Below are 57671 nucleotides of genomic sequence, written 5' to 3' on the forward strand. Positions count from 1 at the left end.
GAACCCCCTCGCGCACAATGCGCAAAACTGTTCGCGATGTCCTCGCACACCTGTTCGCGATGTCTCCGGTCCAAACAGGCCTTGTGGGAGAAGGAAGAAGCAGCCAATCAATTCCAGTTACCCTGTGGCTCAGGATTTTTCGCTTGATCGCCTACTGACATTTCGTCCATCTAGCGCCGGCGGTCGTCCGACCACCTACAGCGCCGCGCGTCCTTTCGGACGCGCAAAGGACGCTGTAGCACTTGATTGGGCACATGATCCTTTCCGAAAATCGAAGCCGATTTTCGGGGTCATGTGCTAGAGGACCTGTAATGGCGCGCGACACAACCGATTTCCGGCCGATCGAAGGCGTCGACGAGCTTGTCGAGCACCTGGCTGAAGGCAACAAGCCGCGCGACAAATGGCGCATCGGCACCGAACACGAGAAATTCCCGTTCTATGTCGACGGCAATGCGCCGGTGCCCTATGGCGGCGAGCACGGCATCCGCGCCATTCTCGAAGGCATGCAGGAAAAACTCGGCTGGGATCCGATCATGGATGCCGGGCGTATCATCGGCCTGGTCGAGCCGACCGGCCGGGGCGCGATCTCGCTGGAACCCGGCGGCCAGTTCGAACTGTCCGGCGCGCCGCTGGAGACGATCCACCAGACCTGCCGCGAGGGCAATGCGCATCTGGCGCAGGTGCGCGAGATCGCCGAGCCGATGGGCATCCGCTTCCTCGGCCTCGGCGGCAGCCCGAAATGGTCGCTGGCCGAGACGCCAAAAATGCCAAAGTCGCGCTATGAGATCATGACGCGCTACATGCCCAAGGTCGGCAGCAAGGGCCTCGACATGATGTACCGCACCTGCACCATCCAGGTGAATCTCGACTTCGAGAGCGAGTCCGACATGCGCCGCAAGATGCAGGTGTCGCTGAAGCTGCAGCCGCTGTCGACGGCGCTGTTCGCCAACTCGCCGTTCACTGAGGGCCGGCCCAACGGATTTCAGAGCTGGCGCGGCGACATCTGGCGCGACACCGACAACCAGCGCTCGGGGCTGCTCGACTTCTGCTTCTCGCCCGATTTCGGCTTCGCCGACTATGTCGAATGGGCGCTCGACGTGCCGATGTACTTCGTCATCCGCGACGGCCACTACCACGACATGACGCACGTCACCTTCCGCCAGTTCATGGCAGGTGCGGCCCGCAACGAGATTTCTGACGGACTGCCGACGATGGGCGATTGGGCGAACCATTTGTCGACGCTGTTTCCCGACGTGCGATTGAAGCGTTTCCTTGAAATGCGCGGCGCCGATGGCGGACCGTGGCGGCGCATCTGCGCGCTGCCGGCTTTTTGGGTCGGGCTGCTCTACGACGCGGCGGCGCTCGACGCGGCCGAGGCGCTGACCTCGAGCTGGAGCTATGAAGAGGTGCTGGCGATGCGCAACGCCGTGCCGGAACAGGGCATTTCGGCGCCGTTCCGCAACACGACACTGCGCGAGATCGCCCGCGACGTGCTCGTCATCTCGCGCATGGGGCTGAAGAACCGCGGCCGCAAGAACCGCGACGGCTATGACGAAACGTCCTTCCTCAGCACGCTGGACGAAGTCGTCGCGCGCGGCACCACCAGCGCCGAGGAACTGCTTTCCGCCTATCATACGCGCTGGGGCGGCTCGATCGAGCCGGTGTTCATGGAGTATGCGTATTAGCCGTTTGCTATCGGCTTGGCCGACGGCTCGGGAAACGCGCTTTCCGAAATCGATTCCGATTTTCGGGCCGATGCGGTAGGCTCTCCTACGAGGATTTTCCCGAGGAGAAAACCAATGGCTTCCTTGTTCGACATTCTGGCGCAGGCGCAGAACGGTAACGGCATGCAGGCCCTGGCCCAACAGTTCGGCCTTTCGCAGCAGCAAGCGCAATCGGCGGTCGAGGCGCTGCTGCCGGCCTTTTCACAGGGGCTGAAGCGCAGCACCTCCGACCCCTACGGGCTCGGCGCGTTCATGACGGCAATGGCCAGCGGCCAGCATGCCAAATATTTCGAGGACGCAGGCCGTGCCTTCTCGCCGCAGGGCGTCGATGAAGGCAACGGCATTCTTGGCCATCTGTTCGGCTCAAAAGACCTGTCCCGCGCCGTTGCCAGCCAGGCAGCGCAGGCGAGCGGCGTCAGCCAGCAGATCTTGCAGCAGATGTTGCCGGTCGTGGCTTCGATGATGATGGGCGGCCTGTTCAAGCAGACCACAAATCAGATGCAGGCGGCAGGCGGATTCGGCGGCGGCAGCAATCCGCTCGGCGAGATTATCGAGCAGATGATGCGGCAGGCCGGCGGCGGCGCGCAGGCGCCGCAACAGCGCCAGGCACCGCAGCCCGGCCCGATGGACAATCCGTTCGGCAAGGTGCTGCAGGACATGTTCGGCGGCGCGCAGCAGCCGCAGGGTCAGCCGCAGCAGGCGCCCAATCCCTACGGCGACAATCCGCTCGGCAAGGTGCTGCAGGACATGTTCGGCGGCGGCGCGCAACAGCCGCAGCGCGAAGCGCCGCAGCAACGCGAAGCGCCGCAGCCGCAGACCAACCCGAGCGGCAGGCCACGCAATCCGTTCGACGATTTGTTCGGCAAGATGTTCGAAGCGGGCGCGCAGCAGCGTGACGATTACCAGAAGGGCATGGAGTCGATCTTCGAACAATTCAAGCGAGGTATGGACCGGCGCTAAACCGACCAGGCGGCCGCAACTTGATCTTTGAGCGAAAAAATGCCCGATCCTTGGGAGGACCGGGCAGTGCGCAGGCGGGCCGGCGGGGAAACCGGCAGGGAGTGGGGGCCTGCGAAGCCCTTTAGCGCCGTGCCCCAAAGGGCACGCAGCCAGCGCGATCAGGTCACCTGCGGGCAAGATCCTCGATCGTTTCCGTGCGATCGGCCGCGATGGCGCGAAGCCTCTCGGTTGGATCGCGGCCGAACGGCACGTCGATGGCGACGTGGAGATCGCCGCGCGTCAAGCCGATGTCGGCAAGTTCGGCGTCCGACATCTCGCCAAGGCGATAGAAGGCGCGGCGGTTTTTCCAAGCGCGATAGACATTGGAGATGGTGTTGACCACGCGCGTCGCAATAGCCGGACGCGACGTGATGCGCGAAGTCTCGGTGGCGAAATCAAACGTAGCCATGTCAGTCTCCTTCATATTCGAACGGACGAAGACGGGCGATCGGCGCTGGAAACAGCCGCCGTTCCGGTCCCGATTCACATAGAAAATGCAGGTCGTTGTCCTAAAACCGGTGACCACTTTTAGGCGACCTGCATTGCCGTCATGTGGACAGTCGTAAATTTGCCATCGTTCGATTGATTAATCCAACGAATGTTTCTAATCTTTAGCATCAACTCTGGTGATGGATTAGACCGATGAAAGCGCCACTCGATCTCGATCAGTTGCAGACCTTCGTCTCAATCGTCGACACCGGCAGCTTCACCCGCGCGGCGGAAGCGGTGCATCGGACCCAGTCGGCGGTATCCATGCAGATGCGCCGGCTGGAGGAACGGATCGGCAAGCCGCTGTTCGAAAAGGACGGCCGCACCAACAGGCTGACCGAGGAGGGCGACAGGCTGCTCTCCTACGCAAGACGGTTGCTGTTCCTCAATCGGGAAACGCTGGCCGCCTTCGACGACCGGCGGCTCGAAGGCACGATCCGCATCGGCACGCCGGACGACTATGCCGATCGCTTCCTGCCCGAGATCATGGCCCGCTTCGCCCGTTCCAACCCACGTGTCGAACTGACCGTGATCTGCGAGCCGACGCCGGGGCTGGTCGAGCATATCAAGCGCGGCAATCTCGATCTGGCACTGGTGACGCATAGTGACGCGCACGGCCAGTCGGAAGTGGTGCGGCGCGAACCGCTGCTGTGGGTGACTTCGGCCAACCATGCGACGCATGAACAGGACGTTCTGCCGATGGCCTTCGGCCGGCCGAACTGCATCTGGCGGCGGGCCGCGGTCGACGTGCTCGACCGGCAGAACCGCGACTACCGCATCCTGTTCACCAGCTTCTCGGCGACAGTCATCACCGCCGCGGTGCTTTCCGGCCTGGCGATCTCGGTGCTGCCGGAATGCGCGCTGCGCCCCGGCATGCGGGTGCTGGGCGACGCCGACGGGTTCGGCGTCCTGCCCGATTGCCGCATCGGCATCATGCGCGGCCAGACGTCGCGGCCGGAGATCGTCGACGCGCTGGCCCGTCACATTTCGGAAAGCCTCGACAATATTTCCGTGCCGCTCGGCGAAGAGACGGGAAACTTCGACTTCGCAGCCTTTTCGAAGATGAAGCGGGGCAAGCCGAACCAGATCGTGCCGGGCTGGTAAGGATCAGGCGGAAACTGCTGCCGGCGTGCTGTCCTTGCCAGGCAAAAGGCCGGCCAGCCGCAGCAATTGCGCCGGTTCCAGCGGCAGCGACAGCAGGTGGCCCTGAAACTCTCGGCAGCCCATGGCGACGAGCAGCGCCTTTTGCTCCTCGGTCTCCACGCCTTCCGCGGTGACGCCGACGTCAAGAGCGTCGGCAAGATCGACCAGCGCCCTGACGATCGCCGCCGAACTCTCGTCGCGGCCGAGGAGGTTCACGAAGGAGCGGTCGATCTTGAGCTTGTCGATGGCGTGGCGGCGCAGATAGTTCAGCGACGAATAGCCGGTGCCGAAATCGTCGAGCACTATGGCGATCCCCGACCGGCGCAAGGCAGCCAGAGCCGCCCTGGTCGTATCGTTGTTGTCCAACAGCACGCTCTCGGTGATCTCGAGCTGCAGGCGCCCTGGCGCCAATCCGGTCTCGGCGAGAACCGCCGCAAGCTGCTCGGTGAAACCGGCGTCGCGCAGTTGCAGCGGTGACACGTTGACGGCCACCCAAGGCAATTCGGTGCCGACAGCGAAGCGGCAAGCCTCTTGCAGCGCCCATTTGCCAAGCTGGCCGATCATGCCACGTTCTTCGGCGATGGCGATGAATTGTGCCGGCGGCAAGCCACCGTGGACCTCATGTCCCCAGCGGATCAGCGCCTCGGCACCGAGGATCGTGCTGCCGTCCGCCGCAAAGATCGGCTGATACGCCAGCTTGATCCCGGTTCCGCCATTCAGGGCATGGCGAAGCTCGCTCTCAACCTGGCGCTTGCGCAACAGCAGGTCGTCCATGTCGCCGGCAAAGACCTGGTAGCGGCCGCGGCCGTTCTTCTTGGCTTCGTAAAGCGCGATATCGGCCTTGCGCAGCAAGTCGTCCGCATCGGCATCCGGACCGGTCGACAATGCTATGCCGATGCTGGCGCTGACAAAAACCTGGTCGTCGGCCAGCTTGAACGGCTCCTGCAGCTTTTGAAGCAGACCCTCCGAAACATCTTCGGCGCCTCGGATGTCGTTAACATCAATCAGGATCATGGCGAACTCATCGCCGCCGAGCCGTGCCACGGTGTCGACCTCCCGGATTGCCTGCTGGAGCCTCGCGGCGGTCTGGCGGACAAGCTCGTCGCCGGCAGGATGGCCAAGCGTGTCGTTGACGTGCTTGAAACGGTCGAGGTCGAGATAAAGCAGTGCCACTTTGGCTGTTTCGTGACTGGCCGTGAGCAAAGCGCGCCGGAGCCGGTCCTCGAACAGCGCCCGGTTGGGAAGGCCGGTGAGCGTGTCGTGGAAGGCGAGATACTGCGCCTCGGCCTGACTGGTCTGCAGCGCCGACGATGCACGGCGGAGGCGGCGCAGCAGGAATGCCAGGACACCTGCCGCGAGCAGCGCGCCACCGATCAGGGCCGGCCCTGCCTCGCGCACAAGCGCGCTGCCGGGCCGCTCCTGATCCCAGCCGGCATAGGCCAGGATGACGCCGCGTGAGTCGACCAGCGGAATGGCAGCCCCGCCGACCGGCTGCGACAACGGCAGCAGGCGGGCGCCCGCCAACAGATATTGCCCGGCGATCTTGGCCAGCAATGCGTCGGTGATGAAGTCCACCGAGATATGCAGGTATTCGCTGCCAGGCGCCTGGATTACGCGGTCGGAACTCGGCACCAGCGGCATGATGCTGAGGATGGCAGGTTTTCCGTCAAGCTCGACCAGATCCCCTGCGGCCAATTTGACCGGACCGCCGGCCAGGTCTTCTTTCGCCGGCTCGCGGATCAACCGGCGCACCCTTTCGACCGTGGGCAACAGAACCGGTTCATCCTCGCTGTAACGCGCCGGCGCCAGCACGTTTCCTTCACGCATCGCGTGGACCGGACGATCGGCGGCATCCAGTACATAGACCCGATCATGCCCATAGTAGGAATACATCCAGACGCTGATGTTATCGATCATCCAGTCCACGTTGCCGGCCTTGGCATTGATGACGGAATCGTCCCAGACTGCGATGCTTTCCTGCTCGCGATCCACCGCCGCGATCCGGTCCCGCATGCCGTTGGCGAAAAGGATTTTCTGCCGCTCGAGGGAGACGCTATCCGCCTGCACAGTGGCGTAAAAGCCAAAGCCGACGACCATGGCAAGCGCGAAAATGGCAAGCGCCATCACCGTCAACGTGACCTGGAACGTTAATGGGCTGCGTTGAAGACGACGGCTCATGCGTCCTGGCCACTCTCTTTTCCGCACAGTCATCAGATCGGGTTAAGATCGAGTTATGACGTCGGCTACGAGCGACGGCCTTGACGCCGGCCAACAACCGCCCCCCAATCGGCCAATGAGCGACGCAGCATCCGAATCACGTACCAACGCCACCGAATACACAGTCAGCGAGATTTCCGGCGCGCTGAAGCGCACGGTCGAGGACGTCTTCGGCAATGTGAGGGTGCGCGGCGAAATATCAGGCTATCGCGGACCGCATTCCTCCGGCCATGCCTATTTCTGCCTCAAGGACGACCGCGCACGGCTCGACGCCGTGGTCTGGAAGACCACGATGGGCCGGCTGAAGTTCCGCCCGGAAGAAGGCATGGAGGTGATCGCCACCGGCCGGCTCACCACCTATCCCGGAAAATCCACCTACCAGATCGTCATCGACAATCTGGAGCCCGCCGGCGCCGGGGCGCTGATGGCACTGCTGGAAGAGCGCAAGCGCCGGCTGCAGGCCGAAGGCCTGTTCGATGCCGGCCGCAAGCGCTTGCTGCCGTTCATGCCGCGCGTCATCGGCGTCGTCACCTCGCCGACAGGCTCTGTCATCCGCGACATCATCCACCGGATCAAGGACCGGTTTCCGCTGCATGTGCTGGTCTGGCCGGTGCGAGTGCAGGGCGAAACGGCCGGCGCGGAAGTGACCGCCGCCGTCAACGGCTTCAACGGACTGGCGCAGGATGGCGTCATCCCGCAGCCCGACCTGCTGATCGTGGCGCGCGGCGGCGGCAGCCTCGAGGATCTTTGGGGGTTCAATGACGAGGCGCTGGCCCGCGCCGTCGCCGCCTCGCGCATTCCGGTGATTTCCGCCGTCGGCCATGAAACGGACTGGACGCTGATCGATCTGGCGGCGGATGTGCGGGCGCCGACACCGACGGGTGCCGCCGAAATCGCCGTGCCCGTGCGCGCCGACCTCGAAGTGACGCTTGCCGGCCTTGGTGCGCGGCTCAAGGCCGCGGTATCGCGCAATTTCGAGCGCAAGCGCCAGGCGGCGCGTGCCGCCGCCCGGGCGCTGCCCTCGCCCGACCAGTTGCTGGCATTGCCGCGCCGGCGTTTCGACGAGGCGACGAGCCGGCTTGGCCGAGCGCTGTCCGTCAGCGTCCAGCGCAAGCGAGCTAGGCTCCAGGCGCAGCGGCTGACGCCGGCCACCCTGTCGCGACGCATGAACGAGGCCCGCACACTGGCCGGCCGCGACATTGGCCGCGCGCAAGCGGCGTTCTTCGCCATCGTGCGCGAGCGGCGAACGCGGTTTTCGCGCACCGCGGCGCGGCTGTCGCCGGCGCCGCTCGCAAGGCGGCAGAAATTGCAGGCAGATGCCCTGGTGGCGCTGTCGCGACGACAGGATCGGGTGATTTCGGTGCGGCTCGAGCGGTTGCGTGGGAAACTGACCCAGGCCGACCGGCTGCTGGCGACGCTGTCGCACAAGGCGGTGCTGGCGCGCGGCTTCGCCCTGGTGAAAGACGCCGACGGGGCGGTGATCAAGCAAGCGGCGGAAGTGACGCCGGGGCTGGCACTTTCGCTGGAGTTCGCCGACGGGACCGCCGATGCGATTGCGACCGGCGGCACGGCACGGCCGAAAACTGTTGCAAAGCCGGCCGCCAAAGCCAAGGAGCCTGGCAGCCAAGGCTCGCTGTTTTGAGTGCCGATGATTTCCGGCAATCCACATCACCAGACGACGCCTTCCGGCAAGCAGCGCGCGCGAGCCTTCGGCATTCGTTTTGACGGCACGCCCGGACCGTTCAACGCCATCACCGATGTGGCTGGCGTTGCGGTCGGTTATTCGACGCTGATTTCAGGCGAAGGTGCGCTGGTGGTCGGCGAGGGGCCGGTGCGCACCGGCGTGACCGCCATCCTGCCCAGACCGCGCGCCGAACTGGCCACGCCGGTGTTTGCCGGCATTTTCGGCCAGAGCGGCAATGGCGAATTGACCGGCTCGCACATCATCGAGGAAACCGGTGCCTTCAATTTTCCGATCACCGTCACCAACACGCATTCCTGCGGCGTTTCACGCGACGCAACGCTGCGCTGGATGCAGCGCGTGCTGCCGGCCGCGCTCGACAGCGGCTGGGGCCTGCCGGTGGCGGCGGAGACCTATGACGGCTTCCTGAACGACATCAATGGCCACCATCTCGGGTTTGAGCATGTCGCCGCGGCCCTCGATGGCGCGACCTGCGGATCGATCGAGGAAGGCAGCGTCGGCGGCGGCACCGGCATGATCGCCTTCGGTTTCAAGGCAGGCTCCGGCACGGCATCGCGCCTCGTCGAATGGCACGGCCGGCGCTACACGGTCGGCGCCTTCGTGCAGGCGAATTTCGGCAGGCGGAGCAATTTTACCATTCGCGGCCTGCGCGCCGGGCCCGATCTCATCGAACCGGCGATCCGCGAAAGCACGCCGCGCGCGGAAAAGGGTTCAATCATCGGGATCGTCGCCACCGATGCGCCGTTGCTGCCGCATCAGATGAAGCGCTTGGCACGCCGGGTGCCGCTCGGCGTCGCCATGACCGGCGGCTTCGGCTATCACAGCTCGGGCGATATTTTCCTGGCCTTTTCGACCGCCAACCGCGAGGGGCGCTGGCGCCGCCAGGCCGCATCGCCAGCGCCGACTTTATCCCGGATACCGACATCGACCCGTTCTTCGATGATCGGGAGTGTGGAGGAAGCGATCCTCAATGCGCTGGTCGCCAATGACGACATGACCGGGCGCGACGGCAATTTCGTGCCGGCGCTGCCAAAGGCATGGCTCAAGAGCAAATTCGGGGCTAGGCAGGGAAAGTAGAACTGGGTGGCGTGTCACGCGTCGCACAGGTGAATAGACGCCTTTCGCCGGGTCGGCATGTCACTCGCTAAAGCGCGTCGCGTTTGAAGGGATTCATGCGATGCCCTTTAGTTCTTTGTTTTATGCATGTCGTTATCCCAAAACCGCTGCGCACTTTTGGGCGACATGCATTAGTCCGAATTCTTTTCGTCCTGATCGGCCTCAGCCGCCTCTTCCAGCCTCGACGCGATAAGTTCCTGAATGTCGCCGACCTCTTCCTGGATATCCTCCAGCGGTATGCCGGCCTCAGCCGCCTTCGCCGCGCATTCCTTGGCGAGGGTCTCGGCCTGCTCCTCGATCCTATCCAGCGAGGACTGGCAGTGGACCTTTTCGCCGATCCACTCCTGCAAGAACTCGATCGCGTGTTCGCTCATGCTGCTGTTCCCTGGCGGCTGCGCCGGTTGGTAATCATAAACGCCGGCATCCCCGAAAAGATGCACGCTCCTATTCCAACCGAGTCGCCGTCACCCGGCAAGCCGATCTTGCCCAAGCTCCACAGGGCTGACGGAAATCGAAGGTTCAAGGAGCACATTCTAATTCTGAAGGAGATTCTATTTTCCTGAGCAGACTGGCACCGTTGACTGGGATCAGGTCCCGGATCGCGCCATTGTTTCTACTTGTTATTTTCCGGCAATCCAGTCAATTTGTATGACAATAGGTATCACATTACGCGGCACGTTTGCGGCGCCATTCGCTGCGCAACCCTAGGGTACGCGGCCAAAGCCGCCGCTATATAGTGACATCCTCAGGCAATGTCGACTCCGCTCGCCGTCCTGCTTCTTTCCGTCGCGCCGAGCGTATCTGGATGGCATTTTGTCATCGTCGGGGGTGGGCAATTTTCGCCGGGGCCGCGAGCGTGAGCGAGACGGTTCTCGACCTCGCTTTTCCGCGGCAAAGATCCCAGTCACCGGCGGAGTGCCCGGTTCCGGCAACGGCTCGGGAAAGAACCAGGGGGATCACCCCCCCTGCTTTCATCGTCATCAACTCGAGCTCGGTTTCGATCGCGATCAAACCGCGGAAAGAAAGCCCGCTTCCGTCGTTGCGTTCGATTCGGATATGAATTTCAGATCGCGGACGCGCAGCGGTCGCGTCGATGAAAATCCGATTGCCGAGCTCGTAGGTAAATCGCCCTGCTGTCGCTTCCTTCGGCAGAATAATGGGCAGGATGCCCATGCCGACGAGATTCGTTCTGTGAATGCGCTCAAAGCTTAGCGCAAGGACAGCGCGAACGCCCATCAGCGCGACACCTTTAGCAGCCCAATCGCGCGATGACCCGGTCCCGTAGCGTTCCCCAGCGATGATTATGGTGCTCGCCTGTGCGTCCCGATAACGGCACGCGACGTCCCAAAGTGGCGCCATCTCTCCACTCGGGATGTGGATTGTATAGCCCGGAGGCGCCTGCGGCGCGAGATAATTGAGCGCGTCACGGTTGTCGAACAGGCCGCGCACCATCACTTCCCAATTCCCCCGCCTCGCGGCGAGCACATTAAGATCGTCTGCAGAAACGCTCCGCGCGGTCAGATGTTTACCTGCGATGCTGTCTTGCGCGATTTGTCCAGCCGGCGATATGTGGTCCGTGGTCATGTCGTCGCCCAGAACCAGGAGCGGGTAAGCCTTATACGCTCCCAGGCGATTCGGTTGATTAACCGATGCAAAAGGCGGTCGGCGGATGTAGGTCGACGAGACGTCCCAAGGGAATTGCGGCGCGTCAGGAGCGACGAGGTTTGCCCACGCGGCGTTACGCCTGGCATCGCGAAACGCACTCGCATAATCGGTGCTGTCCGAGTGCGCGGCGAGGACAGCATCGACCTCAGAACGATCCGGCCATAAGTCGCTCAAATAGATTTGACGGCCGTCACTGCTCTGGCCCAAAGAGTCGCACGTAATATCGCGCATCACGTCGCCTGCGAGCGCATAGGCAACGACCATCGGCGGAGAGGCAAGAAATCCATTCTGCAGGTGTGGGTGAATGCGGCCTGGAAAGTTGCGGTTGCCCGAGAGCACGGCGACGGCGTTAAGGCCGCTCGTTATTGCTGCCTCCATCTCGGGAGGAAGAGGGCCGGAATTGCCAATGCAAGTCGTGCATCCAAAGCCGACGATGCCGAAGCCGACAGCCTCGAAATCCTCAAGTAGTCCGGATCGGGCAAGGTAGCGTTGGGCGGCCGGCGAACCTGGCGCAAGAGATGTTTTCACCCAACACGGTGGCTTCATCCCGAGCTTGCGCGCCTTACGAGCAACCAGTCCAGCGGCGACTAAGAGCGATGGATCGGAGGTATTGGTGCAACTGGTAACGGCGGCGATGGCCACCGCACCCTCGGGAATGCCGGACGCTGCCAAATAGGGCGGCGCCTTCCCGGCCAACTGCTTGAGGACACGCGGGACATCGCCCGGCCGAACGAGATCTTGCGGCCGGCGCGGCCCAGCGAGAGTGGTACGTATTTGCGATAATTCCAATTGGAGGATGTCGGTGTAGCGAGGGCGAGCCGCGGGGTCGAACCAAAGCATCATCGCCTTGGCAATCGCTTCGACGCGATCGGTCAACTCCTTAGGGCGGCCGGTCGCCGCAAGGTAGCGAACCGTGTTTTCGTCAATGGGGAAATACCCCGTAGAGGCGCCATACTCCGGAGCCATGTTTGCGACAACGGCGCGATCCCCTGCGGTGAGCGTGGAAACGCCCGGGCCGAAAAACTCAACGAACTGCCCAGACACGCCGTAACTGCGAAGCCTGCTTGTGACCGCGAGCGCAAGATCGGTTGAGAAAGTGCCGGCCGGTAACCGTCCGCTGAGATATACGCCCAAAACGTCGGGGAGCCTCAAAGTAACCGGCATGCCAAAAATCGCGCTCTCGGCTTCCAGTCCACCTACGCCCCAGGCGAGCACGCCGATGCCGTTTATCATAGGAGTGTGACTGTCGGTGCCCAGCAGAGTGTCAGGCACTGCCCAGTCTTCGCCATCGCGCCTCACGACAGCGATGACGCTGGCAAGCTGCTCCAGATTGATCGTGTGCATAATGCCGGTTCCCGGCGGATGAACGCGAAATCCCGGTAACGCCTTTGTCGCCCATTTCATCAGCCGGTAGCGTTCTGCGTTTCGCTGGACCTCTTTGGCCATGTTGAAGGGGAACGCATCGGCCGCCGCAAATCGGTCAACGGCTATGCTGTGGTCGACCGAGACATCAACCGGGATGACAGGTGAGAGGGAGGTGGGATCGCCGCCAGACTCCGCAATGGCATCACGCATTGCGGCGATGTCCACCAAAGCGGGCACGCAGGTGGTGTCATGCATGAGCACACGGCTTGGTGCGAAGCGTACTTCAGCCTCGCTGCGGCCGGTGCGGAGCCAATCGCGAAAGAGGCCGGCCATTGCGTCCCCTTCCCCAGCATTTCGGAGATTGTTCTCCAAGAGGATCCGTAGAACATAGGGAAGCCTTTCCAGGTCGGGACCAAAAGCCTTGCCGAGATCGAGGATTCTGAATTTGCGCCCCGCAGCCCGAACGATTTGGGTATGCATCTATGCTCCTTGTCATTTTGGCTTTATCATCCTAGAAAGCCAATCCTAATGAAATGTCAAGGACAGGGCAATGTCATCATCATGGTCGCCTGCGCACTACCTCACATTCGCCGATCACCGCACGAGGCCCGCGATCGCCGATCCGGCCATGGTCCGCAACCAGGATCCGGCACAAGTCACTGACCTCGGCTGCGGCCGGGCAACTCAACGGAACTTCTTGTCGCCCGTTTCCCGGCCGCCACTGTCAGCGGGATGGACTCATCACCCCAGATGATCGAAAGCAGCGCGGAAGCGACCCGCTCGATTGATTTTCAGCGTTTCTCGAATTGAGCGTTGGGTGCCTGCTAAGAGACAGGACGTCATCTTCGCCAATGCCGTTCTGCAGTGGCTCCCGGTCCATGACAGCTTGCTACCCGTCTCCTCAACGCATTGGAAATGAAAGGAACGCTGGCGATACATATGCCGGACAATTTGAATGAGCCGACCCATGTGTGCATGCGAGAGGTGGCGCGGGACGCCAGATGGTCTCAGCGTCTCGCGAGCGCTGACTGGGAGCGTGCCTCGATTGAGATGGCCCCCGCTTACTTTAGGATGTTGAAAGCGCATTACCGCCAAGTCGAGGTGTGGCGCACGACCTACCACCATCCTCTTAGAGGCGTGGATGGAATCATCGAGTGGTTTAGTAGCACGGGACTCCTGCCCTATCTCTTGCGGCTGGAGCGTGATCAGAAAGAACAGTATCTCGACGCCTACCGAACCTTGCTGGCGAAGCACTATTCGGCCTTTGAAGACGGGACGGTGCTGTTGCCATTCCCGCGCGTCTTCATGATAGCGACGCGATAAGGATTGGCTTTTTTAGAAAGTGTCGTGCAAACTTCTCCGCGAAGCAGCGGGAATCATCTTGGCCGCTGAGCGGATTTCAACGCCGACCTCCACGGCCAACAGCAGTTCGGAGCCCCTTATGCCAGCAAGCGCCTTGGCACGAAACATCGCCGGTCAGATAACGCTGCTCGTCACCACGGGCGAACTCGTCGCCGGCGATCATGTGCGAACCCAGCATTTGGCCGACAGGTTCGGCGTATCACGCTCACCGGTGCGCGAAGCCATGCAAGTTCTCTCGGAGCAAGGATTACTGGAACAAAAGGAAAATCGGGGCTTCTTTGTGAAGGAGCTTCCCGAGTCGCAAATTGTCGAGCCTATCAGCGACGAGGCGAAGCCGTTCGAGGTCGAGAACGATTATCAACGCCTGGCCGAAGACTGGTTGATGGATCGCATACCGGCCGAAATGACCGAGGGCGCGCTCCGCGATCGCTACCAGGTCACCAAGGCGCAGTTGAGCGACATGCTAATGCGCGCTTTGCGTGAGGGCTGGGCGGAGCGCAAGCAGGGCTATGGCTGGCGGTTTTTGCCGGTGGCGAAGACACCGGAGGCATTCGAACAGATATATCGCTTTCGAATGCTCATCGAGCCGGCGGCGATGCTGGAACCAGGATTCATGCTTGATCGCCGCATCATCCACGAGCAACGCCGGATACAAACAAGGATGCTGGAGACCGATATTGCGCGTCTTCCCGCTGAACGGCTCCTGCATAACGGCTCGTTGTTCCACGAGGAACTGATCAAGATGTCGAACAACCCGTTCTTTCATCTCTCTCTCGTTCGCGTCAACCAGATGCGACGTCTCCTGGAATATCGTTCTCGCGTCGACCGTGATCGTCTCGTGGTTCAATGCCAGGATCATCTTGCAATTCTTGATCTTTTGGAGCGCGGCGAAGTCGCTGAGGCCTCCTACGCGATGCGAAGGCATTTGGGTGGCGCGATGTCGCGCAAGTCGCCGATTGCTTGGTCTTGGTCCCATCAGGCACAAGAAAAAGCGTAGCGCCTGCATTTTCTTTATTGCATTTTCCTTCGTAAAAAGCCAATACGTTTCCAGAGAGACATTTGGCGGGACCGTCCCGTCGCGCCTAGGGAGACGTTGGATGAGAATTATGGTTACGCCATGCGACGGCATCGGCCCGGAGATCACCGCTGCGACGATGGAGGTTATGGAGACCGTCAACCAGGCTTTTGGTCTCGGGCTGGAATACGACTATGAGGACACCGGCTTCACGAGTTTGGAGAAGTACGGGACAACCCTTCGCGATGAGACGCTGGAACGGGCTCGCGGATACGACGGCATCATCCTGGGCACGCAATCGCACATGGACTATCCTCCCCGCGAAAAGGGCGGTGTTAACGTCTCGGCCGGCTTCCGTGTCAAGCTAGACCTCTATGCCAATATTCGTCCTGCCCGCGTGCGTCCATTCTTGAACAGCGCCGCGAAGCAAATGGACCTCGTCATCATGCGCGAGGCGACGGAAGGGTTTTATTCAGACCGCAACATGTTCGCTGGGACAGGCGAGTTCATGCCAACACCCGATGTGGCCCTGTCCGTCCGAAAGATCACAGCACATGCCTGCGAACGTATCGCCCGGGCTGGTTTCGAACTCGCAATGAAGCGGAACAAGCACGTAACAGCAGTACATAAGGCCAATTGTTTCCATCTTACCGATGGCCTGTTCATGACGCAGGTGCGCAAGGTCGCGGCCGAGTTTCCAGAGGTGCGCCTCGATGATCTCATCATCGACGCCATGACAGCGCATCTGGTGCGCAATCCCTCTCGTTTCGATGTCATCGTTACGACCAACTTCTACGCCGACATTCTTTCCGACCTTGCCAGCGAGCTATCTGGAAGTCTCGGGTTGGCTGGTTCGATCAACGCAAATGCTGAACTCGGTCTTGTGTGCGCCCAGGCGCAGCACGGGTCGGCACCCGACATCCAGAACCAGAACATCGCCAATCCGACGTCGCTCATTCTCTCGGCCGCGATGATGCTCTCCTGGATTGGCGAGAAGCGCGGTCTCACGAATTTCGAAGCAGCCGGGGCGGAGATAGACCGGGCCGTAGACGAGGTTCTCGCCAATCCGCAAACGCGCACCCGAGATCTCGGCGGCACCACCAATACCGATGCGTTCGGATCAGCTGTTGCAAAAGCGATCAGAGCGACGACAGCGCGCGAAGCGGCGCGCCTGAAAATGCGCCACGTGCATTTCTAAAACTAAAAAACCAATCGCAGTTGTCTGAGGCGCACGAGCGGCTCGGACCAGCGCCCGGAGGAGCATCGTGCACGGGCGAAATCTAGGGAGAAGCAAAATGATGAGCTCTAATATCCGATATACGCGGCAGCTTGCAAGTTTCACCGCTCTTGTCGCAGTGACGCTGTCGCTGTCACCGGTGCTGGCCCAAGACGCGGCTTTGATCGACGCTGCAAAGAAAGAAGGTACAGTGTCGGTGTACACCTCCACCGATGCTGAGCAGTCGCAGAAGCTCCAGGACGCATTTACAAAGAAGTATGGCATTGCGATTGCCTACAATGATGTGGGCACCAATGGCGCCTACAACCAAGTGATCTCGGAAGCCGCGGCTGGCCAGGTAACGGCGGATGTTGTCTGGAGCTCAGCGATGGACTTGCAGATGACGCTGGTTAAGGATGGCTATGCTCAGGAATACGCATCCCCCGAGGCTGCAAACATCCCGGCATGGGCAAACTACAAGAACATTCTCTTTGGCACCACCGTCGAACCAATCGGCGTAATCTACAATACCAAGGCACTGACTGAAGATCGCCTTCCCAAGACCTATGCCGACATGATCACCTTTTTGAAAAACAATAAGACCGAGCTGCAGGGCAAGGTCGCGACCTTTGATCCAGAGAAGAGCGGATCGGGATTTTTGCATCATTCAAACGACGCCCGCCAGCGCAAGGATTTCTGGGATTTGGCGAAGGCCATGGGCGATGACGGTGCCAAAATCTACTCGAGCTCCGGCGGTATGAAGGAAACGGTGGTGTCCGGCGAGAACGTGATCGCCATCAATATCATCGGCTCTTATGCCCTTGATTGGGTGAAGGAGAGCCCGAACCTGGGCGTCCATTTCGCAAGCGACTACACGCCAGCATTTTCGCGCTTGGCGCTGGTCGCTAACAATGCGCCTCATCCGAATGCGGCGAAGCTATTTGTCGATTTTCTGCTCTCGCAGGAAGGTCAATCGGCGTTGGCGCAAGGCGGTTTGCCGGCGGTGCGCAAGGAGGCTACTGGCGGCCTGAACATTGATACACTCAATGAGCGCGTCGGTGGGGGACTCAAGCCTATCGTCGTCGACGAAGGTCTGCTCGAATACATGGAGCCGGCGAAGCGCGTCCAATTCCTGAACGACTGGAAGGCGGCGCTCGGACGATAATGGGACTTCGCTTTGCGGCGCGACAAAGCGCGCCGCAATGCTCCCTCGCCCTTCAGCCGATAAGCGAAAGCTAGTGATATGAACGTTCAGACTCAAAATCCCGCCCTCAGCGCGGGCGGGGTGGCGCATGCGCACCACTACCCTGCGAAGATGCCGATCGTGGGTAACGCACACGTTTATCGTGTTGTTGTCATCGGTCTGCTGGCCTTGGCGGTGCTCACCCCTGTCGTATTGATCATCTATCAGAGCTTTCTCAGCGGCCCGTTTTTCAGCCCGCGGGCCGCGTTCGGGTTTGATGCTTTCAGCTACGTTTTCACGGACCGGAACTTCTACAAGGCCCTGGCCACGACGACCACATTCGCGTTTGGTATGGTTGCAATCGCTGTTCCGCTAGGCGGTTTGCTGGCGTTCCTGATCACACGGACGGACATTCGATATAAGCGGCTGCTTGAGATCCTCGTCCTGGTGCCGATGTTCATCTCTTCGATCGTGCTGGCCTTTGGCTATACTGTTTCGGTCGGGCCAACCGGCTTCCTATCGCTTGCAATGCGCGACCTCATCGGGATCGTTCCGTGGAATATCTACAGCCTTACCGGCATGATCGTGATCGCTGGGCTGAGCCATGTCCCACACGTCTATCTGTATGTGTCTTCAGCGATGAGAAGTCTCCCCTCAGACTTGGAGGAGGCAGCTCGCACCAGCGGAGCAAACATTTGGCAAGTGTCACGTGACGTCACGCTTCCGATGGTTCTGCCATCGATCGTGTTTGCAGCGTCGCTGAATGTTCTGCTCGGCTTTGAAACCTTTGGTATCCCGCTCGTGCTCGGCGATCCAAACGGTATCATGGTACTCACGACCTATATCTATAAACTCACCACGCTGTTTGGGACACCTACCTATCAATTGATGGCTGTCGTGGCCGTAGTGCTCCTGCTGATCACCCTGCCGCTTGTGTGGATGCAGCGCCGTCTGCTTCGTAATGCCAGGCGTTATGCAGCACTCGGGGGCAAGGGCGCCCGCGTTGCCACGCTAAAATTGGGTCGCAATGGCCAAGGGGTCGCGCTGTGCATCATCGGCCTGTGGCTTTTCGTTTCTGTAGTGTTGCCGATTGGAGGAATAACAGTCCGAGCATTCGTCAATGCGTGGGGAGAAGGCGTCAACCTGCTGGATCAGCTCACTTTGGCAAACTTCGCCCATTTGACCGAAGTGCCCAGCCTTGTCCGCGGCATGATCAACACGGTTATCTTGTCAGTCGGCGGCGGCGCGGTAGCGGTCGGTATTTATCTCCTTGTCGGTCTGGCCGGCCACCGTAATCACGGCTTGTCTAACATGGTTCTGGACTACGTCGTGTTGTTGCCGCGCGCCTTGCCCGGCCTGGTGATCGGCCTCGCGTTCTTCTGGGTCTTTCTGTTCGTGCCGTTCCTGACGCCGTTGCGTCCGACGTTGTTCAGCTTGTTCATCGCTTACGTGGTGGTCGGTCTGTCCTATGGACTGCGCTTGCTGCAGGGCACGCTGATCCAGGTCGCGCCGGAGCTGGAGGAGTCGGCGCGCACGACCGGTGCAACGATTGGGCGCACCTGGCGCGACATCGTCATTCCGATCGTCCGACCCGGTCTCGCAGGCGCCTGGGCCTTGATCATGATCATCTTTCTTCGCGAATATGCCACCGGTGTGTATCTGATGGGCGCCGGCACCGAAGTGATCGGCTCGCTGATGGTTTCGCTGCTGACCACCGGCGCGATGAACACCATTGCGGCACTCGCCCTCATCAGCATCGTCTTGACCGGCGCCGGCCTTGCGCTTGCGCTTCGACTGGGAGCACGCATCCATGACTGAACTTGTCGTCAACAACGTCCAAAAATGGCTGGGCGGGCTACAAATCTTGAAGGGCGCTTCCTTCACCGCCGAGCGCGGCTCGATCGTTGCACTGCTGGGCGCGTCCGGCAGCGGCAAGACCACGCTGTTGCGTTGCGTTGCCGGGCTGGAGCAGCCCGAAATCGGGCGCATCGTCATTGGTGACAGGACTGTACTCGACGGCGAACGCAATATTGCGCTGCCACCGGAGCAGCGCAATATTGGTCTGGTTTTCCAATCCTACGCCCTGTGGCCGCACCGGACCGTGCGAGAAAATGTGGGCTACGGTCTGAAACTGCGTGGCGTCGCCTCGGCCGAGATCGGCAGGCGCGTGCAGGCGATACTCGAGCGGCTCGGCCTCGGTCACCTCGCCGACCGATACCCATCGCAATTGTCGGGAGGTCAGCAGCAGCGCGTCGCCATCTGCCGGGCCCTGGTCTATGAGCCTCGCGTGCTGCTTCTCGACGAGCCGCTTTCGAATCTCGACGCGAAACTGCGCGAAGAGGCACGCTACTGGATCCGGAAGCTCATTCTCGACCTCGAGATTTGTGCGATCCTGGTCACCCACGATCAAAGCGAGGCACTTGCCGCGGCCGACAACATCCTGCTGCTGCAGGATGGGCGTATTGTGCAGCAGGGGACGCCCCAAGAGATCTATTCAAATCCCAACAGCTTCTATTCCGCGGACTTCCTGGGTGCCAACAACATCATCAAGGGCCGCGTGCAGACGCTCGATGGCGCCAAAGCGACGATCGGGGGCGAAGGTTGGTCACTGCCAGGCGTCGTCCGTGAGGCGGCAGGCATCAGCGGAAATAGTGATGCGACGGCCGTCATCAGGGTCGAGCAGATTTCAGTCTCGGACAAGGCCATGGACGGGGGCATTGAGATGGACCTCGATGATTCGATTTATCTCGGCGATCGTTGGGAATACAGGCTGCACCGCGGCGGGTTGATTGCCAAGGCAAATGGCGCGATGCAGATCGCCCCGGGCAAGGTTTGGGCTCGGATTCCTTCCGACGCTGTTTGGGTGTTTCCGGCGCAGAAGTAAGCGCCGTCCGGCGGCTGCCCTCCTCCTGGCGGCCGCCGGTCCCCCCGACATCCTGGAGTTACGCAGTGACCGCACGCCCCCGCATCACCCTCGTTCATGCTACGCCGATCGCGATGGACCCAATTCGCGACGCCATGGCGGCGAATTGGCCTGAAGCCGAGCCGGTCAACATTCTCGAGGACAGTTTGTCACCCGACCGGGCGAAGGTCGACAGCATCAATAACGCACTGACAGATCGGATCGTTTCGCTTACCCGTTATGCGGAATCGATTGGCAGCGCGGCGGTGCTGTTTACCTGTTCGGCGTTCTCTTCGGCGATCGAACTGGCCGCTTCGCTTGCTTCCGTTCCGGTGCTCAAGCCGAACGAAGCCATGTTCGAGGCCGCGATCCGGCAAGGTGGCAGAACCGCGATGCTATACACCTTTCCGCCGGCGCGCGCGGGGATGGAACAGGAGTTTCGCGAGGAGGCGGATCGTATCAATCCATCGGCAACATTGACCAGTTTCCTGGTCGAAGGTGCGATCGATGCTGTAAGAGCCGGTGACGTCGCCACTCACAATCGTCTTGTCGCAGAGGCCGCCACAAGGATCGAGGGCTTCGATGCTATCACGCTCGCGCATTTCTCGACAGCGCGCGCAAGATCTGCGGTTGAGGCCAAGACAACAACACCGGTTTTGACGAGTCCTGATGCGGCCGTTGCCAAACTGCGCTTCCTGCTTGGTGCCGGGGCCACCACTTCCCACCACGCAAGGAGGTAGTTCCGATGCTGCTTGGTGTCATTGCCGACGACTTCACTGGTGCAAGCGATATCGCCAACACGATCGCTAAAGGCCTACCTGGGCAAGGTGGTTTGCGGACCGCGCAATTTCTGGGCGTCCCGCGCAGTGATACAATAAGTGACATGGAAGCCGGCGTGATCGCGCTCAAGAGCCGCTCGATCACGGCAGCGGATGCCGTCGCTCAGTCTCTTGAGGCGCTGCATTGGTTGCTCGGTCAAGGATGTACTCAGATTGTCTTCAAATACTGCTCGACCTTTGATTCGACCCCGACTGGCAATATCGGGCCAGTGGCCGAGGCATTGGCTGAGGCGCTCGATGCCCATGGCGTCATCGCTTGCCCGGCTTTTCCTGCTGCTGGTCGCACCGTCTACCAGGGCCATCTCTTCGTTCACGACCGGCTCCTCAACGAGTCCGGCTTGCAAAACCATCCCCTCAACCCGATGACCGACCCCGACATTCGGCGCTGGCTGACACGTCAGTCGCGCTATCCCGTCGGATTGGTGACTTGGTCGTCTGTCCGGGCTGGTCCGGCTGAGATTACTGCAAAACTTCGAAAAGCCCATGGGTCTGGCCAGCGCCTGGTGATCGTAGATGCTCTTGGCGATGACGACCTTGTCGCGATCGGAACTGCCGCGGCGAGCGCGAAACTTATTACGGGGGGCTCCGGCGTGGCGATGGGTCTCCCGGCCAACTTCATCGCCGCCGGATTGGCTCGCGGCTCAACTTCGCTCGGCATCGGCGTCGACGGTCCTGAAGCGATCCTGGCTGGCAGTTGCTCAGGCGCGACGCGTGGTCAGGTAGAACGGCACCAGCAAAAGCACCCCACCCTCGCGATCGATGTGGATTCCGTGATGCGGGGGAACACGACCGCCTCCGATCTCGTCAGTTTCGTTCTCGGCAACCACGGCAAGGCGCCACTGGTCTTTTCGTCAGGCACACCCGATGAGGTGAGCCGACTGCAAGGCCGGTATGGACGCGACGCGATTGCAGAAACGCTTGATGCGCTTTTCGCCGATACGGCGCGGAAGCTTGTGTCCGCTGGCGTCCGGAGGCTCGTGGTGGCGGGCGGCGAGACCTCCGGGGCCGTCGTTACCGCGCTCGACCTCGGTGCGCTGACCATCGGTCCTGAAATTGATCCGGGCGTGCCCGTTGTCATCTCAACCGGCCAGGCACCGGTTGCGATGGCGCTCAAGTCAGGCAATTTTGGTGCGCCCGACTTCTTCGTAAAAGCTTTGGATAGGATGCCGGGTAGATGACCACTGAAGCGAACACTCGCGAGATCATTGCTCGCCTTTCAAAATCCCTGTTCGACCGAGGCTTCTCGGTGGGTTCGGCCGGGAACATCAGCGCCGTCGTTGAAGATGGATTGCTGATAACACCGACAAATTCGTGCCTGGGTTTTCTGGACCCTGCCCGTATCTCCAAGCTGGACAACGACGGCCGCCACATCGCCGGTGACAAGCCATCCAAGGAAGTGTTTTTGCATCGCGCCTTTTACGAAACGCGGCCTGGCACGGGCGCAGTCGTACACCTGCACTCCACATTCGCCACTGCCCTTTCCTGTCTGAGCGACCTTGATCCAAACGACTGTGTGCCGCCGCTGACGCCTTACGTTGTCATGCGCGTCGGCAAGGTCGGCCTCATTCGATACCGGCGCCCTGGCGACGAAGGCCTCGGGCAATTGATCCGAGACTTGGGTGGTGCGTATTCGGCTGTTCTGCTCGCCAACCATGGCCCGGTCGTCGCAGGAAAGGATCTCACGTCTGCCGTTTACGCGGCGGAGGAACTTGAAGAGACAGCCAAGTTGCTCGTCCTGACACGCGGCCTGCCGACGACTTTGCTCACGCCCGATCAAGTCACCGAACTCCTCACTGTTTTTGCAAATTATTGAGTTGGACATGAAAACCGCCGATCTCGTCGACGCCCACGGAGAAGCCGTCAAATTTTGCAATCTGCCATTCATCAAGCTACGCCGGCGCAAGGCGTTCTTCGGGCCAGTCGCTACCGTGAAATGCTTCGAAGACAATGCGTTGCTGAAGGCTGAGCTGGAAAGGCCGGGAGATGGCCGCGTAATGGTGGTGGATGGCGGCGGCTCGACTCGCGTCGCTCTGCTCGGCGACCAGATTGGATTGCTTCTGGAAAAGAACAACTGGGCCGGCATCGTGATCAACGGTGCGGTGCGCGACAGCGCTGAGCTCGATGACATGGATGTCGCCGTTTTTTGCCTCGCAGTCACGCCGAAGAAATCCTCCAAGGATGCCGCCGGCAAGACAGGTGTGACGATCCATTTCGGCGGCATCGAATTCAAACCGAACATGTTTGCCTATGCTGATCGCGATGGGCTTCTCGTGTCGGAGACGAGCTTTGCTTGAAGGCGCATACGAAGTGTCTGGCAAGCGACGCGACCATATGTCCGCGGAGCAACGCAAATGATTACCTCTATCAATCCGGCCACAGGCGCCGAGGTTGTGCACTTTGAGCCTCACAACGACGCTGTGATCGAATCCGCTCTTCAAGCTGCGGCTGCGGCGCAAAGATCATGGCGGCAGGAATCCGTTTCAGAACGCGTGAAACTGCTCACCGCTATGGCGAGAGTGCTGCGGTCCGGCAAGGCCCGCTACGCTGCCTTGGTCACCGAAGAAATGGGCAAGCCGATCGTTGAATCTGAAGGTGAGATCGAAAAATGTGCATGGAATTGCGATTTCTATGCCGACCACGCATCGAATTACCTTGCCGATGAACCGGTCGCCTCGAATGCAAGTGAGAGTTCAGTCGTCTTCGATCCCCTGGGCGTCGTGCTCGCCATCATGCCCTGGAACTATCCATTTTGGCAGTTCTTTCGGTTCGCCGCGCCTGCGTTTGCGGCCGGCAACGGGGCAATCCTGAAGCACGCCAACAACGTGCCCCGATGCGCCATGGCCATTGCCGAGATCATGGAACAGGCCGGTTGCCCACGCGGCCTGTTCGCCACTCTCCTCATCGAACCTTCCAAGGTCGCTTCGATCATCGCAGACGAAAGGATTGCCGCTGTCACGCTGACCGGCTCGACAGAGGTCGGAGCCATCGTTGCCGCGCAAGCCGGCAAGGCTCTGAAAAAACAGGTCCTTGAACTTGGGGGATCCGATCCCTTTATCGTCCTTGCGGAGGCTGATCTGAACGAGGCCGCGGCAATCGCTGTCAAGGCGCGGTACATCAATGTCGGACAGTCATGCGTCAACGCCAAACGTTTCATAATCGAGGAAAGCATCGCGGACGAGTTCGTCGGTCTCTTCTGCGCCGAGGTCGCCAACTTAAAGATTGGCGATCCGAACAATCGCGACACAAATATCGGCCCAATGGCGCGCGCGAACTTGCGCGACGGGCTTCATCGACAGGTTGAAATGACCGTTGCTGCGGGAGCAACGCTGAGGCTCGGGGGCAAGCCACTCGACGGCCAAGGATATTACTATCCGCCAACAGTTCTCGACCATGTCACACGGTCGATGACGGCATTTCGCGAAGAGACATTCGGGCCTGTAGCAGCGATAATACGTGCGAAAGACGCGGACGAAGCCATCGAGCTTGCCAATGACACTGAATTCGGACTCGGCGCCGCGCTTTGGACGCGGGACCTTGAATCAGCGCGAAAACTGGCGCGCCGCATCGATGCCGGTGCAGTTTTCATCAATGGCATGGTCGCGTCAGACCCGCGATATCCATTCGGAGGCATCAAACGTTCGGGCTATGGTCGCGAACTTGGGGTCTACGGAATACGTGAGTTCGTCAACATCAAGACGGTCTGGGTCGGTCCAGCAATAGTTCCGCCGACCACGTCGCCTCGGAAATAGGGAATGCCTTTATGGTTGGTGCAACCGCCAGAATACTGCGCCCGAAAGAGATAAAGGCCAACGAGCGAGGAGGTGGCGCTCGGACGACCCCTTTAGTAAGCCGCAAGATTGGCTCGACGAGCATGATCAATGGCATCACCGCCTTCGATCCTGGCGCGGCGATCGGACTGCATAAGCACAATTGCGAGGAAACAGTGATGGTCCTCGACGGCAATGCCATCGCCGAGATCGACGGGGTGCGCCACCATCTAGGGCCAAACGACACCACTTGGATTCCCGCCGATATTCCGCATCGCTTCATCAACGCGTCCGATACCGAGCCGATGCGGATTTTTTGGATTTATGCCTCGATCGAAGCAACGCGAACAATGGTTGCTACGGGCGACACCCGAACGATCGATGCCGAGCACGTGCAATCTTGAAGTAGGGCTGACAGGAAATGGCTTCGCCGGTTCGCCGGTCCATCTACGGGCAAGGACTTCAGCCACCCGCGCCACGTTTGTTGCGGCCCTTACCCTTTATGGCCGGAGATAGCTCGTCTTCACATTTGTGAAGAACTCCCGCGCATAGGAGCCCTGTTCGCGCTCCCCGAGGCTCGACCCCTTCGTGCCTCCGAAAGGAACGTAGTGGTAATCGACACCGGCGGTGGGCGTATTGACCATGACCATCCCGGCCTGCGCGTGACGCCTGAAATGGCTGGCATGCTTCAAGCTGGTGGTGCAAATGCCCGACGCAAGGCCAAACGGCGTGTCGTTGCGACGTGAAGTGCTTCCTCATAGTCGCGCACGCGGATGACAAATACGACCGGGCCGAACACCTCCTCCCGGTTGGCGGGCGCTATATTTGTAGTTCGCCGGGAATCCGGCGGGCGCATTGAGATGCTGAGCGGCTAATGCATCAGCCGCCAACCATCAGTTTGACGACTTCGTCATGGTTGGTCTCCGAGATCTTGCGCTCGCCGGCCTGGATGCCGCGGCGCAGCACGACGATGCGGTCGGAAACGGCGAAAATATCCTGCAGATTGTGCGAGATGAAGATCACCCCCCGGCCTTGCGCCTTGAGCTGGTGGATGAGCGAAATGACCTTGCGCTGCTCCGGCACCCCGAGGGCCGCGGTCGGTTCGTCCATGATCAGGATCTGCGCATCCCAATAGACGGCCCGGCCGATGGCAACGGCCTGCCGTTGACCGCCGGAGAAATTGCTGACCGGGGCGTCGAGCCGGCTGACATGGAAGTCCAGCCGCCCCATCGTCTGCTTGGCGGCGACGGCCATCGCCTTGCGGTCGAGCACCGGCAAGAAACCGAAAGCCTTGCGCATGGGTTCACGGCCGAGGAAGATGTTGGCGCCGATGGACAGATTGTCGGCGAGAGCGAGATCCTGGTAAATGGTCTCGATGCCTTTTTCGCGCGCCTCCTGCGGCGTCGCGAAGGTGACCGGCTGCCCCCTCAGCAGAATTTCACCGCCGGTCGGCTGAAAGACGCCCGATATCGCCTTGATCAGCGTCGTCTTGCCGGCGCCGTTGTCGCCGGCCAGCGCCACCACTTCGCCCGGCCGCACGGCCATGGAGAAATCGTTCAGCGCCTGTACCGCGCCGAAATGCTTGGAAAGGTGCCGGACTTCGAGGAGGGGGGTGGTTGGTTCTGAACTATTCATCCTGGCGAGCTCCACTGAACCGGCGCTGCGCCTGGTCGATAAGGACGGAGATAATGATGACGAGGCCGACGGCGATGAACTGCCAGAACGGCTCGACATTGACGAAAACCAGCCCGTATTGAATGACCGCGATGACCAAGGCGCCGGCGACCGTCCCGAAGATGGTGCCTGAGCCACCGAACAGGCTGGCGCCGCCGATTACCACGGCTGCCACGCTGTCGAGCAGCAAGGGTTCGCCGGCCTGGGCGGCGCCCGCGGTGAAGCGCGCTGCATAGAGCGCGCCCCCGAGGCCGGCGCACATCGCCGATAGCACGTAGAGCCGCAGGATGTGGCCCCTGATGTCGATGCCTGCGCGGCGCGCCGCCTGCACATTGGCGCCGATGGCGTAGTTATGCTGGCCGAACCGGGTCTGGCTCAGGATGTAGTGCATCACCACGACAAAGACGGCGGCAATGATGACGAGATAAGGCACCCCGTAGAACCTGCCGTTGCCAAGCAGCGCGAACCAGGAATTCTGGACCGGCACCGTCGTGCCGCCGGCCAGCAGGAACGCAGCGCCGCGCGCCACGCCAAACATGCCAAGCGTGCCGATGAAAGGGGGAATTCTGAGGCGCGAGATCAGCAAGCCATTGATGACGCCAGGCACGCCGGCGACGATCACGGCCGCCAGAATGCCCAGCATCATGGCCAGAGGCACCGGCATGGCTACGCCAGCCATATTCGTGGCGTGGGCGGCGACGACGGCCGCGAGACCCATGATGAAGCCCAGCGAGAGGTCGATGCCTCCCGAAATGATGACGAAGGTCTGCCCGGTCGCCAGCAGCAACGGCGCCACGGCGAATATCGCAATGGACTGCACGTTGAACGGGTTGAGCACGAAGGTCGCGCCGAAGGAGAGCCTCGACCAGACCTCGAAACAGATGATCAGGCCCGCAAGGAACAGCCAGGCGCGCCCTTCGGCGATGCGTGCGAGCCAACTCCTGGCCGGATCACCGTGATCCGCCTGAGGAGCGACATGTGTTTCGGTTGGTGATGTTGAAGTCATGGATGGTTCCGATCCGCAGAGCGGCCTCCGACAAACAGGGTCAAAGCGACCCGGCGCAGGTCTCCTTCCGGCAAGCCGGAAGGAGACTGGCTGGACTTATTCGGAATAGAGGTATTTCGAGATGTTCGGGTCGGCGATGTTGGCCTTGTCCATGATCGTGAAGCCGGTGCCGATCGCAACCGGGATCGACTGGCCGGTCAGATGGGCATAGGCCGACACGACGCCGAAATAGCCGATTTCCGCGGGATGCTGGGCAATCGCGACGTCGACAAGGCCAGAGTTGATGTTGTCGGCAATGCTGGTCGGCGCGTCGAACGCCACGACCTTGACGGTGCCGGTCTGCCCGGCCTGCTGGACGCCATTCGCCGCGCCAAGCGCCGAGAACAGGTTTGCGCCGAACACCCCGACGAGATCGGGATTGCGCGCGAACACAGCCTGCAGCTGCGAGGCGGCCTTGTTGGCGTCATTGTCGTTGAACTGGGTTTCGAGAACGGTGATGCCGGGATGGTTGGCCGCCATCTCCTTCTTGAAGCCCTCTTCACGCTGGTCGGTGGTCGAAATGCCGGGCTTGACGTTCGAAACGTAGACCTTGCCCTTGTCGCCTATGGCCTTGGCCAATGCCCGCGCGGCGATCTCGCCGCCCAGAATGTTGTCGGAGGCAATATAGGACAGTGGGAAATCCGCCTCGCCGGCGCCGGTCTGGTAGACGCCGCTGCCGATGAAGGTGTCGACGGTGATCACCGGAATGCCGGCGTCATGGGCCTTGCGGAGGGGTTCGACCAATTGAACCTTGTCGGTCGGCGCGATCAGGATGGCATCCGGCTTCTTGGCGATGACCGCGTCAAGCACGGGGACTTGCGTTACCGGATTGAAATCCGGGGCGCCCTGGAAAACCAGGGTCACACCAAGGGCATCGGCTGCCGCCTGGGCTCCCTTGCGCATGGTGATGTAAAAGCCGTCGGTGGTAAGACCCGGAATGAGCGCAATGGTGTATTTTTTGTCCTGCGCCAATGCGGGCGTGACCAGCGCCGCTGCGCAGATGGCGAGAGCCGCCAGAGCGGCAACAATCTTCTTCATAACATCCTCCTCCTAATGTTGGCAGATTTTGCCGTTGCGAGTCGTCCCGGCTCTGTGAAGTGCTGGCGGCGAGAAGCGGGTTTCGCCTGCTTGCTGTTATGGGGCAGCCTCCTCCCAAGCGCCCCAGTCAATAAATCGAGCCTGATGCGCAGTCCCGTTACGAGCCTCCGCAAGGTGCAGGAAACTGCGCCGTTCGGCGCGCACGCTTGCCTAGCCGCAATATTGTAACACTTTGCTGAAAGAAATTGCAACATTTCCGGGATCGAAATGCATTCAAACCGGACACCAACTGTCTGCTCCGCAGAGCCCCTCCACGCAGACTATTGCCCCAACGCCTTGACGACACAACTGATGATTTCGCGGCTGCGGGTTTGGTGTCGATCGGTCTGGAATCGATCAGCTGTGCCGATGTCACGTATCGGCGTGCCCAGCATTATCGGGGCAAGAGAGCCTCGAGAATGGCCTGGGCCGTCTTCGTGTCCGTCACCAGAGCATTGATAAGCCTGGCGCGGACGGCACCTATGATCGCCTTCGCCTTCTCCGGCGAGGCGGCAACGCCGATCACCAGCGGGACGGCTCGAAGCTGGGCCGGCGACATTGCGATCATCCGGCCCTCCCCCTCCCACGGGATGAGCGTGCCTTCGGCGTCGAAGTAGTGGCGGATGACGTCTCCCGCCGCATGAAACAGGACCTGTTCGCTCAGCGTGGCCGCGCTCGCTTCGGGCGGATTGATGGCATGGGGCAGGCCGATGCCGACGATCGCAACGTCGGTCCGGTCCCAAAGCGCGACGCTGTCGCGGATGGCCGCATCGCCGAGGAAGACCTCACGCAATTCGGACGACGGCAGATAGGGCGCATGGATGAAATGCGGCGTCCCGCCCAGCTCTTCTGCGGCCAGCCGCACAAACTCGTTGATCTGAAAATGCGCCGCCTGCTGCTGCATGCCGCCGGTGGCAGCGACGGTAAGAACGCCGGGAATGCGCGGCAGGCCTGCCTGGATCACCTCGCGAATGGCTCGCCCCCAGCCGATGGCGACGACCGAGCCGGCCGTCAGTCCCGCTTGCTTGAGCAAGGCGCCGAGCGGCGCAGCGAGCGCAGCGAGCGCCGCCAGCGCACCGGCTGACGGCGTTTCGATGACCGCCGCGTCACGCAGCCCGAGTGCCTCGACCAGTTGCGTGGTGATGCCTTCGGGGGTTGCAAGATCGAGAACCTCGATCCGCACGATGCCCTCCGCTCTCGCCCGCTGCAGGAGGCGCGATATGGTCGCGGTGGAGACGCCAAGCCGCCGCGCGATATCGACCTGCGACATGTCCGCCTCATAGTGCAGTTTGGCGACCGTATGCAGCATCGTCCGCGATGCGGCTGCATCTTGTGCGGGAGGTGCAGACAGCTTGCAATTCCTTTCAGCAATGTGTTACAGACCCATCGACCGATGGGAGTTATCGCGCAAATCCGGCTGACTCGCAACGTGGGCTGGTTTCCACGGCAGATTGCGGGCCAAGGCCGAATTTCTCGGTCCGATAGCGCAGCAAAGCGGCAAAACCTCCTGTCGGGAGGCAGGTAAAACTGAACCTTTCTTGTTTCCACTGATCTGCGCCCCGGTGAATGGGCGCCAACATCGGACAGAAGACCCATGACAAAGATGACGACCGCAGAGTTGCGCGGCTACCAGCAGATATGCGGCAAGGACGGGGCGATGATGGCCATCGCCTGTGACCAGCGCGGCGGCATGCGAAGCTTGCTTGCGTCGGACCCTGAAGAACAGGCCAAGATCACCAACGACATGCTGGGCGACACCAAGTCGGACATCACGCGATACCTCGCCAGCCAGGCATCCTGCGTGCTGCTCGACCCGCTCTGCGCGGTGCCGCGGGTTGTCGATGACGGGGTGCTGAGCCGCGATACGGCTCTGCTCATCGGCCTCGACGCTTCGGGCTTCGACGTCTCGCCTGCCGGCTACCGCCTGTCGCGTCTCGTTCCCGGCATCGGCGCGCGCCGCGTGCGCGAGCTCGGCGGCACCGGCGGCAAGATCATGGTCTATCTCAGGCCCGACAGGCCTGAGGCGAACGAGCATAATGTCGCCATTCTGCGCCAATGCATCGCCGATTTCGCGCAAGAGGACCTCCTGCTCGTCGTCGAGTTCCTGACCTATCAGCTCGAAGCGGAAAGCCTTGAAGAGTATACGGCCAAGATCCCCTGGCTCGTCGAAGAGGGCACCCGTATTTCGCTGGAATGCGGGGCAAAGGTGCTCAAGCTTCCTTATCCCGGAACGCCGGAAGCCTGCGCCAGGATCAGCAGCATGGCTGGCGAGGTGCCCTGGGCGGTCCTCTCCGCCGGCGTCAACCACGCAACCTTCCTCGGCCAGGTCGAGATCGCGATGCGGAACGGCGCGTCGGGCGTCATCGCCGGCCGGTCGCTGTGGAAGGACTGCATCTCGCTCGACCGTGACATTCAGCGGGAAAGGCTCAGGACTATTGCGGTGTCGAGATTGCGCGAGCTTCAGGCGGTGATCGGAAATTACCGGCAGAAAGCCGCTTAGCACGATGACCCCGAACCGAAGGTCCGCGATGCAAAATCGTAGTCGATCTTCGAAAAGGATCATGCGCAAATCAAAGTACTATAGCGTCCTGTGCGCACCAGGATGCGCGGCGCTGTAGTTATCCGACGTTCACACCAGGCACGCACGGGACGTCATGCCTCTGACCATGACCCCGAACAGTGGGGACCGGTTTTCGGAGAAGATCATGGTCAAACAAAGAGATAGAGCCCCATTTCGATTTAGTCGAAATGGAACAGGCTCTGGTTCGATGGCCATAGGAATCGATATCGGCGGCACCAATCTGCGCGCTGCCCGTGTTTCCGGCACGGGCGAAATCCTCGAGCGCATTTCCGAGAAAAGCGCGCCGGACCCCGAGCTCGTGCTCTCCCGGATCGCCGAAATGGTACGCCGGCTCGATTGTCCCGAAGTTGCGGCCATCGGCATCGGCGTCCCCGGCCGCGTCGATGCGCGGCTTGGCGCGGTCTTGTCAGGGGGTTATGTCAACCTCGCCTCGGTCTCCCCTGCGCAACGACTGGAAAGCCTGGCGGGCAAGCCCGTGGTGATCGACAATGACTGCAACATGGCACTGGTCGCGGAAATGGCCCTCGGCGCTGCCAGAGGCCATGAAAGCATCGTCATGTTCACGATCGGGACCGGCATTGGCGGTGCCGTGGTCCAGGACCGGCGTATCGTCCGCGGCAAGGGGACGGCGGGGCAGCTCGGCCATATCACCGTCGACATATCAGGCGAAGCGTGCGTCTGCGGCCGGCGCGGCTGCGTTGAAACCACAAGCTCAGGCACCGCACTTGGCCGTCACATCGCGCGGGCAGGCCTCGGTCCGGACGTTTCGGTCGATCAGCTTTTTGCCCGGGACGCGGGCGGCGATCCCTTGGCGCGCGGTATACTGGAAGCCTGGGCCGGGCCGCTGCGTGCGGCAATCGACACGACCGTGGCCATGTTCGACCCCGACCTGGTGCTGCTCGGCGGCGGACTTGGCCTGGCGGCCCATCGGGCGCTTGCCAGGGCTCCTGCTCTGGCGCCCTGGTACCAATGCCCGGTGGAAGCGGCGCGGCTGGGTGACGACGCCGGGGTTATCGGCGCCGGTCTGCAAGCGCTCGTCGCGCAATCGGCAGTTGCACAATCAGCAGTTGCACAATCAGCAGTTGCACAAGCCTCGCCAGTATCCTTGCCGACCGCCCGGCTCGATCGCACCAGGCGCGCCGTGCCCAGCCGGCGCGCCGTGCTCGTCAACGGCATCCCCGCCAGCGGCAAAAGCACGGTCTCGCGCGGCATCGCCGCGCACATGGGTTGGCCATTGCTGGCACTCGATACGATCAAGAACCCGTTCCTCGAAGTGCTCGGCGGCGGCGATCGCGAATTCAACCGCATACTCGGCCGCGCCAGTTACCAGGCCATCTGGTCGGTCGTCGGCGAGGCCCCGGCGGGCGCCATATTTGTCATCGACGCCTGGTTCGGCTTCCAACCGCGCCAGGTGCTCGAGGATCACCTGCGCAGTGCCGGCGTCGAGCAGACCGCCGAGATCTGGTGCCATGCGCCTGGCGAGGTTCTTGCCGAGCGCTATCGCGCACGGCTCGACCAGCGTCCCGCCGGCCATCCCGGCGCGGCCTACATCCCCGAACTGATCGAACTGGCCAAGCGCGCCAAGCCGCTGGGGCGCGGACCGCTGCTTGACGTCGACACGACCAGACCGATCGCTTTCGACGCCATCACGCAATGGCTGCAGGCGACGATTGCGGCTGACAGGTAGGCAGCAAGCACGTCGCGTTTGAACGGATGCATGCGACGCGCCTTAGGTTATTCCCGAGCGTCAGGATGCTGCCGATCCATGTTCTCTATCACCGCACAAATGAGGAGGATTCATACAAAGGCCTCGCAGAAGGCTGATACAACGAGTAGTTAACCCGTCCTTCAGTGGGCTTGCATAAGCTTACGTTGCGAATCGGCATGGGAAGCGAACCGACTGGTCTATGACCCTAAAGAAAGAAAACGCGCTGGAGGCCAGAATCCTCAGAGATCAGCTTGCTGATCTGAAGGCCGGTCTCTTCGTATCGATGCCGATAAGCACTATGCTATCAGGCCTGATTTTGACGGTGCAGGCCTTTTCTGGCGGGGGCTTTGCCGCCGCAATCTGGTTCCTGGTTGTCAATGCCATAAATGCCGCCCGCCTCGGACTCGCCCGTTATCAGCTAAACGAGACGGGGGATCAGGACGATCTGACAGGGATTTCGCAGCGGCTTCGCTGGTTTGGCATCCTTGCTCTTCTGTCAGGGTTTGCCTGGTCCTTTCTTGCCGTCCTTACCGTTGGCTACACAACGCCGCAAGCGCCGCTGCATCTGATTATTCTGGCGGGCATCTCAGCTGGTGCGGTTACATACGGCAGTTCATATGCCGCGGCCGCGATCAACTTCATCACGCCGCCGCTTGTGATCGCGATGGGTTGCCTGTTGGCGAAAGGCAACTTTGAAGATTACATTCTGGCCTTTGCCGTTCTGCTCTTCGTGGGCGGCTTGGTTCGAGGCTCGTTTGTAGGGCAAGCCCGCTTCCGCGAAGCAAGCCGCCTGAGACATGAGGCGGAGCGGCTTGCGGCGGAAATGGAGCGCAATTCCAGGGAGGACCACCTGACGGCCCTTCTCAACAGACGGGGCCTCGAACACGCGATCAATCAGTTCGAGAATACGGACGGCCCGTTCGTTGCAATGCTGATTGATCTGGACGGCTTCAAATCTGTCAACGATACCTACGGTCACAGGACCGGTGATGAACTGCTCATCATGATCGCCCGCCGCATAGAGCAGGCAGCGCCGGCAGGCTCAACGCTCGCCCGTATCGGCGGCGATGAGTTCGTGCTGTTTTTTCCCTCACTCAGGAGTTCGCTTTCTCCCAGTACCCTCGCATCCAATATCATAGCCAAAGTCGCCAGCCCCTATCGTGAGGTCGCGTCCGTCCGGATCGGTGCATCGATCGGAATATACCTGGCTGAAAGGCCGGGGCTGACGGAAATGTTGCTGCGGGCGGATGTCGCCCTCTACACGGCCAAGCGTCGTGGCAGGAACGAATTTCGCCTGTTCGATGCCGAACTCGACAGGGAATTGCAACGTCGCCAGTCCATCGAACGCGACCTTCATTCGGCGATAGAGGCGAGAAGGGTGGCACCTTGGTTCCAGCCCATCGTGAGACTCGACACCGAAGTCGTGATCGGTTTTGAAGCCTTGCTAAGATGGTCCCATCCGATCCATGGTTCCATCTCTCCACCCGAAATCATGACAGCCGCACGCGAAACCGGAATGCTTCAACTGTTAACGCAAACAGTATTCTCCGACTGTTGTGCTCTTATCGACGGCTTGGTGAAAGCTGACCGTCGAGATGTTCGTGTGGCAATGAATGTTTCGCCGCGCGAATTGGAAGCCGGCGATATCGACGACATGGTTCTGAATGGTCTGGCGGCCAAAGACCTCCCGACAACGATGTTCGAAATCGAGATTACCGAAGAATCTCCAGTGGACCCGGAAAGACTGGATGAAAAGCTCGGACGGCTTTCACATGCCGGCATTTCCATCGCGCTCGATGACTTCGGTACCGGCTTTTCCACGTTGGCGTCGCTCAAGGACAGCCGGATACGCAAGGTGAAAATAGATCAGGGCTTCATCCGCGGCTTGGCCAAGTCTCGGGAGGACCGGCTGCTTGTCAAAACGGTGATCGATCTTGGTCGGGCGCTCGGGATCGATGTCATGGCCGAGGGCGTCGAAACAGAGGCGGACCGGCAAATTCTGTACAAGCTCGGCTGCAGAACTGCTCAGGGCTTCCTATTCTCCAAGGCGGTGCCTCTAAGCCAGGCGCTCGAGGTGGCACAAAAAGAGCACGCTACGGAGTTGTGAGGGCACACGCCATCAATGAAACCGCTGCGTGATCTCTGATCATGGGTGGTCAGGGGCGAGCGGTACGCTGGCTGTGCTGTCGCTCGCCGAACACGGCCTTGGTGATCGTGGCGTGCACGCCGAAATTTCCGTCGGCGGCTTGCGTAATGCCGAAGTCGGCGGCAAGCGACATGATGCTCAACACCTCGTCCTCCGTGAGATCGTATGTCTGCATGATGAATCGGCGCGTCTGGCGGAAGGCGTTGCGCAGCGCCAACTCGATGGTGGATGTCTTGTAGACGTCCGACTGCGCGTTGCTGCCGAGGTCCCTGAGGTAGTTGGGATGGCTAAAACTCTGTATCACCCAGCTGTGCTCGGTTTCGATGAGCGGCGAGTTGAGACCGCGCAGGAAAGCCGGGCACCCTTCGCCCGCCTTATGCAACTTGATGATGATGTCGCCGGTCAGCGAACACTCAAGACCCGTGCCATTGATCTCGCCGTCCGCCTGCGCGAAATGTCCATCGCCGAGCGAGAGCAGTGCGCCCTGAACCGCAACGGGCAAATAAAGCTTCGCGCCGGCTCCGATCCTCCAATTGTCGATATTGCCGCCGAAATAGCCCGGCGGGATGGAATCGACCAGGTCGGCCTCGCGCGGAGCCACCGCGATGCACCCGAAATGTAGGCGCGCCGGTATGCGCACGCCGCTACCACTCAAGTCGCGATGCGAAACCTTGCTGTGGTCGACGGGTATGCCAGGATAGTCGATCGTCGCGTGGACAACGCCGAAGGGGTCGGTCTGCGGCTGCCATTCGTAGCTGTACAGCGGCCGCGCTGCGGCCGGGCACCGCATGTCGATCTCGAAGATAGTCACCGTTTCGCGTTTGGCATCCCGGTCCAGAAGGTCGTGATACTGATACCCCCACCACGCCGATACGTTCGATGCGAAGGCCTTGCCGGGAAAGGCAGCGCTCGGCCGTGGCCGAATTTCGACGAACTCGATCTCGAGCACGTCGCCGGGCTCGGCGCCGCGCACATAGATCGGGCCAGTCATGATGTGAACGCCGAACCCCTCGCCAGCGCCGCGCCCGAAGATGGAAGCGTTTGCCGGACCGGCCCCGCGACGGTCGACGCGCTTGTATTCGGGTGACCAATCGAACACGCTTTCAGCCCCGCTGTCACCCGCCACCATCCGCTGCCAGTCGTCGCCCGCGTGCTGAGTGAGTGTCTCAACGGTGACTGAGTCGCCCGAATCGACGCGCAACACCGGCGGCAGCGAGCGGCTGAAAAAGCCCCAATGCACGGTCTCCGCTGTTGCTGGCAAATGCCAATGGTCCCTGCGTTCGCGCGCTCTTGCCGTTGGCGGGCGATCCATAGCGGCCTGCAGCATCGGGGCCGGCCGCGCCGCCGCCGACTTGCGGCCGTCCGGTTTGCCGCGCAGCCGATAAGCCTCCTCCGTCTGCGACCTAGCGCGCCTCACCTGCCTGGGACTCATTCCAAACGTCGCGCCGAAAGTGCGGCTGAAATGCGATTGATCGCGAAAGCCCCAGCGCTGTCCGATCGCGGCCACGCTTTCATGTGCATGGTTGGGATCCGCCAGGTCGATGCGGCAATGTTCGAGGCGCTGCTGGCGCACATATTCGGAGAAGCTTTCGCCGCGCCCCTCGAACAGTTTTTGCGCGTAGCGTACGGAAAGCCCTTCCAGTCTCGCGATCAGGGCCAAGGCAAGATCCGGGTCCGACAGCCGGGCGTCAATCGTCGCCGCGACGCGCCTGAAATGCGCCGTTTGCACCCCGGTCAGGCTGCCAGCGGGCTCACGCACCTCGCCAAGCAGGGCGCTTGCCACGAGTTCCGTCAAAGCCACTTCGGCGGCTGTCAGATCGGCCGCACCGGAAGTCTCGAGATTGGAGCCCAGCGTTCGCAATCCGGATTTCGCAACCGCAGCGACGACGGTGCTGCCTAGCACCTTCGGCAAGCGGATGCCGCTGCGGCCCAGCCGTGCTTCCAGCGGACCGGCGGCCGCCTGAAGTATGAACGCGCGGAAGTCACTGCGAAAGGTCAAAGACCAGTCGTCGGCCGTGCCCAGCACCATCATGTCGCCGTCAGCAAGATCGAACGCCTGGTGCGGGGCGACAAGACGCCCGCGCCCAGCAACGATGAGAGCGAATAGAATCCCGTGGTCCCGACGCATCGGCACGATGCGCTGGGGTGTGCCAGAGACGTCGGCGAGGCGCGTGGTGGCGTTCGCTGCCCGCAGGTGCATGGTGCCTCTCGGGATCGGCTGGTCGTCGACAGTCGCGGAAAGCGAAAGCTCCTCAATCCAGTCGAGCCACGCCTTATCGCGGTGTTCGAGAGGCAGGTGGTCGATCGATCGCAGAGCCGCAACCATAAGAGACCTTTCCGGGGCGCGTTACGTCCATCAGGAGACCCGCCCGCCGAGATTCACTTTAGCGCGGCGCCCGCCACAGTCTTTGTGCGCATGCGAACAATCTCTTGACTTTACCCTGTCACCAGACGGAGCTCAAGCTCGCTGATTTCGCCGGCGTGAGCATAAGCCATTGAACTGACTTGAATTTTTTTAGGAAACAGCGCGATGCATTGATTTCGCGGCCGGCTGGCTGGATTGCCGACGGCGCGCGTGGTGCATAAAATCGCGCACATTCCTTCCAACAAAAACAAGGGGACTGTTCATGTGCAAAGGCGATGATATCAGCTGTCCGCATTTCGAGCTTCACTACAACAAATTGAAGCAAGATCTAAATGCCGAGCGACGCGGCTTTCTGAAGGGGGGCCTGTTCGCGGCCAGCGGTCTGGCCACGCTGGGCGCCGGTGGCATCTCGCTGGTCACACCCGCACTGGCGCGGGCCACGTCATCGAAGCTGCCTGCACAACGCGCTTATCATTATTTGCCGGCCAACGCCGAGACCGTGCATTGGGGCTACTTCAGCAAATCGCTGAAGCCGCGCATCGAGGTCAATTCCGGCGACATCGTCACGATCGAGTCGCTCACCCACCATGCGGGCGATGACTTGGAGCGCATGGTCGACGGCGACGAGGGTGCAGAGAGCGTCTATCTCTGGACGAAAGAGAAGAAGGGCGTCGATCGCCGCGGTGCCGGCCCTACCGACCCGGCCAAGTACAAGAAAGGCTCTGGTGAGGGGCAGGGCGTGCACATCATGACCGGCCCGGTCTATGTCCGCAACGCGGAGCCGGGCGACATATTAGAGGTGCGGATTCTCGATTGCGGGCCGCGTCCCTCTGGCAATCCCAAGTTCAGCGGCAAATCATATGGCTCCAACGCGGCGGCCAATTGGGGCTTCCACTACAATGATCTCCTTGGCGGCACCAAGCGCGAGGTCGTCACCATCTACGAGGTCGACGTTGCCGGCGGCAAAAGCTGGGCCGAAGCGGTCTACAATTTCCAATGGGTGCCGCAGACTGACCCGTTCGGCGTCAGGCATGACACGATCGACTATCCCGGGGTTCCGGTCGACCACAGCCTGACCAAACGAAACTACGATGTGCTGAAGGGCGTGAGACTGCCCATTCGCCCGCATTTCGGCACGATCGGACTGGCACCGAAAGAAGCGGACGTCGTAGACACCATCCCGCCCAGCTACACCGGCGGCAACATCGATAACTGGCGCATCGGCAAGGGCGCCACGATGTATTATCCGGTCTCCGTCGACGGCGCGCTGCTCTCGGTCGGTGATCCCCATGCCAGCCAAGGCGACAGCGAATTATGCGGCACGGCGATCGAATGCTCGCTCACCGGCACGTTCCAACTCATCTTGCACAAGAAAGCGGACCTTGCCGGCACGCCACTCGAGGAGCTCAACTACCCCATGCTCGAGACGCAAACGGACTGGCTGGTGCATGGGTTTTCCTACGCCAACTATCTTGAGGAACTGGGACCGAGCGCTCAGAGCGACATCTATTCGAAGTCGTCTGTCGACAGAGCGCTGCGCGATGCGTTCCGGAAGATGCGCCACTTCCTCATGACAACCAAAGGACTGACAGAGGACGAGGCGATTTCCCTGATGTCGATCGGAGTAGACTTCGGCATCACCCAGGTCGTCGATGGAAACTGGGGGGTGCATGCGGTGGTGAAGAAGGACATCTTCGCCGCACGCGTCGCCTGAGATGGTGGGTAACTAAATCTCGCATCCACATCGCCGTTACTCGGAAGCTCGACAAAGGCTAAAGCGCGTCGCGTTTGAAGGAATTCATGCGACGCGCTTTACGCTGCGCACCTCGGGTCAGGCCCGGGTCAGGCCCGAGGGCATGCTTTTGCGCAACATGCATCAGGAATCCGAACCAAGCGGGGCACCGACCGGTCCCTCCGTAAGAACGGACATCTGTAGCCAAGAGAAGCGACCGCAACCGAAGAAGGCGACCGTGCACCAATGGTACCGTTGGCTGGGATCGAACCAGCGACCTCCGGATCCACAATCCGGCGCTCTAACCATCTGAGCTACAACGGCACGTTCGCCTTAGCGGGATGGAAGGTTCATCCTCCGAGACCCGCTCTGTCGTTCGGCGATGCGTCCATACGGGCTATCGGAGTTTAATTCAAGGCTTTTGGCCGCGCATGGCCCGGAAAATCAGAATCGATTTCGCTGGGGATCATGCGCAAAATCCCAGGATTCCGCAGCGTGCTTTGCGCGCGTCCAGGAAGGCGCCCGGCGCTGTAGGCAAAGGTACTCCGGCACCGACATCATATTCGCCGGGCAAAGAAAAAGGCCGGCGGGAGGAGGTGCCGGCCTTTTCCTGTTCCGAGCCAGCGGGAGGAGGTGCTGGCTGGTCATCCCGGAGAGCAGAGGGAGGAGGTTCCACTCGCCGGGTATTCGCTTGGACCACTATATCTCACATAATCCTGTTCGAAGAAATGCGACCTTTTGTTGCATCTTCGAATTATGCGCAAATATTAGGCGATCTTAACTTCCTTCATCGCCTTCTCGAAGGCGGTCTTGATCGGCTTGGAGACGTCCTCGGCCGCCTTGGAGGCGACGGTCTGGAAATCCTTTGCCTGCTCGACAGTCATCTCGACCTGCTTGCGAAGGAATGCGGTCTGCAGTTCGACGACTTCCGACAGCGACTTGGCGCCGATCAGAGCTTCGAAATGCGACAAGCCGGCTTCAGTATTGGCGCGCAGAGCGGCAATGGTCTTGAGCGACAGGTCGTTGGAAACGGTCTTGGCGGTCTCAAAGGTGGACTCAAGGGCCTTCTGGGTCTCTTCGGCGCCGGTCTTCAGCTTGGCATAGGCCTCTTTCGACTGCTCGACGCCCTTTTCGGCGAAAGCACGGATCTGGTCGGTGGCCTTGGAAGCGTCGAAGCTCGGGAATTCAACGTTTTCGATAGTGTCAGCGGTCTTGGTCCTGGACAATTTTCCATCCTTTGCAGTGGCAGCGGCTTCGATAGGAAAGCCGTCTCGTTCATGTATGATGGCAATATAAAGGCAAATCTTGTGCATTGCAATATCTTTGTTGCAGCGCACCATAAATTTTCTCTCCAGCGTTAACCACGCGCCCAGAGATTCCGGCGGTTGCACGCTATGGCTTGTGGACCTTCGCACCGTCGGCTTTTATTAACAAAGCGTTAACTGCAAACTGCCCGCTTCGTAAGGGTTCCCAAAGCGCATGCCGTCTGAAAACTACTCCTTCCTCGACGTCGCCGTGCTCGACGCGGTCCGCCAGCGCTTTGCCGCCGGCGACGCGATCGCCCTTTTGTCGGCAGACCTCGAACAGGTGATCTGGGCCAACGGACCAGGGGCAGCGGTGTTCGGCTACCCCGACATCGAGGCGATCATCGGCGCCTCGGCCGGCTTGCCGCCGATCGCCAGGCGCCAGATCATGGCGACAAGCGGTTTTCCACAGATCGGCCGCGACCGCGCCATCACGGTGCGGCTGGCAACCGGGCTGACCAGCCGCGCGGTTGGCTTTCTGGCCAGCGCGGTGACAATGCCTGACGGCGAAAACGCCATCATGCTGGCGGTGCCGGCGACGCAGACCGGCCCGCGCAGCGCCGCCGAGCTTGCCGCTCGGGCCATCAGCGGCTTTACCGAAGACGGTCATTTCATCGCCTTCGTCGATGCCAACGGCAACATAGAGGCCGCCTCCGATGGTTTTTCGGCACTCGGCATCCTGCCCGAAACGCTGACAGCGCTTGTCGCCGATGTTGCGAACGAGAGCGGTCGCGTCGTCAAACGCCTCGTTCCTGGCGGCACCGCTTCCTACCCGGCCGGCCTCGCCCGGCTGACTGACGAGCGGCACCTGCTGGTGGTGATCGACGAGAACCAGCTGGACTCCGAAGCAGCCCCTGCGGGCGTGCTCAGCGCAGGGGCGGCGGCCGATGCCGCAGTCCCGCCAAAAGCACAACAGGACAACCCGCCGGCAACAGTCGCGAAAACGGCTGCGGCAGTGCAGACAGTTGCGGCAGCCGACCAAGACACTTCGCTGTCGGCGGAGCATGATGTTCCCGATTCCAGTGGGCCCGATTCCACTGGGCTCGATTCGAGCGGATCTCATTCAACTGCGCCTGATTCAACCGAGCAGGGTCCGGAAGCGGCCGGCGGGATACCTCCACAGCATGACCATTGGTATTTCAGCGCCAGCGAGGAGGAGGCGCAAAAGCCGGGACCGGACGCATCCGGTCCTGTCGAGGCGGATGCTTCGGCGGAAAGCATCGCACAAAATACAGTCAGGGCCGCCTCCCCGGTCAAAAATGCCATCCCCTCGATCGACCGCGCGGCGGCGCCCCTGCGTTTCGTCTGGCGCACCGACGCCGAGGGCAGGTTCAGTGCGCTGTCGCCGGAATTCGCGGAACTCGTCGGCAAGCCTGCCGCCGATGTGATCGGCCGGCGCTTCAGGGACGTCGCGGCCACCTTCGACCTTGATGCGACCGGCGACATCGCCGGCCTGCTCGACCGACGCGATACCTGGTCCGGCCGCTCGGTGCTGTGGCCGGTCGCCGGCACCGATTTCAAGATACCCGTCGACCTGGCGGCGCTGCCCGTCTACGGCCGCAGCCGTGCCTTCGAAGGCTTTCGCGGTTTCGGCGTTGCTCGCACCGGCGATGCGGTGGTCGATCCGGAAGCGATCGGCATGGCCCTTGTCGCCAATGCCGACGTCCCCATGGCCGTCGAGCCGGAAGTCGCCAAAACGCCTGACGAAACCGACCCCTTCCAGGGCGAGGTGCCGGCGCTGACCATCGTGCCGCAGCCGGAGCGGCGCTTAGCCGACAAGGTGATCCGGTTGGCGGAGCACAGGCAGCCGGCCAACGACAAAGGCCTGTCGACGCTGGAACGCAGTGCATTCCGTGAGATCGGCGAGCGGCTCAAGAAGGACAATCCCCCGACCGAACAGCCCGATGCCGCAATTGCGGCAGAGCCGGCTGCGGCGGAACCGACCGAAACCGATGTCGAAGACGAGAAGGATGTCGCAAGGCTCGACGGTGAGCAGCCGCAAGCAACCGTGTCCGACCTCTCAGGCTCGCTGCTCGACTATGCCGACCGGGACTACGTCGCCGACGATGGCGACGGTGCGCCGGTCTCCGAGCCGGACAAACCGGCGCAGGAGATCGCTGAGCCCACCGACGCCGCCAGTCGATCGATCGCCGAAGACGCCGACAGCATGACGGCCGCCGATTTCCGCGATGCAGAAGACAGCGAGGACTCGGCGCGACCCGATGACGGCGAAACCGGTTCGCCAACCGATGGCATCGGCGATGCCGGCGACGTCGAGCCGGCGACGGTCGAGCGGCCGCGCCTGCCGGTGCCGCCGCTCAAGCTCGAAGGGTTCGTGCCGTCGGCTTTTTCGACCGCGGACGACAACAAGGCTCCGGACATTTCGATCCTCGGCAAGCTGCCGGTGCCGCTGCTGATCCATTCCGGCGACGATCTTCACTATGCGAACGAGGAATTTCTCAGCCTGACCGGCTATGACACGCTCGACCAGCTGGAGGATGCCGGTGGCCTCGACGCGCTGTTTGCCGATCCTTACGACGGCAGCGCCTCCGATGGAACCGACCACGCGCTGCGGTTGAAGACGCGTGACGGTCAGGAGTTCCCGATCGAGGCCATCCTGCGCTCGGTGCCATGGCGTGGCGGCAAGGCGCTGATGCTGGTCGTGCGCCGTTCCGGCGACGACGAGGCAGCAGGTGCCGCCGTCGACCAGACGCAGCCGGACACTTCGGAGCTCAAGGCGCGCATTGCCGAGATGCGCACCATCATCGACACCGCGACCGACGGCGTCGTGCTGATCGGCCGAGACGGAACGATCCGCTCGATCAGCCGACCGGCGGAGGCGCTGTTCGGTTTCGACAGCGACGAGGTGACCGGAAAACCCTTCGTCTCGCTGTTCGCGATCGAGAGCCAGCGCGCCGCGCGAGACTATCTCGACGGATTGTCCGAGCCCGGCGTGGCGAGCGTGCTCAACGACGGCCGCGAGGTGATCGGACGCGAGGCGCAGGGGCGCTTCATTCCGCTGTTCATGACCATCGGCAGGCTGCCCAACGACAGCGGTTTCTGCGCGGTGGTGCGCGACATCACCCAGTGGAAGCGGGCCGAAGAGGATCTGACCCAGGCGCGCGCCGTGGCCGAGCGCGCTTCCTCGCACAAGACCGACTTCCTCGCCCGCATCAGCCACGAAATCCGCACGCCGCTCAACGCCATCATCGGCTTCTCCGAGCTGATGGTCGACGAGAAATTCGGACCGGTCGCCAATGACCGCTACCGCGACTATCTGCGCGACATCAACCGGTCGGGCAACCATGTGCTCGACCTGGTCAACGATCTGCTCGATATTTCGAAAATCGAGGCCGGCCAGCAGGAGATGGCCTATGAGGCAGTGTCGCTCAACGACACGCTGGCCGAGACGGTGGCGATGATGCAGCCGCAAGCCAACCGCGAACGCGTCATCATCCGCTCCAGCTTCGCCTCCCGGCTGCCGGAAGTGGTGGCCGATCTGCGCAGCGTGCGCCAGATCGCGCTGAACATCCTGTCGAATGCCATCCGCTACACGCAGGCCGGCGGCCAGGTGATCGTATCGACAGCCTACGAGATCTCCGGCGACGTCGTGATGCGCGTGCGCGACACCGGCATCGGCATGAGCCAGTCCGAGATCGAGCAGGCGCTCAAGCCGTTCAAGCAGCTCAACGCGCTTAAGCGCGGGCGCGGCGACGGCACCGGTCTCGGGCTGCCGCTGACCAAGGCCATGGTCGAGGCGAACCGGGCCCGGTTCACCATCAACTCGACACCCGGCGAGGGCACCCTGGTCGAAGTCGCCTTCCCGTCGACCCGCGTGCTGGCGGATTAGGGCAGCGGATCTTCAGTCGTCCGTGTCGCCGCTCTATCTCTTTGTTTGAGCATCGGATTTTCCCAAAACCGGTGTCCACTTTGGCTCATGCTCGGCACACAAAAGAAAGGCGTCCAACAGGACGCCTTGAATGATTGCTGTACATCGGGGCTTGAGCGAATTCAGATCCTCTGGGGATTTTAGAGGAACGGGATTTCTCCCTCAAGTTACGCACGACTATCGATGTCGGCCCTTAACAAAACCTTACCGGCACCGCGAAAAATTTACCAATGTGTACCACTCATGAAATCTAGGTAAATTCGAGCGAGATATTTCGTTAACCGTGCTCGGCTCCGTTTGAACGCCTGACGGTTCTCATGTCCTGGACCTCGAGAAACTAATCGGCCAGCTGCGGCAGGTCGCGGAACAGCTCGAGCGCTTCGGGATTGGCCAGCGCCTCCTTGTTCTTGACGGCACGGCCATGCACCACGTCGCGCACCGCAAGCTCGGTGATCTTGCCCGATTTGGTGCGTGGAATGTCGGCGACGGCGACGATTTTAGCCGGCACGTGGCGCGGGCTCGCGCCGCTGCGGATTTTCGCCCGGATGCGTTTTTCCAGCTCGGCGTCGAGCTCAACGCCGGCCGCCAGCCGCACGAACAGCACGACGCGCACATCATTGTCGAAATCCTGGCCGATGCACAGCGCTTCCAGGATTTCCGGCATCTGCTCGACCTGATTGTAGATTTCCGCCGTGCCGATCCGCACACCGCCAGGGTTGAGCGTCGCGTCGGAGCGGCCGTGGATGATCAGGCCGCCATGGGCGGTCCATTCGGCGAAGTCACCGTGGCACCAGACATTGTCGAAGCGCTCGAAATAGGCGGCGTGGTATTTCTTGCCTTCGGGATCGTTCCAGAAGCCGATCGGCATCGCCGGGAACGCTCTCGTACAGACGAGTTCACCCTTTTCCTGCCTGAGCGGCTGGCCGTCGTCGTCCCAGACATCGACGGCGAGGCCGAGGCCAGGTCCCTGGATCTCTCCGATCCATACCGGTTGGGTCGGTACGCCGAGCACGAAGCAGGAGACGATGTCGGTGCCGCCGGAGATGGAGGCGAGATGCACGTCTTTCTTGATGCCGTCATAGACGAAGCGGAAATCTTCCGGCGACAGTGGCGAGCCGGTGGAGGAGATCGTCCGCACGCTGGAAAGATCGTGCGTGTTGATCGGCCTGAGGCCGGCCTTGCGCACGGAATCGATGAATTTGGCCGAGGTGCCGAAATAGGTCATCTTCTCGGCGTCGGCGAAGTCGAACAGCACGTTGCCGTCGGGGTAGAAGGGCGACCCGTCATAAAGCAGAAGGGTTGCGCCCGACGCCAGGCCGGAGACCAGCCAGTTCCACATCATCCAGCCGCAGGTGGTGAAATAAAAGAAGCGGTCGCCGTCGAGCAGGCCGGCGTGGAGCCGTTCTTCCTTGACATGCTGGATCAGCGTTCCGCCGGCCGAATGGACAATGCATTTGGGAATGCCGGTCGTTCCGGAAGAAAACAGGATGTAGAGCGGATGCGCGAACGGCAACCGTTCGAAGGTGACCGACTTGGCAGCGAAGGATGAGAGCGTCTCGTCCAGCGCAGTCGCCTTCTCGACGGTCGCCGCCACATCGGTCGACGTGCCGAGATAGTCGACGATCAAGATCTTGCGGACGGTGACGAGCTTTGCCGCAACGGCCGCGATCTTGCCGGCAACCTCGATCGCCTTGCCATTGTACCAGTAACCGTCGGGCGCGATGAAGACGACAGGCTCGATCTGGCCGAACCGGTCCAGAACGCCCTGTTCGCCGAAATCGGGAGAGCAGGACGACCACACGGCGCCGATCGAGGCTGTCGCCAGCATTGCCGCGACCGTCTCCGGCATGTTGGGCATCATGGCAGCGATGCGGTCGCCCTTTTTCACACCGAACGACAGGAAAAGCTGCTGCAGCCGCGAGGTCAGGGCATGCAACTCGTTCCAGGAGAGCCGGCGCTCGACCTTGTCCTCGCCGCGAAAGACGATGGCGTCACCGAGCCCGGTTTTTTTCAACAGGTTCTCGGCGAAGTTAAGCTTGGCGTCGGGAAAGAAGGCGGCGCCGGGCATCTTCTCGCCATCGACGAGCACGTGCTCGCCGCCACTGATCCCGCCGCTGGCGCCCCCATTGGCGCCCTTGTCGCCAACGATCCCGCAAAAGTCCCAGACCAGGCTCCAGAACGCCTCGCGATCGTCGATCGACCAACGATGAAGATCGCCGTAGGAGGGAAAAAACCTGCCGGTTGCGGCCGCCGCGGCCTGCATGAAGGCGGTCATCGGCGCCGCGTCGATCTGGTCTTTGGTCGGTATCCAGAGCGGTGCGTCGCCAGCCATGATCGTTCCTCCTTAAAGCACGTTACGCTTGAAGAGATTCACGCGACGCGCTTTAGACTTTTGTTATTATCATGTCGTTATCCAAAAACGTTGCGCATTTTGGCGACATGCATTGGCATCGCATATGCATATCGCAGCGCAGCAGAGCAAGATTTTGTTCGGCCGGGCGACGCGGATGTGCCCAAATGCCATCGCTGGGCCATAAAGACTTGAAATGCGTCAGCCCTAAGTCGTAGGTAAACGACTGGGGTTACACCCGTCGGGCGATTTTTTGTCGGAACGGAAGCATACGGGGCGACATGCCATCACCTTTGATCCGGCGCGGAATATGGGCGATCGGCGTTGCCGTGCTGGTCATCGCGCTGGCCGTTGCCGCCCTGCCGCTCGTCGCCTCGACCCGTATCGTGCGCGACCGCATCGCCTGGGAAATGAGTGCGTGGAGCGGTTTCAGGGTCACCATCGACGGCGCGCCACGGATCGAGGTCTGGCCGAATTTCCGTGCCATCCTGGCCGACGTAACGCTTTCGCAATGGACAGAGACCGACGCGCCGCCGGTGATCGAGGCTGAACGGGTCGAGGTCAATCTCTCCGCCATGGCGGCGTTGCGTGGCAATGTGGTGTTCTCGACGGCGCGGCTGATCCGGCCGACGATCAGGGTTCAACGCGCAGCACATGGATTTTTCCTGCCCGCCCTGCCTTCGGGCGGGCGCATCACCCGTTCCATCGACGTCGCTCGCGCCGTTGTCAGCGCCAATCCAGCCAAGCCGGACCTCAGCAAGCTGCCGGCTGATCCGTTCGGCACCGTGGAGTTCAGGAACGGCCGCGTGGTGACTTCCGTCGATGGCAAGGACGCCGAGATACTGAGCAGCCTGAGCGGCCAGGCGAACTGGGCCGCAATGAACAGCAATGCGACGCTGTCGGCGACCGGGATCTGGCGCGGCGAAAGCGTCGCCGTGGATGCCGCATCGTCAAACCCGCTGGTGCTGTTTGGCGGAGGTGCGGCGCCGATGACGCTTTCCTTCAAGGCGGCCCCTGCCAGTTTTTCGTTCGACGGCGTGGCCAGCATGTCCGAGAACGCCTATTTCGACGGCCAGGCAAAATTTGCCGCACCCTCGCTCAGGCGCGCGCTCGAATGGTCGCGGGCCGGCATCGCGCCGGGCGCAGCAATTGGCTCGGTTTCCGTTTCCAGCAAGCTCACGGCGACCTCCGGCCGCATTAAATTCGAAAACACCGAGATCGCCCTGGACGACAATCCGGGAATGGGTGCGCTGGATTTCTCCTTTGGCGAGGCGCGGCCGGTGATCGCCGGTACGCTCGCCTTCGAGACGCTCGACCTGCGGTCGTTTCTATCCGCCTTCGCACCCTTGGCGCCCGCGAACGGCGCTGGCCCCGGCGAAATCGACATAAGCGTCGCCGACCGCATCGATCTCGATCTCAGACTGTCGGCAGCGCAGGCCACCGCAGGCGCCATCCAGCTTGCCGACGTCGCCGCCGCTGCCCAGGTCAAGAACGGTCTTGCCGTCTTCGATATTTCCGATGCATCGGCCTTTGGCGGCAACATCCAGAGCAGCCTTCGTTTCGACCGCAAGCCGGAAGGCACGCAGGTCGAGATCAGGCTGCTCGCCTCCGACATCGACGGCGGCGCTTTTGGCACCGCAGCCGGAATGACGCGACTGGTGCCGATCGGCACAGGAACCGTTTCGGTCATCCTCAAGGGGCCGGGCAGAACCTGGGATTCCATTTTCGAAAATGCCGACGGCTCGGTTTCGGCGAAATTCGGCCAAGGCGCGTTGAGCCGGTTCAACCTGCCGGCGTTTCTCAAACACAATGAACAGGGCGGGTTCTTCGCGCTCGATGATGTCTCCGACGGAACGCTGCCGATCGACGGGGCCGAACTCAAGGCGAGCATTTCGAACGGTGTGGCGAAGATCGACAAGGCCGAAGCGAATTCGGCGAAGTACAAGATCTGGCTTTCCGGTATCGCCTCCTATGCCGGGCGCGGACTGGCGCTGTCCGGCGGCATCATTCAGGCGGACCAGCCAGCCACGCAGACAAATAGCCAAGGTCCCAACCAGTCTTCGTTCTTCATCGGCGGAACGTGGAGCACGCCGTTCATTTCGCCGATAAGCCGCGGGGTATCCGGCGAGTAGGCAACGAAGCTGCTGCGGTCGTCGTCAGAAGTGCTTCCTGCCGGCTTTTGCTGCTGCCGCCCCTTTCGTCACCCACGCTGAGCGGCCTGCTCGTCGCGCTGGCGCTGGACCTCGCGCCGCTTGTTGGCGAGCGAGGCGATGATGACGCCGACCGCCACAACCGCGATCAGGATGGTGCAGGCGGCGTTGATCTCCGGCGTCACACCGAGACGAACCTGGCTGTAGATCTTCATCGGCAGCGTGGTGGCTCCAGGCCCTGACGTGAAGCTGGCGATGACCAGATCGTCGAGCGACAGTGTGAACGCCAGCATCCAGCCGGACACGATCGCCGGCATGATGACCGGCAGCGTGATCTGGAAGAAGGTCTTCACCGGCGGCGCGCCAAGATCCATCGCGGCTTCTTCGAGCGAGCGGTCGAACGTGATCAGGCGCGACTGCACGACGACGGCGACGAAGCACATGGTCAGGGTGATGTGGGCAAGCGTGACGGTGACAAAACCGCGGTCGAGACCGATGGCGACAAAGAGCAGCAGCAGCGACAGGCCGGTAATGACTTCCGGCATGACCAGCGGCGCAAAGACCATGCCGGAAAACAGCGTCCGGCCCTTGAAGCGCGTGTAGCGCGTCAAGGTGAGAGCCGCCAGTGTGCCGAGCACGGTCGCCACGGTGGCCGAGATGACGGCGACACGGGCCGTTACCCAGGTGGCGTCCACGAGGCCCTGGTTGTGGAACAGCGAGACGTACCATTTGGTCGAGAAGCCGCCCCAGACGGTGACCAGTTTCGATTCGTTGAAAGAGAAGACGACGAGCAGGACGATCGGCAGGTAAAGAAAGGCAAAGCCGAGCACGATCGAAGTGATGTTGAAGCGGCTCCAGGTCGGGTTCATCTGTCCTGCTCCTGGGCGCGGGCCTGGGCCCGCTGGAAGAGCATGATCGGCACGATCAGCAGCAACAGCAGGATGACGGCGACGGCCGAAGACACCGGCCAGTCGCGATTGGCGAAGAACTCGTTCCACAGCGTCTTGCCGATCATCAGCGTCTGTGAGCCGCCGAGCAGGTCGGGAATGACGAACTCGCCGACGGCGGGGATGAACACCAGCAGGCAGCCGGCGATGACGCCGGGCAGCGACAGCGGAAAGGTGATCTTCCAGAAGGCGCTGGTCGGTGGGCAGCCGAGATCCTTGGCTGCCTCGATCAGCGAATAATCCATCTTTTCCAGCGACGAATAGAGCGGCAGCACCATGAACGGCAGGTAGGAATAGACGATGCCGATGAAGATCGCCGTATAGGTGTTGAGGATGATCAGCGGCTGGCTGATGACGCCGGTGGCGAGCAGCAGCTGGTTGAGCAGCCCCTCAGGCTTGAGGATGCCGATCCAGGCGTAGACCCGGATCAGGAACGAGGTCCAGAACGGCAGGATCACCAGCATCAGCAAAGTCGGGCGCAGCATCGCCGGGGCGCGCGCCATGCCGTAGGCGATCGGGTAGCCGACAAGCAATGTCAGCACCGTCGAGATGGCGGCGACGATGACGCTGGTCACATAGGCGTTGACGTAGAGCGCGTCCTGCGTCAGCCATGTGTAGTTGTCGATGCTGAGCTCATTCAGCTGGGCGAAGAAACCGGCAAGGCCGTCGCCGAAGCCGAGCACCGGCGTGTAGGGCGGTATGGCGATCGCGGTCTGCGACAGCGAGATCTTGAAGACGATGACGAACGGAACAAGGAAGAAGAAGACCAGCCATAGATACGGGATGAGGATGACAAGACGGCCAACGAAGGCCTCTCCCAGCCTGGCCAGGGCGGATTTGTCCGCAGCGGTGGCTCGAGAGCTTGTTGCAGCGGTGACAGCGGCATTCGACATGGCCGCCCCTATCGCGTCAGCACGACGCCGGCATCCGGCCGGAACGACACCCAGGCACGGTCGTTCCAGCTCAGCGGATCCTCGGTGATGCGGGCCGCGTTCATCGTGCTCGCTCGCACCACCTGGCCGTCGTCCAGCCTGACGTGATAGACGGTCATGTCGCCGAGATAGGCGATATCGTAGACCTCGCCCTCGATGGCGTTGACGACGCCGGCCGGTCTCGTCGACGATATCCTGATCTTCTCCGGCCTGATGGCGAAGGCGACGGCCGCGCCAGTTGCGGCATCGCCGGCATGCTCGGTGCGGATGGTGATGCCGTTGCCGGCATCGATGCTTGCCGCACCCGCCTCGCCATGCGCAATCTTGCCTTCGAACATATTGACGTTGCCGACAAAGCCGGCGACGAAACGGGAGCCGGGCGCCTCGTAGACTTCCGCCGGCGTCGCCACCTGCATCACCTCGCCTTTGTCGATGATGGCGATGCGGTCGGCCATGGTCATCGCCTCTTCCTGGTCGTGGGTGACGACAACGAAGGTGAGGCCGAGTGACTGCTGCAGATCCATCAGCTCGAACTGGGTTTCCTCGCGCAACTTCTTGTCCAGCGCGCCCAACGGCTCGTCGAGCAGCAGCACCTTCGGCCGCTTGGCGACCGAGCGGGCAAGCGCGACGCGCTGGCGCTGGCCGCCGGACAATTGGTGCGGCTTGCGCTTGGCGAACTGCTCGAGCTTGACCAGCTTCAGCATCTCTCCAACGCGCGCCGCGATCTCGGGCTTCGGCATGCCGTCCTGCTTGAGGCCGAAGGCAATGTTGTTTTCGACCGTCATATGCGGGAACAGCGCATAGGACTGGAACATCATGTTGACCGGCCGCCGGTATGGCGGGATGCCGCGCAGATCCTGGCCGTCGAGCAGGATGCGGCCGGCGGTCGGCTCCTCGAAACCGGCGAGCATCCGCAGAAGCGTCGACTTTCCGCAGCCGGATGCGCCGAGCAGGGCAAAGAACTCGCGCTCGAATATGGTCAGCGACAAATTGTTGACGGCGGTGAAGTCACCGAACTTCTTGGTGACCTTGTCGAACTGGATGTACGGCTTGGCGTTCGGATCGTTCCATGGCGCGAAATCCCTGCGGATGCTGCCAAGCGATTTCATGTCCCACTCCGTCCTCGCGTTCTATCCCCAGAAGACTTGACCCCGGCAGCACCTGCCGGGGTCGCTGATTGTCGCTTACTGCCCGGTGACGATCCTGGTCCAGGTGCGGGTGACGACGCGCTGGGTCTTGGAATCGTAAGGGGTGATGGTGAACAGTTTCGCCAGCGTCGCCTCGTCCGGGTAGATCGCCGGATCCTCGAGTATCTCCTTGTCGATGAACTGCTGCGACGCCTTGTTGCCATTGGCGTAGAAGACGAAATTGCTCGCCTTGGCGATGACTTCCGGCTTCATTATGTAGTTCAGGAATTCATGCGCCTCGGCGACATGCGGCGCGTCGGCCGGGATCGCCATCTGGTCGAACCACATTTCGGCGCCTTCCTTCGGCACGGAATAGGCGATCTCAACGCCCTGGTTTGCTTCCGTCGCACGGTCGCGCGCCTGGAACACGTCGCCCGACCAGCCAACGGCCAGGCAGATGTCGCCATTGGCCAGCGCATTGATATATTCCGACGAGTGGAACTTGCGGATGTAAGGCCTGATCTTCAGCATCACTTCTTCGGCCTTGGCGAAATCGTCCGGCGATGTGGTCTCGGGATCGATGCCCAGATATTTGAAGGCGTTCGGCAGGATGTCGCTCGGAGAATCGAGGACATAGACGCCGCAATCCTTCAGCTTGGCCAGCTTTTCCGGGTTGAAGAACACGTCCCAGCTGTCGATCTTGTCGGTGCCGAGCGCTTCCTGCACTTTCTTGACGTTATAGCCGAGGCCGACCGTGCCCCACATGTAGTTGATCGAATATTCGTTGCCGGGATCGTACTTGGTCGTGCGCTCCGAAACGACGTCCCACATGTTGGAAATGTTGGGCAGCTTCGACTTGTCGAGCTTCTGGAACACCCCTGCCTGGATCTGGCGTGCGAGGAAATTGGCGGTCGGTACGACAACGTCGTAGCCGCTGCCGCCGGCAAGCAGTTTCGTCTCAAGCAGCTCGTTGGAATCGAAGGTGTCGTAGGTAACCTTGATGCCCGTTTCCTTGGTGAAGTCGTCGATGATCGAGCTGTCGATGTAATCCGACCAGTTATAGACGTTGACGACGCGCTCCTGGGCATGAGCGCCGAGGGTGAAAAGCGCCAGAAATGCCGAGGTCGCCGAAAGCCGGAATGCTTTGCGGATCATGCGTCTCTCCTTTGATGAGTGTTCCATCGCCAGCTCGTCGCGGGGCTGCGCGGCTGGGCGTTTGCTTCAGATTATTGGGCTTTCCGACAAGCGACAAGCGCGAACCGCCAACACGACAGCGGTTCGATGCGCAACGGCCGAGCCCCCCGTTTCCATGTCGTGATCCAGGTGGCATTCCGGCGCCGTCAAAGGCTCTCGCCACGGCGCGGGCAGCGATACGACGATGTTGTCCGGTCTCGGTCGGGCCGGAGGGGAGACTTGGCAAGATGAGCCTGTCTTGTTGTTGCCGTATTGACAGCCTGCCCGCGCGGCTGCGCCATTGTCAATGGCTCATCTCGCTTTGGCGCGTGCGCTGCATCAATTAGGCGGCGGCATACCGGTGACACCCGGCCGCACCGGCCGCGTCTGACGCTTGAATTCGAGCCCGATATGGACGAGCAGCGCCGTGACCACGACCGTTCCGCCAAGGATGGTGCGTCCGGACGGCACCTCGGAATGGATGAGCCAGACCCAGATCGGGCCGAGGATCGGCTCGAAAGTACCGAGCAGTGCTGCGACTGCAGCCGGGACGAGCCGGGCACCGGTGGCGAAGAAGGCAAGGCCGAGACCGAGATTGACCACCCCGAATGCAAACAGGAAACCCATGTCGCTGCTGGAAACGCCGAATTGCGATGCCTGCGACGCCGCGAATGCGGCGGCAATCATCGTGCCGAGGCAGGTCGCCGGCGTCATGCGCACATGGGCAAAGCGTCGCGTGATGACCGTGGCGATCGAAAACATCACGGCGATAAGCAGCGCCAGGCCGTCACCGATGGGCGACACCGCGCCATCGAGCGATTCCGATACCATGATGGCAACGCCGGCAATGACGGCGGCAATCGCCACCCAGGTCGCCAAGGCTACCCGTTCGCGAAACAGCACCCAGGCAAACAGCGCCGCCAGGAGCGGCACGCCGGCCTGCATCAAAAGGATGTTGGCGACAGTGGTGTAGGCAAGCGCCACGACGAATGAGGTCGATGCGGTGGCGAAGCAGAACGCCACGGCAAGGCCGGGCAGGCCCATGCCGCGGAACAACCTCACCGTGCCGTGCCAGCCGTCGCGCCAGACCATGAAGCAGATGAGGAAGGCGGCGGCCCAGACCGAGCGCCAGAACACCACCGTCCAGCTGTCTCCGGCGTCGATGAAACGGGCGATGGCGCCACCGAAACTCCACATCAGCGCCGACAGGAAAATCAGCAGGAAGCCGACACGCTCGTCACGCGGCGAGACGACAGGCGAAACGGCTAACGGTGATGATGTATCGGTCATGATGGCGACTGTCGGCGATTTCGAGGCAGCACGATGCATAGCAAACGACAGAAACGTGCATTAATCGCGTAACGCAAAGACGAAGACCGGGCGTGATCCAGCACCGTGTTCCGTTTGGCGCACTGACTCGCGCACAGATGAGGCAAGACGGGTCGTGCGGAGCTGGCAGGGATAGTTTACGATGCGAGGCTGGACGCTGCTGCGCGACAAGAGACGTCCCGTGACGAAGTAAATTGTATTTTGGGGCGACCCTAATGGATGAGCCATTCTACAAGACAGCGGCGATTGGCTATGACGAGCTGTTCGCTCGCGCAACGAACTCGTTCATTCCATCGTTGCTGAAGGCAGCGCAAATTGCGCCTGCCCATCGGGTGCTCGATGTCGCAACGGGTACAGGAGCAGCAGCGCAAGCTGCAGCGATCGTGGTAGGCTCATCCGGCTCTGTGATTGCCGGCGATATCTCGCCAGCCATGCTCGAAACAGCCAAACGCAATTTGAAGAACCAGCCAATCACCCTCGCAACGTTTGACGCTCACGCGCTCCCTTACGAGGATTGTCGGTTCGATGCGGTGATCTGTCAGCTTGGGCTCATGTTTTTTTCCGACCCGCTTGGAGCGCTTTCGGAGTTTCGTCGGGTTCTGCGCCCCAACGGCTGGACTGCGGTTAGCGTGACGACGACGCCGGAGCGCTCGCTGTTCGCCAGAATAGGCGCGGTAATCGCCCGTTGCGCACCTGAAAAAGCTGAAAAGCTAAATCGCTTCTTCTCCATCCCTGACGCGACATGCTTGCATTCCTTGCTCCACCGCGCCGGGTTTCAAGAGATTTATGTCCAGCTTGAAACTCGGCCCATCAAATTCTCATCTTTCGACGATTATTTCAGCGGAATTACCAAAGGAGCAACATTGAGCGGTCAGGAGTATGTCCAGCTTCCTCCAGACATGCAGGTCACAGTGCGCGAGGAAGTCTGGCGCGGGCTGGCTTCGCCGAGCGTTGGAGAGCCGCTGACGATTGAGATGGACGTTCTGATAGGCAGCGGTGGGCGATAGAACGCGCAGCGCAATTTGATGGAAACGCTGTGCCCGGTTACTGAAAATCGAAGGCGCTTAATCCGGTCACCATTTCGTCGAGACCGAGCGGGCGTGTCACCGGCGGCTCGGCGCGGGCGAGGCAGCCGATGCGTTCGCACAGCCGGCAAGCCGGGCCAACCGGCGTGGCCGGACTTGTGCCCTGTCCGGCTTTTCCGGCCGCAGCGGCAGCCGGCCCCGGCAGTGCCGCGCCATAGACGATCTCGTCACGAAAGCCGATGTCGCAGCCGAGCAGAAGCGCGGTACGGCGCGGGCGCTCCGCAAACGAGCCTTGCGGCCCCTCAAGCGTGCGGGCGACGCAGAGGAATTCGGCGCCGTCGGGCATTTCCACCGCCTCGACGAAGATCTGGCCGGGCTGGGTAAAGGCGGCATGCACGGGAAGCTTTGGACAGCCGCCGCCGAAGCGGCTCTGCGGAAAACCCTGGCTGCCAGCCTTGCGGAAGCGGTTGCCGGCATTGTCGACCTCGAGCATGAAGAAGGGCACGCCCGGCGTGCCCGGCCGCTGCAGCGTGGTCAACCGGTTCGCCGCCTGCTCGAAGGAGACGCCGAAGCGCGAGCGCAGCACGTCGATGTCGTAACGCGCGCGTGTGGCGGCTGCGTGAAAGGATTGATAGGGCATCATCAGAGCGTGGGCAGCGTAGCGGCCAAGCTCGAAGCGGGCGAGCCGGCGGGCCTCATCGGTGCTCAGCTTCAGCGCCTGGATCTCGCTTGCCACGGCGACCGTCATGCGGATTAGGCAGGCCTCCATCGCCACCTCGCGCAACTGGTCGAACGGCGACAGGCGCTCGGACAGGAACAGACGCTGCGAATGGCGGTCGTAGCGGCGGCGCCAGTTCGGCATGGTGGCGACCGGCAGCACCTTGACGACAATGCCGTATTCGCGCTTCAGCCAGGCCTTCAGCGCACCGAGCAGGTCGTCGCCGGGATCGAGCACCGAAATGAATGCCTCGGCCTCCTCTTCCAGCGCGCCAAAATGGTTCGGACGGCGCTCGAAAATCTCGTGCACCTCGTCGATCGGCAAGCGGGCGCCGGACAGCGCCGTCGCTTTGCCCTCACGCGCCAGGAGTTCGTTGAGGTCGGAAAGTCGCTCGGCCTGCTCGCGATAAGCGCGAAACAGTTTTATCACCGCGGCGGAAGCGTTGGGCGCCGCCTCGGCAAGCTCGATCAGCTCCTGGTCACCAGGCAATTCGCCGACCAGCAGCGGATCTGAAAACACTTCCTTAAGGGCGGTGACCGACCCCCTCGCCTCGCCCTGCAATTCATGCGGGTCGACCTTGTAGACAGATGCCAGCTTGAGGATCAGCTGGACCGTCAGCGGCCGCTGGTTGCGCTCGATGAGATTGAGGTAGGACGGCGAGATGCCGAGCCCTTCGGCCATCGCCGTCTGGGTCAGGCCCTTGGCGCTGCGGATGCGGCGGATGCGCGGCCCGGCGAAGATTTTTTGATCGGCCACTCGGCTGTCCTTGACAGAATTTACATGACTCCCGCGCGGCGCTGCCATGCCGGCCTTTTACAATCATGACAGATTTACAGCGCCTAACTGTCAAACGCAACACAGGTTTTCCCTTATTTTCCAGCCAACCCTCTGGTTTTCCTCGCCTGGCCCGCGCCAAAATGTAAATGCTGTCATACCGAAACGGCGCAGAAATTTTCATGAGGCGGCGTTTTTATCCCAACAACGATCTGTCGGAGCGACCAATGACTGATTTTTACAACCTCGTCCCCTCAGCGCCGGAAGGCCGCTTCGACGGCATCGAGCGGCCCTACTCGCCGGACGATGTGAAGCGGCTGCGCGGTTCGGTCCAGATCCGGCAGAGCCTCGCCGAAATGGGCGCCAACCGGCTCTGGAAGCTCATCCACGAAGAGGATTTCGTCAACGCGCTCGGCGCCATGTCGGGCAACCAGGCGATGCAGCAGGTCCGGGCCGGGCTGAAGGCGATCTACCTGTCCGGATGGCAGGTCGCGGCCGACGCCAACACCGCATCCGCCATGTATCCGGACCAGTCGCTTTATCCCGCCAATGCGGCGCCCGAACTGGTCAAGCGCATCAACCGCACCCTGCAGCGCGCCGACCAGATCGAGACCTCCGAAGGCAAGGGGCTTTCGGTCGACACCTGGTTCGCGCCCGTTGTCGCCGATGCGGAAGCCGGCTTCGGCGGACCGCTCAACGCCTTCGAGATCATGAAGGCCTTCATCGAGGCGGGTGCCGCCGGCGTCCACTACGAGGACCAACTGGCGTCGGAGAAGAAGTGCGGCCATCTCGGCGGCAAGGTGCTGATCCCGACCGCCGCACACATCCGCAACCTCAACGCCGCGCGGCTTGCCGCCGACGTCATGGGCACGCCGACGCTGGTCGTCGCGCGCACCGACGCGGAAGCGGCAAAGCTGCTCA

Annotated in this window: 42 protein-coding genes, 1 tRNA gene and 1 pseudogene (1 of these 44 running past the window's edge); 25 read left to right on the forward strand and 19 right to left on the reverse strand. The window is 61.6% G+C overall.

The window, feature by feature from the left end; all coding sequences use genetic code 11:
* The first annotated feature begins 311 nt into the window (after positions 1-311).
* Complete coding sequence (locus tag AC0L2B_RS03075; protein WP_287071294.1) at positions 312-1685, forward strand: glutamate--cysteine ligase; 1374 nt, start codon at positions 312-314, stop codon at positions 1683-1685.
* Positions 1686-1799: 114 nt separating this feature from the next.
* Complete coding sequence (locus AC0L2B_RS03080; RefSeq protein ID WP_473744119.1) at positions 1800-2684, forward strand: DUF937 domain-containing protein; 885 nt, start codon at positions 1800-1802, stop codon at positions 2682-2684.
* A gap of 163 nt (positions 2685-2847) precedes the next feature.
* Here AC0L2B_RS03080 and AC0L2B_RS03085 read toward each other — a convergent pair whose 3' ends face one another.
* Positions 2848-3132 carry a DUF1127 domain-containing protein gene (locus AC0L2B_RS03085; RefSeq protein ID WP_091595344.1) on the reverse strand — a complete coding sequence of 95 codons (285 nt, stop codon included), beginning with the start codon at positions 3130-3132 and terminating at the stop codon, positions 2848-2850.
* Between the two features lie 233 nt (positions 3133-3365).
* On the opposite strand from AC0L2B_RS03085, the gene AC0L2B_RS03090 reads away from it, so the two are divergent.
* Positions 3366-4316, forward strand: a complete 951-nt coding sequence (locus AC0L2B_RS03090; protein WP_473493454.1) for a LysR substrate-binding domain-containing protein — start codon at positions 3366-3368, stop codon at positions 4314-4316.
* 3 nt (positions 4317-4319) lie between these two features.
* On the opposite strand, the gene AC0L2B_RS03095 is transcribed toward AC0L2B_RS03090, so the two are convergent.
* Positions 4320-6533 carry a putative bifunctional diguanylate cyclase/phosphodiesterase gene (locus tag AC0L2B_RS03095; RefSeq protein WP_473744120.1) on the reverse strand — a complete coding sequence of 738 codons (2214 nt, stop codon included), beginning with the start codon at positions 6531-6533 and terminating at the stop codon, positions 4320-4322.
* Positions 6534-6648: 115 nt separating this feature from the next.
* Here AC0L2B_RS03095 and xseA point away from each other — a divergent pair, with 115 nt between their 5' ends.
* Positions 6649-8214, forward strand: coding sequence for an exodeoxyribonuclease VII large subunit (xseA, locus tag AC0L2B_RS03100; protein WP_473744121.1), 1566 nt, complete (start codon positions 6649-6651; stop codon positions 8212-8214).
* A 6-nt stretch (positions 8215-8220) separates the two neighbouring features.
* The gene (locus AC0L2B_RS03105) at positions 8221-9351 is read left to right on the forward strand and encodes a DmpA family aminopeptidase (RefSeq protein ID WP_473744122.1); all 1131 of its coding nucleotides are present in this window, start codon (positions 8221-8223) and stop codon (positions 9349-9351) included.
* 170 nt (positions 9352-9521) lie between these two features.
* Here the strand turns inward: AC0L2B_RS03105 and AC0L2B_RS03110 are convergent, their stop codons facing one another.
* Both AC0L2B_RS03110 and acnA read right to left on the reverse strand, forming a co-directional pair.
* Positions 9522-9764, reverse strand: a complete 243-nt coding sequence (locus AC0L2B_RS03110) for a DUF768 domain-containing protein (RefSeq protein ID WP_027156330.1) — start codon at positions 9762-9764, stop codon at positions 9522-9524.
* 442 nt (positions 9765-10206) lie between these two features.
* A complete protein-coding gene (gene acnA, locus AC0L2B_RS03115; protein ID WP_473744123.1) occupies positions 10207-12900 on the reverse strand; it encodes an aconitate hydratase AcnA in 2694 nt (897 codons plus the stop codon).
* 435 nt (positions 12901-13335) lie between these two features.
* Here acnA and AC0L2B_RS03120 point away from each other — a divergent pair, with 435 nt between their 5' ends.
* The 12 genes from AC0L2B_RS03120 (at position 13336) to AC0L2B_RS03175 (ending at position 25108) form a co-directional block, all read left to right on the forward strand.
* Positions 13336-13743 carry a hypothetical protein gene (locus tag AC0L2B_RS03120; protein ID WP_473744124.1) on the forward strand — a complete coding sequence of 136 codons (408 nt, stop codon included), beginning with the start codon at positions 13336-13338 and terminating at the stop codon, positions 13741-13743.
* Between the two features lie 118 nt (positions 13744-13861).
* Positions 13862-14779: a GntR family transcriptional regulator gene (locus tag AC0L2B_RS03125; protein WP_473744125.1), complete on the forward strand. Its 918-nt coding sequence runs from the start codon at positions 13862-13864 to the stop codon at positions 14777-14779.
* Between the two features lie 100 nt (positions 14780-14879).
* Positions 14880-15995, forward strand: a complete 1116-nt coding sequence (locus AC0L2B_RS03130) for an isocitrate/isopropylmalate dehydrogenase family protein (protein ID WP_473744126.1) — start codon at positions 14880-14882, stop codon at positions 15993-15995.
* Between the two features lie 97 nt (positions 15996-16092).
* On the forward strand, positions 16093-17178 hold the full coding sequence (locus AC0L2B_RS03135; protein WP_473744127.1) for an ABC transporter substrate-binding protein: 1086 nt from the start codon (positions 16093-16095) through the stop codon (positions 17176-17178).
* Between the two features lie 78 nt (positions 17179-17256).
* Positions 17257-19014: an ABC transporter permease gene (locus tag AC0L2B_RS03140; RefSeq protein WP_473744128.1), complete on the forward strand. Its 1758-nt coding sequence runs from the start codon at positions 17257-17259 to the stop codon at positions 19012-19014.
* Entirely contained in the window at positions 19007-20080 is a 1074-nt protein-coding gene (locus tag AC0L2B_RS03145; RefSeq protein ID WP_473744130.1) for an ABC transporter ATP-binding protein, read from the forward strand. Before AC0L2B_RS03140 ends, AC0L2B_RS03145 begins: the two co-directional genes overlap by 8 nt.
* A gap of 65 nt (positions 20081-20145) precedes the next feature.
* Positions 20146-20838, forward strand: a complete 693-nt coding sequence (locus AC0L2B_RS03150) for an aspartate/glutamate racemase family protein (protein ID WP_473744131.1) — start codon at positions 20146-20148, stop codon at positions 20836-20838.
* A gap of 5 nt (positions 20839-20843) precedes the next feature.
* A complete protein-coding gene (gene otnK, locus AC0L2B_RS03155) occupies positions 20844-22115 on the forward strand; it encodes a 3-oxo-tetronate kinase (RefSeq protein ID WP_473744132.1) in 1272 nt (423 codons plus the stop codon).
* Positions 22112-22750, forward strand: a complete 639-nt coding sequence (gene otnC / locus AC0L2B_RS03160; RefSeq protein WP_473744133.1) for a 3-oxo-tetronate 4-phosphate decarboxylase — start codon at positions 22112-22114, stop codon at positions 22748-22750. Before otnK ends, otnC begins: the two co-directional genes overlap by 4 nt.
* Positions 22751-22757: 7 nt before the next feature.
* On the forward strand, positions 22758-23231 hold the full coding sequence (gene rraA, locus AC0L2B_RS03165; RefSeq protein WP_473744134.1) for a ribonuclease E activity regulator RraA: 474 nt from the start codon (positions 22758-22760) through the stop codon (positions 23229-23231).
* Positions 23232-23237: 6 nt separating this feature from the next.
* Entirely contained in the window at positions 23238-24686 is a 1449-nt protein-coding gene (locus tag AC0L2B_RS03170; RefSeq protein ID WP_473744164.1) for an NAD-dependent succinate-semialdehyde dehydrogenase, read from the forward strand.
* An 11-nt stretch (positions 24687-24697) separates the two neighbouring features.
* Positions 24698-25108, forward strand: a complete 411-nt coding sequence (locus tag AC0L2B_RS03175; protein WP_473744136.1) for a cupin domain-containing protein — start codon at positions 24698-24700, stop codon at positions 25106-25108.
* Between the two features lie 96 nt (positions 25109-25204).
* Here the strand turns inward: AC0L2B_RS03175 and AC0L2B_RS03180 are convergent.
* The 5 genes and pseudogenes from AC0L2B_RS03180 to AC0L2B_RS03200 form a co-directional block, all read right to left on the reverse strand.
* Positions 25205-25560: pseudogene (locus AC0L2B_RS03180) on the reverse strand (aldehyde dehydrogenase family protein).
* A gap of 23 nt (positions 25561-25583) precedes the next feature.
* Positions 25584-26339: an ATP-binding cassette domain-containing protein gene (locus AC0L2B_RS03185; protein ID WP_023800331.1), complete on the reverse strand. Its 756-nt coding sequence runs from the start codon at positions 26337-26339 to the stop codon at positions 25584-25586.
* Positions 26332-27384 carry an ABC transporter permease subunit gene (locus AC0L2B_RS03190; RefSeq protein ID WP_027156329.1) on the reverse strand — a complete coding sequence of 351 codons (1053 nt, stop codon included), beginning with the start codon at positions 27382-27384 and terminating at the stop codon, positions 26332-26334. The genes AC0L2B_RS03185 and AC0L2B_RS03190 overlap by 8 nt, the downstream gene beginning before the upstream one ends.
* A 96-nt stretch (positions 27385-27480) precedes the next feature.
* Positions 27481-28461 (reverse strand): ABC transporter substrate-binding protein, encoded by a 981-nt coding sequence (locus AC0L2B_RS03195; RefSeq protein ID WP_023800330.1) that lies wholly within the window; start codon positions 28459-28461, stop codon positions 27481-27483.
* 433 nt (positions 28462-28894) lie between these two features.
* Positions 28895-29809 carry a sugar-binding transcriptional regulator gene (locus AC0L2B_RS03200; RefSeq protein ID WP_473744139.1) on the reverse strand — a complete coding sequence of 305 codons (915 nt, stop codon included), beginning with the start codon at positions 29807-29809 and terminating at the stop codon, positions 28895-28897.
* A 285-nt stretch (positions 29810-30094) separates the two neighbouring features.
* On the opposite strand from AC0L2B_RS03200, the gene AC0L2B_RS03205 reads away from it, so the two are divergent.
* From AC0L2B_RS03205 to AC0L2B_RS03215, 3 genes are all read left to right on the forward strand, one after another.
* A complete protein-coding gene (locus tag AC0L2B_RS03205) occupies positions 30095-31000 on the forward strand; it encodes a tagatose-bisphosphate aldolase (protein WP_091595244.1) in 906 nt (301 codons plus the stop codon).
* Between the two features lie 268 nt (positions 31001-31268).
* Entirely contained in the window at positions 31269-32768 is a 1500-nt protein-coding gene (locus AC0L2B_RS03210; protein WP_473744140.1) for an ROK family protein, read from the forward strand.
* A 220-nt stretch (positions 32769-32988) separates the two neighbouring features.
* Positions 32989-34896 carry a putative bifunctional diguanylate cyclase/phosphodiesterase gene (locus AC0L2B_RS03215; RefSeq protein ID WP_473744141.1) on the forward strand — a complete coding sequence of 636 codons (1908 nt, stop codon included), beginning with the start codon at positions 32989-32991 and terminating at the stop codon, positions 34894-34896.
* Between the two features lie 49 nt (positions 34897-34945).
* Here AC0L2B_RS03215 and AC0L2B_RS03220 read toward each other — a convergent pair whose 3' ends face one another.
* Entirely contained in the window at positions 34946-37261 is a 2316-nt protein-coding gene (locus AC0L2B_RS03220) for an acetamidase/formamidase family protein (RefSeq protein ID WP_473744142.1), read from the reverse strand.
* A 301-nt stretch (positions 37262-37562) separates the two neighbouring features.
* On the opposite strand from AC0L2B_RS03220, the gene AC0L2B_RS03225 reads away from it, so the two are divergent.
* Positions 37563-39014, forward strand: a complete 1452-nt coding sequence (locus tag AC0L2B_RS03225; RefSeq protein ID WP_473744143.1) for an acetamidase/formamidase family protein — start codon at positions 37563-37565, stop codon at positions 39012-39014.
* A 265-nt stretch (positions 39015-39279) separates the two neighbouring features.
* Here AC0L2B_RS03225 and AC0L2B_RS03230 read toward each other — a convergent pair.
* Both AC0L2B_RS03230 and AC0L2B_RS03235 read right to left on the reverse strand, forming a co-directional pair.
* Positions 39280-39356: transfer RNA gene (locus AC0L2B_RS03230), tRNA-His, on the reverse strand.
* Positions 39357-39799: 443 nt separating this feature from the next.
* Positions 39800-40258: a phasin gene (locus tag AC0L2B_RS03235; RefSeq protein ID WP_128166139.1), complete on the reverse strand. Its 459-nt coding sequence runs from the start codon at positions 40256-40258 to the stop codon at positions 39800-39802.
* Between the two features lie 253 nt (positions 40259-40511).
* Between AC0L2B_RS03235 and AC0L2B_RS03240 the strand changes: the two genes are divergently transcribed.
* Complete coding sequence (locus tag AC0L2B_RS03240) at positions 40512-44186, forward strand: PAS domain S-box protein (protein ID WP_473744145.1); 3675 nt, start codon at positions 40512-40514, stop codon at positions 44184-44186.
* Between the two features lie 376 nt (positions 44187-44562).
* Here AC0L2B_RS03240 and AC0L2B_RS03245 read toward each other — a convergent pair whose 3' ends face one another.
* Complete coding sequence (locus AC0L2B_RS03245) at positions 44563-46557, reverse strand: acetoacetate--CoA ligase (protein ID WP_473744146.1); 1995 nt, start codon at positions 46555-46557, stop codon at positions 44563-44565.
* Between the two features lie 299 nt (positions 46558-46856).
* Between AC0L2B_RS03245 and AC0L2B_RS03250 the strand changes: the two genes are divergently transcribed.
* Entirely contained in the window at positions 46857-48707 is a 1851-nt protein-coding gene (locus AC0L2B_RS03250; RefSeq protein ID WP_473744147.1) for an AsmA family protein, read from the forward strand.
* Between the two features lie 68 nt (positions 48708-48775).
* On the opposite strand, the gene AC0L2B_RS03255 is transcribed toward AC0L2B_RS03250, so the two are convergent.
* From AC0L2B_RS03255 to AC0L2B_RS03275, 5 genes are all read right to left on the reverse strand, one after another.
* Positions 48776-49594, reverse strand: coding sequence for an ABC transporter permease (locus AC0L2B_RS03255; RefSeq protein ID WP_473744148.1), 819 nt, complete (start codon positions 49592-49594; stop codon positions 48776-48778).
* Positions 49591-50565 carry an ABC transporter permease subunit gene (locus AC0L2B_RS03260; protein ID WP_473511429.1) on the reverse strand — a complete coding sequence of 325 codons (975 nt, stop codon included), beginning with the start codon at positions 50563-50565 and terminating at the stop codon, positions 49591-49593. The genes AC0L2B_RS03255 and AC0L2B_RS03260 overlap by 4 nt, the downstream gene beginning before the upstream one ends.
* Before the next feature lie 8 nt (positions 50566-50573).
* Positions 50574-51713: an ABC transporter ATP-binding protein gene (locus AC0L2B_RS03265; RefSeq protein ID WP_473744149.1), complete on the reverse strand. Its 1140-nt coding sequence runs from the start codon at positions 51711-51713 to the stop codon at positions 50574-50576.
* A gap of 75 nt (positions 51714-51788) precedes the next feature.
* Positions 51789-52886, reverse strand: coding sequence for a polyamine ABC transporter substrate-binding protein (locus tag AC0L2B_RS03270; protein ID WP_473744151.1), 1098 nt, complete (start codon positions 52884-52886; stop codon positions 51789-51791).
* Positions 52887-53243: 357 nt separating this feature from the next.
* Positions 53244-54194, reverse strand: coding sequence for a DMT family transporter (locus tag AC0L2B_RS03275; protein ID WP_473744152.1), 951 nt, complete (start codon positions 54192-54194; stop codon positions 53244-53246).
* A 254-nt stretch (positions 54195-54448) separates the two neighbouring features.
* On the opposite strand from AC0L2B_RS03275, the gene AC0L2B_RS03280 reads away from it, so the two are divergent.
* The gene (locus tag AC0L2B_RS03280) at positions 54449-55240 is read left to right on the forward strand and encodes a class I SAM-dependent methyltransferase (protein ID WP_473744153.1); all 792 of its coding nucleotides are present in this window, start codon (positions 54449-54451) and stop codon (positions 55238-55240) included.
* A gap of 37 nt (positions 55241-55277) precedes the next feature.
* On the opposite strand, the gene AC0L2B_RS03285 is transcribed toward AC0L2B_RS03280, so the two are convergent.
* On the reverse strand, positions 55278-56732 hold the full coding sequence (locus AC0L2B_RS03285) for a helix-turn-helix domain-containing protein (RefSeq protein ID WP_473744155.1): 1455 nt from the start codon (positions 56730-56732) through the stop codon (positions 55278-55280).
* Between the two features lie 245 nt (positions 56733-56977).
* Here AC0L2B_RS03285 and aceA point away from each other — a divergent pair, with 245 nt between their 5' ends.
* Positions 56978-57671, forward strand: partial view of an isocitrate lyase gene (aceA, locus tag AC0L2B_RS03290; RefSeq protein WP_077379770.1) — the 5' portion only. It continues 596 nt past the right edge of the window; only the first 694 of its 1290 coding nucleotides appear in the window; it begins with the start codon at positions 56978-56980; its stop codon lies off the right edge, out of view.

This window comes from Mesorhizobium sp. WSM4815, from assembly GCF_055811575.1.

Excerpts from the sequence above, each read along its gene's own strand:
- AC0L2B_RS03120 (WP_473744124.1), top strand. The coding sequence starts at position 13,336 with ATGAAAGGAACGCTGGCGATACATATGCCGGACAATTTGAATGAGCCG.
- AC0L2B_RS03255 (WP_473744148.1), bottom strand. The coding sequence starts at position 49,594 with ATGAACCCGACCTGGAGCCGCTTCAACATCACTTCGATCGTGCTCGGC.
- AC0L2B_RS03075 (WP_287071294.1), top strand. The coding sequence starts at position 312 with ATGGCGCGCGACACAACCGATTTCCGGCCGATCGAAGGCGTCGACGAG.
- otnC (WP_473744133.1), top strand. The coding sequence starts at position 22,112 with ATGACCACTGAAGCGAACACTCGCGAGATCATTGCTCGCCTTTCAAAA.
- AC0L2B_RS03185 (WP_023800331.1), bottom strand. The coding sequence starts at position 26,339 with ATGAATAGTTCAGAACCAACCACCCCCCTCCTCGAAGTCCGGCACCTT.
- AC0L2B_RS03195 (WP_023800330.1), bottom strand. The coding sequence starts at position 28,461 with ATGAAGAAGATTGTTGCCGCTCTGGCGGCTCTCGCCATCTGCGCAGCG.
- AC0L2B_RS03265 (WP_473744149.1), bottom strand. The coding sequence starts at position 51,713 with ATGAAATCGCTTGGCAGCATCCGCAGGGATTTCGCGCCATGGAACGAT.
- AC0L2B_RS03245 (WP_473744146.1), bottom strand. The coding sequence starts at position 46,557 with ATGGCTGGCGACGCACCGCTCTGGATACCGACCAAAGACCAGATCGAC.
- AC0L2B_RS03270 (WP_473744151.1), bottom strand. The coding sequence starts at position 52,886 with ATGATCCGCAAAGCATTCCGGCTTTCGGCGACCTCGGCATTTCTGGCG.
- AC0L2B_RS03090 (WP_473493454.1), top strand. The coding sequence starts at position 3,366 with ATGAAAGCGCCACTCGATCTCGATCAGTTGCAGACCTTCGTCTCAATC.
- otnK (WP_473744132.1), top strand. The coding sequence starts at position 20,844 with ATGCTGCTTGGTGTCATTGCCGACGACTTCACTGGTGCAAGCGATATC.
- AC0L2B_RS03220 (WP_473744142.1), bottom strand. The coding sequence starts at position 37,261 with ATGGTTGCGGCTCTGCGATCGATCGACCACCTGCCTCTCGAACACCGC.
- acnA (WP_473744123.1), bottom strand. The coding sequence starts at position 12,900 with ATGCATACCCAAATCGTTCGGGCTGCGGGGCGCAAATTCAGAATCCTC.
- AC0L2B_RS03275 (WP_473744152.1), bottom strand. The coding sequence starts at position 54,194 with ATGACCGATACATCATCACCGTTAGCCGTTTCGCCTGTCGTCTCGCCG.
- AC0L2B_RS03200 (WP_473744139.1), bottom strand. The coding sequence starts at position 29,809 with ATGCTGCATACGGTCGCCAAACTGCACTATGAGGCGGACATGTCGCAG.
- AC0L2B_RS03130 (WP_473744126.1), top strand. The coding sequence starts at position 14,880 with ATGAGAATTATGGTTACGCCATGCGACGGCATCGGCCCGGAGATCACC.
- AC0L2B_RS03225 (WP_473744143.1), top strand. The coding sequence starts at position 37,563 with ATGTGCAAAGGCGATGATATCAGCTGTCCGCATTTCGAGCTTCACTAC.
- AC0L2B_RS03175 (WP_473744136.1), top strand. The coding sequence starts at position 24,698 with ATGGTTGGTGCAACCGCCAGAATACTGCGCCCGAAAGAGATAAAGGCC.
- AC0L2B_RS03210 (WP_473744140.1), top strand. The coding sequence starts at position 31,269 with ATGGCCATAGGAATCGATATCGGCGGCACCAATCTGCGCGCTGCCCGT.
- rraA (WP_473744134.1), top strand. The coding sequence starts at position 22,758 with ATGAAAACCGCCGATCTCGTCGACGCCCACGGAGAAGCCGTCAAATTT.
- AC0L2B_RS03105 (WP_473744122.1), top strand. The coding sequence starts at position 8,221 with ATGATTTCCGGCAATCCACATCACCAGACGACGCCTTCCGGCAAGCAG.
- AC0L2B_RS03280 (WP_473744153.1), top strand. The coding sequence starts at position 54,449 with ATGGATGAGCCATTCTACAAGACAGCGGCGATTGGCTATGACGAGCTG.
- xseA (WP_473744121.1), top strand. The coding sequence starts at position 6,649 with ATGAGCGACGCAGCATCCGAATCACGTACCAACGCCACCGAATACACA.
- AC0L2B_RS03215 (WP_473744141.1), top strand. The coding sequence starts at position 32,989 with ATGACCCTAAAGAAAGAAAACGCGCTGGAGGCCAGAATCCTCAGAGAT.
- AC0L2B_RS03095 (WP_473744120.1), bottom strand. The coding sequence starts at position 6,533 with ATGAGCCGTCGTCTTCAACGCAGCCCATTAACGTTCCAGGTCACGTTG.
- AC0L2B_RS03240 (WP_473744145.1), top strand. The coding sequence starts at position 40,512 with ATGCCGTCTGAAAACTACTCCTTCCTCGACGTCGCCGTGCTCGACGCG.
- AC0L2B_RS03135 (WP_473744127.1), top strand. The coding sequence starts at position 16,093 with ATGATGAGCTCTAATATCCGATATACGCGGCAGCTTGCAAGTTTCACC.
- AC0L2B_RS03190 (WP_027156329.1), bottom strand. The coding sequence starts at position 27,384 with ATGACTTCAACATCACCAACCGAAACACATGTCGCTCCTCAGGCGGAT.
- AC0L2B_RS03145 (WP_473744130.1), top strand. The coding sequence starts at position 19,007 with ATGACTGAACTTGTCGTCAACAACGTCCAAAAATGGCTGGGCGGGCTA.
- AC0L2B_RS03140 (WP_473744128.1), top strand. The coding sequence starts at position 17,257 with ATGAACGTTCAGACTCAAAATCCCGCCCTCAGCGCGGGCGGGGTGGCG.
- AC0L2B_RS03205 (WP_091595244.1), top strand. The coding sequence starts at position 30,095 with ATGACAAAGATGACGACCGCAGAGTTGCGCGGCTACCAGCAGATATGC.
- AC0L2B_RS03080 (WP_473744119.1), top strand. The coding sequence starts at position 1,800 with ATGGCTTCCTTGTTCGACATTCTGGCGCAGGCGCAGAACGGTAACGGC.
- AC0L2B_RS03085 (WP_091595344.1), bottom strand. The coding sequence starts at position 3,132 with ATGGCTACGTTTGATTTCGCCACCGAGACTTCGCGCATCACGTCGCGT.
- AC0L2B_RS03110 (WP_027156330.1), bottom strand. The coding sequence starts at position 9,764 with ATGAGCGAACACGCGATCGAGTTCTTGCAGGAGTGGATCGGCGAAAAG.
- AC0L2B_RS03125 (WP_473744125.1), top strand. The coding sequence starts at position 13,862 with ATGCCAGCAAGCGCCTTGGCACGAAACATCGCCGGTCAGATAACGCTG.
- AC0L2B_RS03260 (WP_473511429.1), bottom strand. The coding sequence starts at position 50,565 with ATGTCGAATGCCGCTGTCACCGCTGCAACAAGCTCTCGAGCCACCGCT.
- AC0L2B_RS03250 (WP_473744147.1), top strand. The coding sequence starts at position 46,857 with ATGCCATCACCTTTGATCCGGCGCGGAATATGGGCGATCGGCGTTGCC.